The organism is Rhodococcus sp. IEGM 1351 (assembly GCF_030056875.1).
Lineage (GTDB): Bacteria > Actinomycetota > Actinomycetes > Mycobacteriales > Mycobacteriaceae > Rhodococcus_F > Rhodococcus_F opacus.
The window spans coordinates 1-56,858 of sequence record NZ_JASHKU010000034.1 but is presented as its reverse complement, the minus strand read 5'-3'; the positions used below and the strand labels follow the sequence as shown (position 1 = coordinate 56,858).

Sequence of the window (56,858 nt, the reverse complement as noted above, 5' to 3'; positions counted from 1 at the left end):
CCCGCGATCTCGCTCAGCGGTTCAACACCCGGTTCGGGAAGGCGTTCGTGATTCCCGAGGCCCAGATCATCAAGGGCACCGCCAAGATCTACGACCTGCAGGATCCGACGTCGAAGATGAGCAAGTCCGGTCCGAGCCCCGCCGGCCTGATCAACCTCCTCGACGACCCCAAGGTGTCGGCGAAGAAGATCAAGTCCGCGGTCACCGACAACGAGCGGGAGATCCGCTACGACCCGCAGGCCAAACCCGGTGTGAGCAATCTGCTCACCATCCAGTCCGCGCTGTCCGGGACTCCGGTCGAGACGTTGGTGGCCGGGTACGAGGGCAAGGGGTACGGCGACCTGAAAACGGATACGGCAGATGTCCTCGCCGAGTTCGTGACACCGTTGAAAGCGAAGGTGGAAGGGTACCTCTCGGACGAGGCAGAACTCGATCGGATCATCGCCGCCGGTGCTCACCGCGCCCGTGAGGTGTCGTCGCAGACTCTGGCGGCCGTGTACGAGAAGGTTGGGTTTCTGACACCGAAGGGATGAGCACTGTGGCTGACGAACCGAGTTTTCTCGACAGGCAGCGGGCAGCGCGCCCCTGGTTCGACCATCTGATGCGGGCCGGACAGCGGTATCAGCAGCAGAAGGGTGACTATTACGCGGCGGGGATCACGTATTTCAGTGTGCTCGCACTGATTCCGATCCTGATGGTCGCGTTCGCCATCGCGGGTTTCGTCCTCGCCGGGCAGCCGGAGTTGCTGCAGGAACTGCAGGACAGCATCACCAAGAACGTTCCCGGAAGTCTGGGTGACACGCTCAACACGGTCATCGATTCGGCGATCGCGTCCCGTGCCAGCGTGGGTGTTCTCGGTCTGCTCGGTGCCGCGTACGCGGGACTCGGGTGGATGGCGAACCTGCGCGACGCGCTGACGGCGATGTGGGAGAGCCAGCGCGAGTCGAAGGGATTCGTCCGGACCAAGCTGGGCGACGCGGCCGCGCTGCTCGGGCTGGGTCTGGCGATGGTGGTCTCTCTCGGATCCTCCGCGCTGAGTAGCGGTCCCGTGGCGCGCACCGTCGTCGAGGTGCTCAACCTCGAAGACGTGACCGGGATCGACGCCGGGTTACGCGCACTGTCGACGGTGGTATCGCTGGTCGCGACGTGGGCGGTGTTCGCCTGGGTGATCGCCCGACTGCCGCGAGAGCCCGTCACGTTCCGCAGTGCGCTCAAGGCGGCCCTGCTCGCGGCCGTGGTGTTCGAGATCTTCAAGCAGGTCGGTGCCATCTACCTCTCGGCGGTGACCGCGGGTCCCGCCGGTGTGGCGTTCGGCCCGATCATCGGTCTGCTCGTATTCATCTACCTGACGTGCCGGATGCTGCTCTTCTCGACGGCGTGGGCCGCGACCACCCGCGCCAGCCTCGCGCTCGCCTATGTGCCGCCGCCGGATCCGGCCGTCATCAACCCCCGGATCGAGGTGCACGAGGGGCCGGGCGTGCGTGGGGGACTCGCCCTGGTCGGTGTGGGCGCCGTCGCGGCGCTCGGGTTGTCCGGACTGTTCACCCGCAACAAGCGCTGAGGCGGGTGCCGCTGCCCCTCAGCGTCTGCGGGACAGCCGGCGTGCGCAGAGCACCAGCACGAGGACGACGGCCGCCCCGACGATCCCCACACCCGCCCGCAGGGCCAGCGTGTTGTCGGGGTGGTCGGAACCCGACGCGACGACGGAACTCGTCGCGGCCGCCGAATCCTGTTGCGGCGGTGCGGCAAGCACCGCGGCAGACCCTTCGTCGGCCGGATGCAGGTCCTCGAGTGACCCCACCCGGGCGTCGCGGTCGAGGGCGAAACCGTAATCGAGCAGTCGTGCCGCCTGCTCCCACGGCCGGATCGGCTGGGCCTCGGCGCCCATCAACGTCACCATCAGGCGGCGACCGTCGTGATCGGCGCCGCCGACATAGGTGTGGCGGGCGTCGTCGGTGAATCCGGTCTTGCCGCCCAGTGCGCCGTCGTAGTTGTAGAGCAGCTGATTGTCGTTGGCCAGTGCGAACGGGGGCCGGTCCTGATCGTCCGGGATCGCCGGGTCCTTCGGGAAACCCGGGAACTGCACCGTCTCGGTGGAGATCAGCTCCGCGAACGTCGGGTTCTTCATCGCGGTGTGGAAGATGAGCGCGAGGTCGAACGGCGAGCTGCTCATGCCGGGGCCGTCGAGCCCCGACGGCGTCGCGGTCCGCGTGTCGTGCGCGCCGAGGGTGTCGGCGAGGTGGTTCATCTTGTCGACCGTGGCGGCGTCGCCGCCGAGTTGCCGGGCGAGGAGGTGGGCCGCGTCGTTCCCCGACGCCATCACCAGGCCCTGCATCAACTGCCGGTTCGTGTACTGACCGTTCTTACCGATCCCGACCGCGCTGCCCTCCACCGCGGCGTCCTCGGCGGTGGCCGTCACGGTCTTGTCGAGATCCAGTTCGTCGAGCGCCACGAGAGCCAGCAGCATCTTGATGGTGCTCGCCGGCCGGTAGCGGCCGTGCGGGTCCTTCGCCGCGAGCACGTCGCCGGTGTCGATGTCCGCGACCACCCAGCCGGACGCCGCGATGTCGGCGGGCAGCGCGGGCGCGTCGTCGGGAAGGATCACCCCGCATCCGGCCAGCTTCGGCCCGCCCACAGGCTCGTCGGGCACCGACACGGCGCTCGGTGTCGGATCACCCGGCTGGGGTACCTCGGACAGGTCGATCGCAGGCGCGGGGGCCGACCGGTTGGGGCAGTTGTCGGTGTTCGGGGTGGTGAACGGTGCGGAGGTGGGGGAGGAGGGCACTGCGGGCGGAATCGCCCCGGCAGCACTCACCGAGAGTCCGGCCAGCAGGGTTCCGGACACGACCGCGGTACACACTCGACGCCACATCATCGAAGAGGCAGCGTATGCGACGACAGGTCGACTTCCGAAAACGGACGCGTGTCGACACGATTTCGTGACGTCGGCGCGACCGTCCCGGAAGACGGACGCCGGATCAGATGAAACCCATGCCCCGGACGGCGTCGCGTTCGGATTCGAGTTCCGCGACAGACGCATCGATCCGCGTCCGCGAGAAGTCGTCGATCTCCAGCCCGTCCACGATCTGCCACGCCCCGCCGACCGAGCGAACCGGGAACGAGCTCACCAGACCCTCCGGCACGCCGTAGGCGCCGGGGGAGGGCAGCGCCACGGACGTCCAGTCGTCCTCGGGGGTGCCGAGCACCCAGTCGTGCACGTGGTCGATCGCGGCGTTGGCGGCGGAGGCCGCGGAGGATGCGCCGCGAGCCTCGATGATCGCGCTGCCACGGTTCGCGACCGTGGGAATGAAGTCGCCGGTGAGCCATTCGCGGTCGGCGGCGAACTCGGCACCGGACCGGTCACCGACCCTCGCATGGAAGATGTCGGGGTACTGGGTGCTCGAGTGGTTGCCCCAGATCGCGACGCGGCTGATGTCCTTCACCGCGGCGCCGGAGTGCCGTGCCAGCTGGGCGATCGCGCGGTTGTGGTCGAGCCGGGTCAGCGCCGTGAACCGGTCCGCAGGGACGTCGGGGGCGTTGTTCGCGGCGACAAGCGCGTTCGTGTTGGCGGGGTTGCCCACGACCAGCACCCGGACTCCGTCCGCGGCAACCTGGTTGATGGCCCGACCCTGCACGGTGAAGATCTGCCCGTTCGCGGCCAGGAGGTCGCCGCGCTCCATGCCCTTGGACCGGGGACGTGATCCGATGAGGAGGGCCACGTCGGTGCCGTCGAAGCCCCGCTTCGGGTCGTCGTGGACCTCGATGTCGCGGAGCAGGGGGAAGGCGCTGTCGTCGAGTTCCATCGCGGTACCTTCGGCAGCGGACACGGCGGACGGAATCTCCAAGAGCCGCAGCCGAATCGGGGTGTCGGCTCCGAGCATCTCGCCTGCGGCGATCCGGAACAGCGCCGCGTAGCCGATGCTGCCTGCCGCTCCGGTGACCGTGACCACTGCGGGACTGGGCGACTGCGCCATGGGTGAACCTCACTGTCCGTCGGGAGCATCTGCTTTCGACACTAGCGCGGAGATTTCACCGTGGGACCGCGCGGACAGTGAGGTTGGACACGACGCAGGGCGCCCCCGACCGGTGTGGTCGGGGGCGCCCGGGAACGTGCTCGGCAGACCTGGGGTCAGCGTGCGAAGAGCAGCGCGCGCTTGACTTCCTGGATCGCCTTCGTCACCTGGATGCCACGGGGGCACGCGTCGGTGCAGTTGAACGTGGTCCGGCAACGCCAGACACCGTCCTTGTCGTTGAGGATGTCGAGACGCTCCGATGCACCCTCGTCACGGCTGTCGAAGATGAAGCGGTGAGCGTTGACGATGGCGGCGGGACCGAAGTAGCTGCCGTCGCTCCAGTACACCGGGCACGATGTGGTGCAGCAGGCGCACAGGATGCACTTGGTGGTGTCGTCGAAGCGTGCCCGGTCGTGCTGCGACTGGATGCGCTCACGGGTGGGCTCGTTGCCGGTGGTGATGAGGAACGGCTTCACGGCGCGGAACGCGTCGAAGAAGGGCTCCATGTCGACCACGAGGTCCTTCTCCACCGGCAGGCCCTTGATGGGCTCGACGGTGATCGTGACCGGCTTGCCGTCCTTGGGCAGCATGTCCTTCATGAGGAGCTTGCAGGCCAGACGGTTGACGCCGTTGATCCGCATCGCGTCCGAACCGCACACGCCGTGGGCGCAGCTGCGGCGGAACGTCAGGGTGCCGTCGAGGTAGCCCTTCACGTACAGGAGCAGGTTCAGCATGCGGTCCGTCGGCAGAGCCGGAACCTGGAAGCTGTCCCAGTGCTGGCCCTCGCCGGACTCCGGGTTCATTCGCGCGATCTTGAGGGTGACCATGACGGCGCCCTCGGGCACGGGAGGGAGATCCGACTTGTTCTCGCTCTTGTCGACTGCAGGTGCGCTCATCAGTACTTCCGCTCCATCGGCTCGTAGCGGGTCTGGACTACCGGCTTGTAGTCGAGACGGATGTCGGAGAGCAGGCCGTCGCCCTCCTTGTATGCCATCGTGTGCTTCATGTACTCGGCGTCGTTGCGGTCCGGGTAGTCCTCGCGGGCGTGGCCGCCGCGCGATTCCTTGCGGTTCAGCGCGCCGACGACGGTGACCTCCGCCATTTCGAGGAGGAAACCGAGCTCGACGGCCTCGAGCAGGTCGCTGTTGTAGCGCTTGCCCTTGTCCTGCACCGTGATGTGGTTGTAGCGCTCCTTGAGTGCGCGCACGTCCTTGAGTGCCTGGGTGAGGCGCTCTTCGGTACGGAACACCGAGGCGTTGTTGTCCATGGACTGCTGCAGCTCGCTGCGGATGTCCGCGACACGCTCGTGACCGTGGTCCGACAGGATGGTGGCCATCCAGTCGTCGACCATCTTCTCGGGCGCCTCGGGCATGTCGACGAACTCGCTGTTGTTGGCGTGCTCGGCGGCGGCGATGCCGGCGCGGCGTCCGAAGACGTTGATGTCGAGCAGCGAGTTGGTGCCGAGACGGTTCGCGCCGTGGACGGAGACGCAGGCGCACTCGCCGGCGGCGTACAGGCCCTGGACGATCTCGTCGTTGTTGCGCAGGACCTCACCGTTGATCCGGGTGGGGATGCCGCCCATGACGTAGTGGCAGGTGGGGTACACCGGCACCGGTTCCTTGACCGGGTCCACGCCGAGGTAGGTGCGGGAGAACTCCATGATGTCGGGGAGCTTCTCGTCGAGAACTTCCTCGGGGATGTGGGTCACGTCGATGTAGACGTAATCCTTGTTCGGTCCCGCGCCGCGTCCCTCGAGGACCTCGAGAACCATCGACCGCGCGACGATGTCACGGGGGGCGAGGTCCTTGATGGTGGGGGCGTAGCGCTCCATGAACCGTTCGCCGTCGGCGTTGCGGAGGATGCCGCCCTCACCGCGCACGGCCTCGGAGATGAGGATGCCGAGCCCGGCCAGGCCTGTCGGATGGAACTGGTGGAATTCCATGTCCTCCAGCGGAAGGCCCTTGCGGAAGATGATGCCCATGCCGTCACCGGTGAGGGTGTGCGCGTTGGACGTCGTCTTGTACATGCGTCCCGAGCCGCCGGTGGCGAACACGATGGACTTCGCGTGGAAGACGTGGATCTCGCCGGTGGCCAGCTCGTAGGCGATGACGCCGGTGGCGACCGGGCCGTTCTCCGTCTCGGTGATCGCGATGTCGAGGGCGTAGAACTCGTTGAAGAACTCGACGTCGTGCTTGACGCAGTTCTGGTAGAGCGTCTGCAGGATCATGTGACCGGTGCGGTCCGCGGCATAACATGCGCGGCGCACGGGGGCCTTACCGTGATCGCGGGTGTGACCACCGAAACGACGCTGGTCGATCTTGCCCTCGGGCGTGCGGTTGAACGGCAGACCCATCTTCTCGAGGTCGAGCACCGCGTCGATGGCCTCCTTGGCCATGATCTCGACGGCGTCCTGGTCGGCGAGGTAGTCGCCGCCCTTGACCGTGTCGAAGGTGTGCCACTCCCAGTTGTCTTCCTCCACGTTCGCCAGCGCGGCGCACATGCCGCCCTGGGCCGCGCCGGTGTGGCTGCGGGTGGGGTAGAGCTTGGTCAGTACCGCGGTGCGGGCGCGGGGACCGGCCTCGATCGCTGCGCGCATGCCGGCGCCGCCGGCGCCGACGATGACCACGTCATAACGGTGTTCCTGCATGAAGTCTGTGCTCCCCTAGCTCGCCGAGATATTGGGGTCGAAGGTGAAGATGACGTACGTGCCGAGGCCCATGATCAGGATCATCGAGAGAACGAGGATCGTGGTCAGCCAGAAGCGCGTGGAGTCCTTGCGGGAGTAGTCCGCGATGACCGTGCGGAGTCCGTTTCCGCCGTGCAGCTGGGCAAGCCACAGCATGGTGAGGTCCCAGAACTGCCAGAACGGGCTGGACCAGCGGCCTGCGACGAACGCGAAGTTGATGCGGTGCACACCGTCGTCGAGCATCAGCATGATGAAGAGGTGGCCGAGCACGAGGAAGATCAGTGCGAGTCCGGAGAACCGCATGAACAGCCAGGCGTACAGCTCGAAGTTGTTCTTCGAGGTCCGGCGCGGAGAGCGCGGGTTGTCCAGGCTGGCGGGACGGTCGTAGGTCTTGCCGAGACTCTTGGCTTCTGTCGTCATGTCAGTGCCCCGCAAACATGTTGTAGAAGATGCGGCCGGCGCCCGGGATCATCACCAGGAACCAGATCGCGAGGATTACCCAGAGCATCAGGCGCTGGTACTGCGGTCCCTTGGACCAGAAGTCCACCAGCATCACCCGGACACCGTTCAGTGCGTGGTACAGCACCGCGGCGACGAGTGCGAGCTCCATGAGCCCGACGATCGGGTTCTTGTAGGTCTCGATGACACTGTCGTACGTGTCGGGATTCACGCGCACCAGCGCGGTATCCAGCACGTGCACGAATAGGAAGAAGAACGTCATTACGCCTGTGATCCGGTGCAAAACCCAGGACCACATTCCGGGGTCGCCCCGGTAAAGCGACCGTGTGCGCTCCTTGGCCGGAGCGGCTTCAGTCGTAGTACTCATCGAGTGCTGTGCCTCCAACGTCATTGGTGGACGTGTCGAGTCTGCGCAGCGTTGCGGACATACCACAACTGGGGACCCGACGTGATCCTGAACCGACTTCTCTGAACTCTAAACCCAACGGAAACGGGGGAACTAATTCGAGTCGGGGTTCGTACGCCCCCCGCAAATGAAGTTAGGTTTGCCTCTCCAATACGAATTGGGTCGTCCCGCGCGATTCTCTGCATCCATTCAGCCCACGTGATTGGATGGGAAACTATGGTCGAGATCGATTGGAAACTGTTGCGCGCCAACGCGCATGAGGTGATGGGCCGGGCCTACGCGCCCTACTCGGGCTTCGCGGTGGGGGCGGCGGCGCTGGTGGACGATGGACGAATCGTCGTCGGATGCAATGTGGAAAATGTCTCATACGGGTTGGGGCTCTGCGCCGAGTGTGTACTGGTCGGTAACTTATTTGCCGGAGGTGGCGGGCGATTAATTGCCTTCACCTGCTGTGACGCGAGTGGCGACATACTCATGCCGTGCGGACGCTGCCGGCAGATTCTCTTCGAGCACGGCGGCCCCGCACTGCTCGTCGACCACCGGGCCGGCGTGCGCCCATTGGAACAGCTGCTGCCGGACGCTTTCGGTCCGGAGGAGAAGGGGAGAATCAGCCATGCATGACGCCTCGTCGATCATCGCCGCCAAGCGCGACGGCAGGGAACTGTCCGGTGCAGAGATCGACTGGGTGGTCGAGGCATTCACCCGGGGGGTCGTGGCCGACGAGCAGATGTCGGCGCTGGCCATGGCGATCTACTTCCGCGGGATGACACGCGAAGAGGTGAGCCGCTGGACCACGGCGATGATCTCGTCCGGTCGCCGCCTCGACTTCACCCACCTCGGCCGCCCCACCGTGGACAAGCACTCGACGGGTGGTGTCGGCGACAAGATCACGCTTCCGCTCGCGCCGCTGGTCGCCGCGTGCGGCGCCGCGGTTCCGCAACTGTCGGGACGCGGGCTGGGTCACACCGGCGGAACCCTCGACAAGCTCGAGTCGATCCCCGGCTGGCGCGCCGACCTCGACACCTCCGAGATGGCCGAGATCCTGTCCGATCCCGCCGTCGGAGCCGTCGTGTGCGCCGCGGGCTCGGATCTGGCACCGGCGGACCGGCGGTTGTACGCGCTCCGCGACGTCACCGGGACGGTCGAGTCGATTCCCCTGATCGCCAGCTCGATCATGAGCAAGAAGATCGCCGAGGGCACCGGCGCGCTCGTGCTCGACGTCAAGGTCGGGTCGGGCGCGTTCATGAAGAAGCTCGACGACGCGCGCGAACTCGCCCAGACGATGGTCGACCTCGGGAACGACGCCGGAGTGCGGACGATGGCGTTGCTCACGGCGATGGACGCGCCACTCGGCCACACGGCGGGCAATGCGCTGGAGGTGCGGGAATCGCTGGAGGTGCTCGCCGGGGGCGGCCCGTCCGACGTCGTGGAACTCACTCTCGAGCTCGCGCGAGAAATGTTGAAGGCAGCCGGAATCGACGGTGTCGACCCGGCCGACAAACTGCGGGACGGGTCCGCCATGGACCGCTGGCGGAGGATGATCGCCGCCCAGGGCGGCGACCCCGACGCGCCGCTGCCGACGGCCCGGCACACCGAGGTGCTGCTGTCCGAGTCGGACGGGGTGGTGTGCGGTCTCGACGCCATGGCGGTCGGGCTCGCCGCATGGCGGCTCGGCGCGGGTCGGGCGCGACAGGGCGAGCCGGTGCAGGCTGGGGCGGGCATCGAGTTGCACACGAAGCCGGGGGAGACGGTGTCGGTGGGCACCCCGCTCGTCACGCTGCACACCGACACGCCCGAACGGTTCGCCGCGGCGAAAGCCGCACTTTCCGAAGCCTGGACCGTCGTGGCCGACGCGCCGTCGGTGGCCACGCCGCTCGTCATCGAGCGGATAGAGGATCCCTCACGCTAACGTCGACGCATGACCGCACTGGATCTGTCGGCCCTGCGCCGAGCGCCGAAGGTGTTGCTGCACGACCATCTCGACGGAGGTCTCCGGCCCGAGACGGTCCTCGAACTCGCCCGCGACTGCGGCTACGACGCGCTGCCCGCCGACACCGCGCCCGCGCTCGCCACGTGGTTCCGGGAGGCCGCCGACAGCGGTTCGCTCGAGAGATACCTCGAGACGTTCGCCCACACGGTCGCGGTCATGCAGACACCCGCCGGGCTCGAACGCGTCGCCCGCGAATGCGCCGAGGACCTCGCCGGCGACGGGGTGGTCTACGCCGAGGTCAGGTTCGCCCCGGAGCAGCACCTCGAGGACGGGTTGACCCTCGACGAGGTGGTGGAGCAGGTCCTGCTGGGATTCGAGGCCGGGGAGTCGGCGGCGGAGGTGCGCGGTCAGAACATCCGGATCGGCGTCCTGCTCACCGCGATGCGGCACGCGGCGCGGTCCCGGGAGATCGCGGAACTGGCGATCCGGTTCCGGGACCGCGGTGTCGTCGGTTTCGACATCGCCGGCGCCGAGGCCGGGAATCCGCCCAGCCGCCACCTCGACGCCTTCGAGTACATGCGGGGCAGCAATGCACACTTCACCATTCACGCGGGTGAGGCGTTCGGTCTGCCGTCCATTCACGAGGCCATCGCGTTCTGCGGGACGGACCGGCTCGGTCACGGGGTCCGGATCACCGACGACATCACGATCGGCGACGACGGCGTCCCGGTGCTGGGAAGGCTCGCGAACTATGTGCGGGACAAAAGGATTCCCTTGGAACTGTGTCCCAGTTCCAACGTCCAGACCGGGGCCGTGGACGCACTCGAGAATCATCCGTTCGACCTGCTCGCCCGGCTGCGGTTCCGGGTGACCGTCAACACCGACAACCGGCTGATGAGCGATACCAGCATGAGTCAGGAGATGCTCCGCCTCGTCGAGACGTTCGGTTACGGCTGGACAGATCTCGAGCGCTACACCATCAACGCCATGAAATCGGCCTTCATCCCGTTCGATCAGCGGCTGCAGTTGATCGACGAGGTGATCAAGCCGGGATTCGCCGTGCTGGTGGGCTGAGCGCCCCGAGGGCGGACGCTCACACCGTCCGCAAGCGGGCCTCGAACTCCCGCTCGAGCGTCCGCCACGCCTCGGCCTCCGCGTCGAACGGTGCACTGGGCGCCATCCGCGTCGGATCCGGGTTGAGGACGAACGAGACGTACCAGCCCAGCGGCTCGGACGTCGCGAGTGCGGTTTCCACCGAATCGTCGTCGGCGAAATCGGCTGCATCGGTGAACAATTCGACGGCGAGGTCGAGCTGATCGGCATCGACGGACTCCGGGCCCGCGGCCAGGTCGTCGGCGAGACCGGGCAGGACGTACACATTCTCGTCGGTGACCTCGACCTCGAGCGATCCGTCGACCGCCGCCACCTGGATCTCCTCGTACGTGCTCACCTGCGCGAGGGCGTGCTCGTGGTTGTCGGCGAGATACCGAGCCAGCGCGCGTTCGGACGTGAAGACGAAGATCGCGCCGTCACGCCCGAGGAAGATCGCGTCGTCGTCGAGGTAGCAGCGGAGCGTGAAGTAGGTCTCCCCGGACGTGATGATCTTGACGGGGTCGACACCCACCGCCCCCCAGAACGAGTCGTCCTCCTCCTCGTCCTCGGTATCGAGGTCGAGCGCGACGAACTCTTCGTCTTCCTCCGCCTCTTCGGCCACGTCGTCCACGTCGACGGTGTTCTCGTCGGCGGCCACCAGTTCGGCCTCGGCGACGGCTACCGCCTCGGCGTCCACCTCGGGGGTGGCGACGATGTTGTCGACGGCGTCGAGGACGTCATCCCAGCCCTTCGCGATGGCGGTGCCGATCTGGGCCCACAGCTCCTCGCCCTCACGGCCCTCGAATGCGCTGGCGCCTGCGGGCAGCGCGCCGAGAATGGGATTCGCATTGAAGAACTTGGTGACCGCGTCCAGCTCGCAGACCTCACCGATGTTGCGCACCATGTTGAGCGTGTCTTCGAGTTCGCTCACGACGAGGGCCTCGGGGTCGCTCGCCGCCAGCTCCGGAACACCGATCAGATCGAAGCAGAAGTTCTCATCGGGCTCGAGTTCGGCGGCGGACAGTCCGGACACCACACTCCAGGCAGGGTGCTCGACGAGATCGTTGTCCGTGTTCGTGCGGATGAAAGCAGCGAGTTCTGCCACTGATTCGAACCCATAGAGGTCTTCCTCGTGACCAAGGAATGCTTCCCACTCGTCGTCACCCTCACGCCACCGTGGTGCCCACAGTGTCACGAGGTCGCCGTCGGTGAGACCGAGTTCGATCGGGACGATGTCTCCAGCCATGGCGCGAAGCCTATCGACCCCGCGGCCAAAGTTATACCCGGGCTGTGTGCGGACCGTTTCCGACGCCCGCCGCCGCCGTGTCGCAGCAGCCGCGACCGAGTCGGCCCAACGGGGCGAACGGCGCGTATCGGAGCCCTACCATGACTTTCACAATGCGTCGAACCGTTCGAGGAGGGTGCGTGTTCCGGGCCGGCGAGGTAACTCGACGACCCCGCCGGCGACGGTCGTCCGTCTCCTCGATCGCAGTGCCGGGGATGTGCGCGGCGACCACCGCGTGCGGCGGTCAGACGCCTCCGGTTCGGATTCGCCGGAGTGGGGGACTGAATGGTCCAGCGCCGAACGGCTGTCGTCGACCGCTCGGCTCGACGGTCCCTCACCCGTCGCGCTGTCCATGCCGTTCGCCCCGTCCCCCGTCGCCGCGACGGACGGTCGGAACGATCTGACGTTCGAGGTCCACGTGACGAACACCGCGGCCGTTCCACTGGTCGTGCAGCGCGTGCAGATCGGCTCGGCCGACGGAGCGGACAGCGACCTCGCGAACTACGAGGGCGGGTCGGTCGCGGCGAACATGAACCTCGTGGGTGACAACGCGACCCCGACCGATCGCCTGCAGCCGGCCCAGCTCGGTTTCTTCTTCGTCGACGTCGCCATGGACGAGGCGACCCCGGTGCCGGCAGGGATGAAGGCGACGGTTTCGGTCCGTGCGCTGGAGACGCCGCCGCCGGATCAGCCGATTCCCGGCCTCGCGGGCATGGTCGACGAATCCGGCGGTCCCGTGCCTGCCACCCTCGACACCTCGGTGACCGTCCAGGTCTTCGACGGGACGGTCCCGGTGATCGGCCCGCCCCTCCGCGGGGACGGGTGCGCGGCGATGGAAGGCTGCTGCGCCGACAACACCCATCATCGCCGCGGCGTCTGGTCGGTCGACGGACGGCTGCTGAACTTCGAGCGATACGCGATCGACTTCCTGGGGGTGGACCGCGAGGGCTTCGCGTACCGGGGCGACAACACCAAGGAGAACTACGTCGGGTGCCGGGCCGACGTGATCGCGGTGGCCGACGCGGAGGTCGTCTCGGTTCTCGACGGCCAGGAGGAGAACGTGATCGGGGAACCGCAGCCCGAGCGCAACCTCACCGAGGCGACTGGCAACCACATAGTCCTGGACCTCGGGAACGGCGTGTACGCGTTCTACGGCCACTTCGTGCCGGGCAGTATCTCGGTGAAGGAGGGCGATCACGTCGAGAAAGGGGCGGTGGTGGGTCAACTCGGCAACAGCGGACAGTCGACGGCGCCGCACCTGCACTTCCATCTGATGGACAACACGAATCCGGCGTTGGCCGAGAGCGTGCCGTTCGAGTTCGACGCGTTCGACCTGGCAGGGCACGCGACGCTCGAGGACGTCACGTATCTGCCCACTCCGGAACCCCGTACCGACGAAATGCCGCTCAGTCAGACGGTCGTCGACTTCGCTGGGGAGTGACCGTCACACCTTCCCGAACCCGTCCTGCAGCGTCGTCATGCCCCGGGTGCGCTGTCCGGTGGCGAGCCGGGCGGCCTCCTGGGTGGTGCTCGTGATCATCGTCGCGAGTGTGCGGGCCTCGAGCGTCGAGATGGAGTGGTCCATCCAGAGATCGGTCAGCGTGCCTTTCCCGTCATACTGCGGCTGTGACCTGATCGGACTCGCTCGACTCGGCGATACTCGCGGTAGCCGCCCTCAAGTCGTTCATCGTCATCCCCAGTCGGATTTGATCCGTGAATCTTTCGGGGCAAACCAGGTCCTTCAGGTCCGGGTAGCCGATCCCCTGCCTCTGGAATTTTAGGATGTTAGTCTCTCAGTCATGGCGGGGAGGGTGGTGAAGCGGGCGTTCAAGTACCGCTTCTATCCGACCGCGGTGCAGGCGGAACAGCTTGCTCGGACGTTCGGATGCACCCGGTATGTCTACAACCGGGCGTTGGCCGAGCGCTCGCGTGCCTGGTCGCAGGAACGGCGGCGGGTCACCTACGCGGACACCTCGAAGATGCTCACCGGATGGAAACGGGACACCGAGACCGAGTGGTTGTCGGAGCCGTCGAAGGGGCCGTTGCAGGAGTCGCTGCGGCAGTTGCAGGGCGCGTTCGACAAGTTCTGGCGCAAACAGACCCGCTACCCGCAATTCAAGAAGAAGGGCCAGTCGAAGGATTCGGCGACCTACTACTCGAACTGCTTCACCTACCGCGGCGGGCAGATCCGGTTGGCCAAGCAGTCCGAACCCCTGGACATTCGATGGTCGAGGCCGCTACCGGAGGGGGCCGCGCCGTCGCAGGTGACGGTGTCGCGCAATGCTCGCGGTCAGTACCACATCTCGATCCTCGTCGAGGACATGATCACCGAGTTCGGGCCGACCGATCAGGTGGTCGGGCTCGACGCCGGGATCACCAGCCTCTACACGCTCTCGACGGGAGAGAAGATCACCAACCCGCGCCACGAACGCAGGGACCGCAAGCGGCTGGCGAAGGCGCAGCGGGTGCTTGCCAAGAAGAAGAAAGGATCCTGTAACCGGGCCAAGGCCCGACAAAAAGTCGCGAAGATACATGGCCGGATCACCGATCGGCGTCACGATTATCTGCACAAACTCTCCACTCGACTGGTGCGCGAAAATCAAGTGATCGCCATCGAGGATCTGAGTGTGCGGAACATGGTCAAGAATCGGTCGTTGTCTCTGGCGATCTCGGATGCGAGTTGGTCCGAGTTTCGGTCCATGGTCGAGTACAAGGCCGATTGGTATGGGCGGCGGGTGGTGGCGATCGACCGGTTCTTTCCGTCGTCGAAGACCTGCTCGGTGTGTGGGGGAATCGCCTCGGAGATGCCGCTGACCGTGCGGGAGTGGACGTGCCGATGTGGCGTCGTCCACGACAGGGATGTGAACGCGGCGAAGAACATTTTGGCCGTCGGACTGACGGTGGCAGCCTGCGGAGATGGTGTGAGACCGCCCCGCACGTAAGTGCGGGGAGGCAACTATCTGTGAAACAGGAACCTCGGGACGCGAGTCCCGAGGGGAATCTCGGTCGTTCACGGCCGAGAGGACGTCAAACCGGTCACCATATTGGACGGCGCCCGCCGCCGGTGAGACCCGATTCGGTTCCGCCCCCGATTCGCCGAGAATTGCTCTCCTGCGAAATCTCGCCCCGCGCCCCCTTATTCTTCGAGAATGAACACGCACGTCGTCGACCACCCGCTCGCAGCGGTCCTCCTGACAACGATGCGCGATGCGCGCAGCGACAATGCCACATTTCGCGCCGCCTTGCGAAGGCTGACACACATGTTGGTGTACGAGGCGATGCGCGAGGCTCCGGTCGAGACATTCGACGTGGTCACGCCCATCGCCACGACCGACGGGGTGCGGCTCACCCATCCGCCGTTACTCGTTCCCGTCCTGCGCGCCGGACTGGGCATGGTCGAGCAGGCCAGCAGCCTGATCCCGCAGGCGCGAGTCGGTTTCGTCGGCATGGCCCGGGACGAGGAGACGCATCTGCCGGTGCCGTACCTCGAGTCGCTCCCCGCGGACCTGTCCGGCATCCCGGTGTACGTCCTCGACCCGATGCTCGCGACCGGCGGTTCGATGGTGCACACGATCGAGTTGCTCGTCGCCCGCGGCGCCACGGACGTCACCGCCGTGTGCGTCGTGGCGGCGCCCGAAGGTGTTGCCGCCCTCTCGGCGTCGGGTCATCCCGTGCGACTCGTCACCGCTGCGGTTGACGAGGGGCTCAACGAGGACGCGTTCATCGTGCCCGGCCTCGGCGACGCCGGGGACCGTCAGTTCGGGCCGCGCTGACTCCTCGGCTACAGGGCTTCGGCGAACTCGCGCAACAGGTTCAACCGGGTCGCGGCCCTCTCGCGGGCTGTGGGTAGCGCCGATCGATCGGGCACCGGGACGACCGCCTCCAGGTAGCACTTGAGCTTGGGTTCGGTTCCCGAGGGACGCACGACCATCCGGACGGTGGACCCCGCGAGAACGACCGCGTCGGTGCGGGACTGCCCCCGCAGTTCCGCCAGATCCGTGGCCTCGACGGGTTCGCCGGCCAGTTCGGCAGGCAGATCCGACCGCAGGCGTCGCATCATCGCGGTAATGTCCGCGAGGTCGGTGACACGTCGCGACACCTGGTCTCCGGCGTGCAACCCGAATTCGAGCGCGTAGTCGTCCAGCCTGTCGAGGAGTGTCGACCCCTCTGCCCGCAGCGTCGCGGCGAGGTCGGCGGCCACCACCGCGGCGGAGATGCCGTCCTTGTCGCGCACCGACTCCGGGTCGACGCAGTGACCGATCGCTTCCTCGTACGCGTACACGAGACCCTCGCCGGCCCGCACGAGCCACTTGAAACCGGTGAGGGTGCGGGCGAAGCGGGCGCCGCGGGCCTCGGCGAGCTTTCCGAGGAGGGCGGACGAGACGATCGTCGTCGCGACGAGCGAATCGGCCGGGGCGGACGCGAGGACGTGCTCGCCGAGCAGGATGCCCGTCTCGTCGCCGCGGAGCATCCGCCAGCCGTCCGGTCCGCGCACGCCGACCGCGCACCGGTCGGCGTCCGGGTCGAGGGCCAGCGCGATGTCGGCGCCGACCTCCGCGGCGAGAGCGAGGACGGCGTCCGAGGCCCCCGGCTCCTCGGGATTGGGGAACTCGACGGTCGGGAAGCCCGGGTCCGGGTGGAACTGCGCGGCGACGGTGTGGACGTCGGTGAATCCGGCGGATTTCAGTGCGGTGACCGCGGTCTCGCCGCCGACGCCGTGCATGGCGGTGAGCGCGATGCGCAGTGTCCGCGACCGTCCCGTCGGCAGGGACGCGACCCGGTCGACGTAGAGGTCGAGGAGTTCCTCGGACGCCGGTGTCACCGGGGTGCGCGGCACGAGGTTCGCCGGCCCGACCCGGGTGATCGATGCTTCGATCTCCCGGTCGGACGGCGAGATCAACTGGGCGCCGCGGTCGAGGTAGACCTTGTATCCGTTGTCGGCGGCGGGGTTGTGGGAGGCGGTGATCTGCACGCCGGCCGCGGCGCGGAGGCGGCGGACCGCGAACGCGACGATCGGCGTGGGGAGCGGGCGGGGGAGGAGGACGACCGAGAATCCCGCGGCCGCCAGTACTTCCGCCGCGGCGACCGCGAACTTCTCGGATCCGTGCCGCGCGTCGCGCCCGACGACGACGGTGGAGCCGCCCAGGCACCGGTCTTTCAGCCACGCGCTCAGCCCGGCCGTCGTGCGGATCACGACGGCGAGGTTCATGCCGTTCGGGCCTGCCCGCACCGGCCCGCGCAGACCCGCGGTCCCGAAACTCAGCGGAGCGGCGAATCGGTCGGCGAGCTCGTCTGCGGAGAGATTCGCGAGTTCCGCCCGGGTTTCGGGGTCGGGATCGGCGTCGATCCAGTCCGCGATCGCATCGTTCATAAGCGTTCCACCAATTCTCGCAGGAGACCGCCCATGCGGTCGGCGGACGCCCGGCCCGCGGCGAGGACCTCCTCGTGGTTCAGGTGCTCGCCGGTGATGCCGGCCGCGAGATTCGTCACCATCGAGATCCCGAGGACACGGGCGCCGAGCGCCCGCGCCGCGATCGTCTCGTGGACGGTGGACATGCCGACGAGGTCCGCACCGATCGTCCGCAGCATGCGGATCTCGGCGGGGGTCTCGTAGTGCGGGCCCGGCAGCCCGGCGTAGACGCCTTCGGTCAGCGACCCGTCGATGTCGCGGGCGAGGGTCCGCAGTTCGGGGTCGTACGCGTCGACGAGGTCCACGAACTCCGCGCCCACGAGAGGTGATCGGGCCGTGAGGTTGAGGTGATCGCTGATCAGCACGGGTTGTCCGACGGTGAAGTCCTCGCGGATTCCGCCGGCCGCGTTCGTCAGGATGACGGTCGTCGCTCCGGCGGCAATGGCCGTCCGCACCGGGTGGACGACGGACGACAGGGGATGGCCCTCGTAGGCGTGGGTGCGGCCGAGCAGAACGAGGATCCGCTTGCCGCCCACCTCGACGGAGCGGATCGTTCCGGCGTGACCCGCGGCGGACGGCGGTGTGAACCCCGGTAGATCGGCCATCGGGACGGTGCAGAGTGATTCGCCGAACCGGTCGGCGGCGGCATTCCACCCCGATCCGAGGACGACGGCGATCGAGTGTTCGGCGCAGTTCGTGTGCGCGGCGAGCGCGGCGGCCGCGGCGTCTGGCGTTCCCATGAGGCGATAGTCTTCCACTCATGCCCTATCTCGATCGCGACGGCGACGTATTCATCCTGAACCTCGGCAACGAGGGCGAGACGGACAACGAGAACCGCTTCCATCCGGACTGGATCGACGCCACCCACGCCGCGCTGGACGAGGTGGAAGCCCATGAGGGTCCCGCCGCGCTGGTCACGACCGCGACGGGCAAGTTCTTCACGAACGGTCTGGACACCACGTGGATCTTCGCCAACACGGACAAGCTCCCGGAATACCTCGACCGGGTGCACACGATCTACAGCCGCCTCCTCGCGTTCCCGATGGCCACCGTCGCCGCCGTGCAGGGGCACAGTTTCGGTGCCGGCGCGATGCTCGCCACGTCGCACGACTTCCGGGTCATGCGCGCCGACCGCGGGTTCTACTGCCTCCCCGAGGTGTCGCTGAACATGCCCTTCACCGTGGGGATGTCGGCGCTCCTGAACACCCGTCTGCCCAAGCAGACTGCGGTGGAGGCGATGACGACGGGCCGCCGCTACGGCGGTTCGGACGCGCTCGGCGCGGGCATCGTCGACGAGATCGCGGACGGGGACGGCGTCCTCGCGGCCGCGGTGACACGGGCCGCCGCACTGACCGCCACCCGCGGCGCCAACCTCGCCGGGATCAAGCGCGGAATCCATCACGACGCCCTCGCCGCGCTCGCCACGGTGACGGACAAGAGCAACTTCAGCTTCGGGTGAGAGAATGAGCACGTGAATGCGGATGTCGAGGCGGCGGTCAGGTCAATCGAGACCGATCTGATCGCGCTGTCCCATTCGATCCACAGCGAACCGGAACTGGCGTTCGAGGAGTTCCGGAGCGTCGCGAAGATCACCGAACTGCTCACACGCAGCGGGTTCGACGTGCAGTCGGGCATCGCGGACCTGCCCACGGCGTTCGACGCCACGTTCGGCAGCGGCGACCTCGTCATCGGAATCTGTGCCGAGTACGATGCGCTCCCGGAGATCGGTCACGCGTGCGGGCACAACATCATCGCGGCGTCCGCGGTCGGTGCCGGCGTCGCGCTCGCCACGGTCGCCGGCCGGCTCGGGATCACGGTGCGGGTCATCGGGACGCCCGCCGAGGAGAGCGGCGGCGGAAAGATCGCCATGCTCGAGAAAGGCGTCTTCGACGATGTCGCGGCCGCGCTGATGGTGCATCCGGGTCCGATCGACATCACGGGAGCGACGTCCCTCGCGCTGGCCGACATCGCGGTCACGTTCACCGGCCGCGAAGCGCACGCGTCGGCCGCACCGGAGTTTGGGCGCAACGCCGCCGACGCCGCGACCGTCGCCCAGGTCGGGATCGGCCTGCTGCGCCAACACCTCTCGCCGGGGCAGCAGATCCATGGGATCGTCTCCGACGGCGGCACCGCGCCCAACATCGTTCCCGCACGCTCCGAAATGCTCTACTACCTGCGCGCCGAGACGGCGTGGGCGCTGTCCGAGCTGACGACACGCGCGGAGGCGTGTTTCGCGGCCGGCGCACTCGCCACCGGGTGCACGCACGAGATCCGGACGGTGTCGCCCACGTACACGGAACTGACGCCGGACCCGTGGCTGGTCGCGACGTACCGGGAGCAGATCATCGACATGGGACGGACACCGTTGCCGCTCGAGTGGGAGGGCGTCCGTCCGCTGGGCAGCACCGACATGGGCAACGTCACCAACGTCCTGCCCGGAATTCATCCCGTCATCGGCCTCGATTCGGGCGGCGCGGTGACGCATCAGCCTCGGTTCGCGGCGGCGTGCATCACCGAGTCCGCCGACCGCGCTGTGATCGACGGAGCGATTGCGCTGGCTCGCACGGCAGTTCGCGCGGCGACGGACGACACACAGCGGGTGCGGTTGTTGGAAGGAGTTGATCGCCGGTGAACGCGGCAGTCGACAAATGGATTCTCGCTCACACCGACGAACTCTCCCAGTGGCGTCGACACATCCACGCCAATCCCGAACTCGCGCGACACGAGTACGCGACGACGGAATTCGTGGCGACCCGGCTGGCTGCGGCCGGTCTGTCGCCCGAACTGCTGCCCGGCGGGACGGGCCTCACGTGTGATCTCGGACCGTCGGACGGTCCCCGCATCGCGTTGCGCGCCGACATCGACGCGCTTCCGCTCCAGGAACTCACCGGCGCCACGTACTCGTCGACGGTGCCGGGCGTGTCGCACGCGTGCGGACACGACGCCCACACCACGATCCTGCTGGGAACCGGTCTGGCGCTCAGCGAGATCCCCGACCTCCCGGTGGGTGTCCGGCTGATCTTCCAGCCCGCCGAGGAGGTCATGCCCGGCGGTGCGCTCGACGTCGTCGCTGCCGGACGGCTCGAAGGGGTGTCGCGAATCTTCGCCCTCCATTGCGATCCGCGGCTCGCGGCCGGGCGGGTCGGGGTGCGGCTCGGCGCGATCACGTCCGCGGCCGACACCATCGAGGTCGTGCTCGACTCACCGGGCGGCCACACGTCGCGTCCGCACCTGACCACCGACCTCGTGTTCGCGCTGGGCACCGTCGTGACCGGGTTGCCGGGCATGCTCAGCAGGCGGATCGACCCCCGCACCGGCACCGTGATGGTGTGGGGTGCCGTGAGCGCCGGCCGGGCGCCCAACGCTATTCCGCAGACCGGCATGATGACCGGCACCGTGCGGACCGGCGATCACGAGACGTGGGAGATGCTCGAGCCGCTGGTCCGGGAGATCGTCCACGGTCTGCTCGCGCCCACCGGGGTGCGGTACCAGCTCAACTACCGCCGCGGCGTCCCGCCCGTCGTTAACGACGAGGTGTCGACGCGCATGTTCGAGGACGCCATCCGCACGGTCGGCCCGGACGCCCTCGCCGACACGCCGCAGTCCGGCGGCGGCGAGGACTTCTCCTGGTATCTCGAAGAGGTTCCCGGCGCGATGGCCCGGCTCGGCGTCTGGTCGGGTGTCGGCGAGCAACTCGACATCCACCAGCCCACGTTCGATCTGGACGAGCGGGCGCTGGGCGTGGGGGTCCGGGTGCTGTCGAGCCTCGTGCTGGGCTGAGGCGCGGCGTCAGGCGGTTCTATTCGGTGCCCGGTCCGACGTTGCGGCTGTTGCGGGTGCGCAGGTCGCGCACATAGTCGGAGGGGGCCCCGGCGATCTCTGCGGCGTCGGCCATCACCCCGAGGTAGCGAGCGGACGGCAGGCCGCCCTCGTACGCGTCGAGCACGTACAACCAGGCGAGAACGGGTTCGCCATCGGTGTCCACGCGGACGCGGATCTTGCGGTGGATGCCGAGTTCGGAGCCCTCCCATCGGTCGAGGCTGACCTCGTCCTCCTCGGGGACGTCGTAGAGCACGACGAACACCTTGGAATCGGGGTCTTCGACCACGGTGGCGAGTGCGCCCTCCCAGCCGATGTCCCCGCCACTGAACGTCAGTCGCCAGCCGTGCAGCCAGCCCGTCCCCGCCATCGGCGAGTGTGGGCAGCGCTGCAACATCTGCTCGGGATGCATGTTGGACCCGTAGGCGGCATAGATCGACACGGCGGCAAGCCTAAACGGTGGCTAGTAATCTGTTGCATGCAGTGCACGACACGACGCGCTGCGATCGCAGGAAGAGCCGGCCGGAGACCCCGGTCGACAGTTGAATTGGAGGACAGATGACCCGAATCGTGATCATTGGTGGCGGGCCTGCCGGATACGAGGCAGCGCTGGTGGCCGCACAGCACGGCGCCTCCGTCTCCTTGATCGATTCGGACGGGGTGGGCGGCGCCTGCGTTCTGTTCGACTGTGTGCCGTCCAAGACGTTCATTGCCTCCACCGGCGTGCGCACCGACATGCGGCGCGCCACCGACCTGGGCATTGCGCTCGATCCCGAGCAGGCCACGGTCGCGCTGCCGCAGATCCACGCCCGCGTGAAGAGCCTCGCGCAGGCGCAGTCTTCCGACATCCGCACCCGCCTGCAGACGGTGGGTGTCGAACTGCTGTCGGGCACCGCCGAGATCGCCGACCCGCGACTGGGCATGGCGTCCCACCAGGTGTGTGCCACCCTCGGGAACGGCGAGAAGAAGACACTCGATGCGGACGTCGTCCTGATCGCCACGGGCGCGAGCCCCCGGGTGATCCCCGGGGCGGAGCCGGACGGCGAGCGCATCCTGACGTGGCGCGACCTCTACGACCTCGAGGAGCTGCCCACGCACCTCGTCGTCGTCGGTTCCGGTGTGACCGGTGCCGAGTTCGTGTCCGCCTACACCGAGATGGGCGTCAAGGTCACGCTGGTGTCCAGTCGCGACCGCGTCCTGCCCGGTGAGGACGCCGACGCCGCCCTCGTGCTCGAGGACGTCCTCGCCGAGCGTGGCGTCACCCTGGTCAAGCACGCCAGGGCCGATGCCGTGAAGCGCACCGAGGACGGCATCGTCGTCGTGCTCGCCGACGGCCGGACGGTCGAGGGCAGCCACGCCCTGATGACCGTCGGTTCGGTTCCCAACACCCAGGGTCTCGGACTGGAGAAGGTCGGCATCGAGCTCGACAAGGGCGGATACCTGCGCGTGGACCGTGTGTCGCGGACGCCGGTGTCCGGGATCTACGCGGCGGGCGACTGCACCGGTCTGCTGCCGCTCGCGTCCGTCGCCGCCATGCAGGGCCGCATCGCGATGTACCACGCGCTCGGTGAGGGCGTCAGCCCCATCAAGCTGAAGACCGTGGCCTCGGCCGTGTTCACCCGCCCCGAGATCGCCACCGTGGGCGTCAGCCAGGCCGCGATCGATGACGGCGAGGTGCCGGCCCGCACCGTCATGCTCCCGCTCAACACCAACCCGCGCGCCAAGATGTCCGGACTGCGCCGGGGCTTCGTGAAAATTTTCTGCCGTCCGGCCACCGGTGTGGTCATCGGCGGCGTCGTGGTGGCCCCCAACGGCTCGGAACTGATCCTGCCGATCGCGATCGCCGTGCAGAACAACCTCACCGTCAACGATCTTGCCGCGACGTTCTCGGTGTACCCGTCGCTGACGGGTTCGATCACCGAGGCGGCACGCCAGCTGATGCGGCACGACGACCTGGACTGATCCCGAAGTGTGGGATATGCATTTCACATAGTGGCTCCTCCGGTGAGATAGTCGGGGCACGGTTCGAAATCACCGACCCGTGCCTCGGCGCTCTCCCGCCCCGCAGACCCAGGACGGACAGGGTGTTCCTCACCTGATCCCTGCTTTGACGTGCCTCCTGGGAGTCGACATGCCGCAATCACTTGCCCGCCGCATGGATGGTCTGCACAGCTCCGCCATCCGTGACCTTCTCACCCTCACCGCCCGGCCCGACGTGGTCAGCCTCGCAGGCGGGCTGCCCGACCCCGAATTCATTCCGCGCGAACGGATCCGGAAGGAAGCCGAACTCGCGCTCGCGGACCCGGCCTCCGTCCAGTACGGCGAGACCACCGGGCTGCGCCGGCTCCGCGACGTGCTCGCCGCCCGGGAGGGCGCGAAGATCGGCCGGCCGCTCGGCGCCGCCGACGTCGTCGTCACCCACGGCTCGCAGCAGGCGCTGAGCCTTCTCGCCCAGGTGCTGCTCGATCCCGGCGACGTCGTGATCGTCGAGGAACCCGCCTACACCGGAGCGCTACAGGTGTTCCGGGCCGCGGAGGCCGACGTCCGGTCCGTCGCACTCGACGCCGACGGGATGGACACCGCCGCCCTGCAGGGCATGCTCGAGGACGGACTGCGGCCGACCGTGGTCCACACGGTGAGCAACTTCCACAACCCTCGCGGCGTCGTCCTGGCGCCCGGCCGCCGGGAACACCTGGCCTCACTGGCGGACCGTTACGGCTTCTGGGTGATCGAGGACGACCCGTACGGTGAACTCTTCTTCGACGGGCCACCGCCCGCACCCGTCGCCGCGTTGTCGGACCGGGTGATCCGGCTGTCCAGTGCGTCGAAGATCCTGGCGCCTGCGCTGCGGGTCGGGTGGCTGCACGGCGACCGGCGGGTGTGTGAGGCCGTCGAGCTGCTCAAGCAGGGCGCGGACCTCTGCGGTTCGTCGCTGACGCACCAGATCGCCGCCGGACTGCTGTCGGATGAGCCGTGGCTGGGCCTGCATCTGGAGATGCTGCGCGCCCGCTACGGGTCCCGGGCCCGGGCGCTCGCGGACGGCGTCACCTCGACGTTCGGCGACCGCGCCCGCGTGTCGTCGACGGCGGGCGGGATGTTCTGCTGGACCGAGCTCACGGACGCGGACATCGACACGGCGGCACTGCTGCAGACCGCCGTGGACCACGGTGTCGCTTTCGTCCCCGGATCGGCTTTCTGCGTCGCCTCGGAGCACCGGAGCGCTCTGCGGCTGTGCTTCGCGACCTGTTCGGAGGACGTGCTGACGGGTGCTGCGGCGAGACTCGGCGACGCGTACGCCGATCACGCCCAGTCGTAGGTCCGTTCGACCGCCTTGTTCCACTCGGCGTAGAGCCGGGTGGACTCGGCCTCGTCCATCGCGGGTTCCCACGTCTTGTCGACGGCCCAGTTCGCGCGGATGTCGTCCTCACTCTCCCAGAAGCCGACGGCCAGCCCGGCGGCGTACGCGGCGCCCAGAGCCGTCGTCTCGTTGACGACGGGACGGATGACGGGCACGGCGAGAATGTCCGACTGGAACTGCATGAGGGTCTCGTTGACGACCATGCCGCCGTCCACCTTGAGGGAGGCGAGTTCGACGCCCGAATCGGCGCGCATCGCCTCGATCACCTCGCGGGTCTGATATGCGGTGGCCTCCAGGGCGGCCCTGGCGAGATGGCCCTTGTTCACGAACCGGGTGAGGCCGACGATGGCCCCGCGGGCGTCGGGCCGCCAGCGCGGTGCGAACAGTCCGGAGAACGCGGGCACGAAGTAGGCGCCGCCGTTGTCGTCGACCGACTTGGCCAGATCCTCGATGTCCTTGGCGGACTCGATGATTCCCAGATTGTCGCGCAGCCACTGCACCAGTGAGCCGGTGACGGCCACCGACCCCTCGAGGGCGTAGACGGCCGGCGCGTCACCGATCTTGTAGCAGACAGTGGTGAGGAGTCCGTGCTTGCTGTGCACGGGTGTGGTCCCCGTGTTGAGCAGCAGGAAGTTCCCCGTTCCGTACGTGTTCTTCGCTTCGCCCTCCGACAGGCAGGCCTGCCCGAACGTGGCGGCCTGCTGGTCGCCGAGGATTCCGGCCACCGGCACGCCGGGCAGCGTCCCGTGCGGGCGTCCGACGCCGTAGACCTCCGACGAACTGCGGATCTCGGGCAGCATCGACATCGGGATGCCGAAATCGGCACAGATCTCCGGATCCCAGTCGAGGGTCTCGAGATTCATCAACAAGGTGCGGGAGGCGTTGGTGACATCCGTCACGTGCGTGCCCTCGGTGATGTGCCACAGAATCCAGCTGTCGATGGTGCCGAAGCAGAGCTCGCCCGCGTCCGCCTTCTCCCGTGCGCCGTCGACGTTGTCGAGAATCCACCGGACCTTCGGCCCCGAGAAATACGTGGACAGCGGCAGGCCGGTGCACTTCCGGTACCGGCCCGGGCCCTCGTCGCCGCCGAGTTGCGTGCACAGTTCGTCGGTGCGCGTGTCCTGCCAGACGATGGCGTTGTACACGGGTTCTCCGGTGTCCCGGTCCCACACGACCGTCGTCTCCCGCTGATTGGTGATGCCGATCGCGGCGATGTCGCGTTTGGTGAGATCGGCCTTCGCGAGCGCGGACGCCACCACTTCACGGGTGTTGATCCACAGCTGGGTCGGATCGTGCTCCACCCAGCCTGCGCGCGGAAAGAACTGCTCGTGTTCCTTCTGGGCGACGCTGACCACGGCGCCGTCGTGATCGAAGATCATGCAGCGGCTGGAGGTGGTGCCCTGGTCTATCGCGGCGATGTACTGAATCACACGCATGAAGCTACTAGCCTGGCAGAGAATCCGTCGTCATCTCACAGGAGCCCGAGTTGAGTAGTCAGCCAGGTGTGCAGTTCCTCGGTCCCCGGCAGCGTGATGCCGCATGGGACAAGCTGCAGACCGAACAGTTCGACGTCGTCGTGATCGGCGGTGGTGTGGTGGGAGCCGGTGCGGCCCTCGATGCGGCCACCCGCGGGCTGAAGGTGGCGCTGGTCGAGGCACGCGATTACGCGTCCGGGACGTCGAGTCGCTCGTCGAAGATGTTCCACGGCGGTCTGCGCTATCTCGAGCAACTCGAGTTCGGACTGGTCCGGGAGGCACTCCGGGAGCGTGAGCTGTCGCTGACCACCCTCGCGCCGCACCTGGTGAAGCCGCTCAAGTTCCTGTTCCCGATCACCCACCGCGTGTGGGAGCGCCCCTACATGGCGGCGGGCATCTTCCTCTACGACCGGATGGGCGGCGCCAAATCGGTTCCGGCGCAGAAACATCTGACGCGCGCGGGTGCGCTGCGGATGGCGCCGGGGCTCAAGCGCAACTCGCTGACCGGCGGCATCCAGTACTACGACACCGTCGTCGACGACGCCCGTCACACCATGACCGTCGCCCGCACCGCCGCTCACTACGGGGCGGTCGTGCGCACGTCCACGCAGGTGGTCGGATTCCTCCGGGAGGCGGACCGGGTCTCCGGAGTGCGCGTCCGGGACTGCGAGGACGGCCGCACCGCGGACGTGAAGGCGCACGTCGTCATCAACGCCACGGGGGTGTGGACCGACGAGATCCAGGCGCTGTCGCGGCAACGCGGCCGGTTCCGCGTCCGCGCGTCCAAGGGCGTCCACATCGTGGTGCCGCGCGATCGGATCGTCAGCGACGCCGCGATCATCCTCCGCACCGAGAAGTCGGTGCTGTTCGTGATCCCGTGGGGCAGCCACTGGATCATCGGCACCACCGACACGGACTGGAATCTCGATCTGGCGCACCCGGCGGCCACGAAGGCCGACATCGACTATATCCTCGGTCACGTCAACAAGGTGCTGGTGACGTCGCTGACCCCCGACGACATCGACGGCGTCTACGCGGGCCTGCGTCCGCTGCTCGCGGGGGAGAGCGACGAGACGTCGAAACTCTCGCGGGAACACGCCGTCGCGCGGGTGGCGCCGGGCCTGGTCGCCATCGCGGGCGGCAAGTACACCACCTACCGGGTGATGGCAGAGGACGCCGTGGATCTCGCCGCCGACGACATTCCCGCGCGGATGGCGCCGTCCATCACGGAGAAGGTGCCGCTCGTCGGCGCGGACGGTTATTTCGCGCTGGTCAATCAGACCGTTCACCTCGGCCAGATGTACGGCCTTCACCCGTACCGCGTGAAGCATCTGCTGGACCGGTACGGTTCGCTGATCGACGAGGTGCTCGATCAGGCGAGCGGGAAACCGGAACTACTCCAGCCCATCACGGACGCACCGGCCTACCTGCAGGTCGAGGTCGTGTATGCGGCGGCGGCCGAGGGCGCCCTCCATCTCGACGACATCCTCGCCCGGCGCACGCGCATCGCCATCGAGTACTCGCATCGGGGTGTGAACTGCGCCGAGCAGGTGGCGCAACTGGTGGCCCCCGTCCTCGGCTGGGACGCCGACGCCGTCGACCGTGAGGTGAAGACGTATCAGGCGCGGGTGGAGGCGGAGGTGCAGTCGCAGGCCCAGCCGGACGACCTGTCGGCCGACGCGTTGCGGGCGGCGGCGCCCGAGTCGCGGGTGGAACTGCTCGAACCACCGGTCAGTGTGTCAGAAATACCTTGATGACCACGATGATCGTCGCGATCACGGCGAGGCCGAACGCGGCGAGGTGCGTGCCGTTCGTGACCCTTTCGCGGCGGAGACGGCTGATCACGTAACTGATCGACCCGATACGGGCGATCATCACGATCTCGGCGGTCAATTGCGCGGTTCTCGGTTCCAGCCAGCCCAGCAGGGCCGTGCCGAGGATCACGGCAGGCACCACCGCGGACGTCAGGACGGGGACACTGTCCCGTAGTTCCCGTAGGCGTTCGGTGCTGGACAGTGATCTGCCCAGCCGGAGCGTCTGGCCTACCGACTCGGCGAACACGTGGGCGAGAAACGTGGACAGCGCGGCACCGACGACGATGGCGATGCCCAGGGTCTCCTGGGATTTGGTGACCGGGATGAGCGCGGCGAGCACCAGGATGTTGCCGTAGATGTAGGCGCTGATGCGGCTCGCCGCATGGTCGGGCGACAGCGGCTCGTCGCTGATCAGCGGCGGGCGGTTCAAGAGCCTCGGAAGGTCCCAGTCCATCCTTCGAGCATTCCACGATCTCGTCGGTCAGCGGGTGTGGACGAGCGATTTCGGGGCGTGGGCGGTGACGACTCCCGACAGAGCCATGACGACGAGGGCTGCGACAGCGATGTATTCCATGTGACCGAGCATCGTCCCGGAACCCGTGAGCGGTGTGGGCGTTGTCTGTGAGCTCCCTGGGAACTCAGACCTTCGGGCTGTAGTGCTGGGGGTCGTCGCGCCGGCCGAGCGGTGGAAGATTGCGTCGGGGTGTGTGGACGAGCGGAGCGTGCGCGGGGGCGCGTCCGGTCTCGCGGTCCCAGCCTGCGCGGGCGCGCGGGTGGTAGCGGTAGCGCCAGGGCACGAGCCGGAAGACGGCGCCCACGGCGCGGCCGGCGAGGGTGTGCAGGCGCTCGTCGCGTGTGGTCCAGCGGTAGCCGAGGAGGTCGCGGACCGGTTGGTCGTACATGCCGACCGTCAGCCACACGAAGCCCTTCGCCACCGGGATACGGAGGATCGCCCAGATCGGGTCGGGTAGCCACGACAGGAACGGGGGAACGCCGAGACCGGACAGGTCGAGGACGTCGCGGGTGGCCTTGTTGTCCTCGAGGACGTTGCGGCACATGTGATCCCAGTACTCCTGGAACGCCTCCCAGGTTTCCGGGACGGGGCGCATGCTCATTCCGTACAGGCGGTACCACTGGATGTGCTCGGTGAACAGCCGGCTCTTCTGGTCTTCGGTGAGGCCACCCATGAAGTGGTCGCCCGTGAGGATGGTGCCCATGAAGAACGTGGCGTGCGCCCAGTAGAACGTGTCGGGGTCGAGGGCGTGGTACCTGCGGCCGTGTTTGTCGATTCCCTTGATGTTGTCGTGATACCCCCGCACCTGCTCGGCGGTCTGCTGAGCACGGTCGCCGTCGAAGACGACGCCGCCGATCGGGTACAGCGACCGGTAGAGCCGCTCCCATCGCTCGTCGAAGAAGCGGGAATGTTCCTCGACGCCCGCGCCGAGTCCGGGATGCATGTTCTGCATCGACCCGGCCCAGACGCCCTGCAGCATTCCGCGCCAGTCGCCGAAATACTTCCAGGTCAACGAGTCGGGGCCGAGGGGGACTGGGGCGGAGGCCGGGACGGGCGTACCGTCCGGGTTCAAGTGACTACGCACGTTGTCAGACTAGGATCTGACAACACACGTAGTCAAGGATCGGAGCGAGAAAAGTGACGCTGGAGGACCGGCGGGAAGCACGGCGGAATTCGCTACTCCGCGCGGGCGTCGCGCTGCTCGGAGCCCCGGACGGGCCCGCGGTGAGCGTGCGCGCGGTCTGCCGCGCCGCGTCGCTGACCGAACGGTACTTCTACGAGTCGTTCCAGGACCGGGACGAATTCGTGCGCTCGGTCTACACCGCAGTGGGTGACGAGGCGCAGGCCGCTCTCGTGGAGGCGGTCGCGTCCACCGAGACCGCGCGGGAGCGCGCCGAGGCCGCCGTGGACGCGTTCGTGAAACTCATGGTCGACGATCCCGCCATGGGCCGCGTGCTGCTGCTCGCACCGCTGTCGGAACCCGCGCTGAGCAGGCGGGGCATCGACCTGATGCCCGGCTTCGTCGCACTCGTGCACGACCAGCTGTCCGCCGTCGACGACGAGGTGGAGAAACAGCTCGTCGCGGTCGGTGTGGTGGGCGCGCTCACGACGCTGTTCATCGGATATCTCGACGGAACTGTTGCCGCGTCGCGCGAGCAATTCGTCGCTCATTGCGTCACTCTGGTGGTGGAGGCAAACAAGGCCGGCCACGAGTGAGGTGCGCATGCCGTTCCAGGTATCCGTGGACGATCCGACTCGCCCGCAACCCGAGCTTCGGGTACTCGACCGCAAGTTCTTCCAACTCGTCGGCGAGTTCGTCTACGTCCACGGCGACACGGTGGTGACGGTTCCCGGTTGCGCCCCGATGCCGTGCCTTCTCCGCACGGATCTGGCATCGATCCCCGCGCCGCTGCAAGGCCTGCTCACCCCGTACGGCCGGCAGCTGCTTCCGGCGATCATGCACGACGACCTCTGCAAACGTGCGAGCGCGCAGGGACCGGCGGGAAACACGCTGCGACGGCACGCGGACGAACTGTTCCGGCTCGCCCTGCTCGACGAGGGCGTCGGACCGTTCCGCAGCCGCATCTTCTGGGTCGGCGTCGAGGTCGGCCGGTTCTGGACGTTCACCGACGTCGCCCGGTTCCTGCTCATCGCGCACCAGGTGCTCGGGATGCTGTGCTGGGTAGTGGGCGTGCCGTGGGCGTTGGCGACCGCGCACTTCGGCCTGGCCGCGCTCTTTCTTGTGCTTCCGGTCGTGCTGTCGCTGTTGTGGCGCAGAGACTTTCCCGTCGCCCTGCTCGGGTGCCTTCTCCTGCCCGTAATCGCGCCGACGTATCTGCTGACGATCGCCACGGCCGCGGTGCTGTGGGTGCCGGACGGTGCCGCGTGGTTGTTCGGCCGCAGACGGACTCGCAGACCGCCGCCGCTCGGGCCGCCGACCACCGTCCTTCGCTAATCCACCATCGGCGGCTGGCAGTACGTGCAGAAGAAGATCTGCTGCTGACCGAGGTCGTGGCCTTCGATCACCGTCCCGCAACGGCGGCAACGCTTTCCGGCACGCCCGTACACCCACGGCCGATGTCGGACGGAGTTGTTCTTGTCGATGTGAATCATGCGATGCGCGAGCGTGACCAGCGCGGGCAGGTCGGCCACGCCGCTGGACGGAGTGTAGGGATGGACGCCGCGGAGGAAGCAGACCTCGTTGCGGTACACGTTGCCGAGACCGGCCAGGTTGCGCTGGTCGACCAGGGCGAGACCGATGGGCTGGTCACCGGCCGCCCGCAGGTTGCGGATCGCCGTGTCGGCGTCCCAGTCCGGTCCCAGCAGATCCGGGCCGAGGTGGCCGACCGCGGAATCCTCGTCGTCACGCCCCAGGATCTCGGTGATGCCGAGCGAGAATCCGACCGCCACCCTGTCATCGGTGGCGAGCACGATCCGGGCCTGGTGCGTGGGACGGCGCCACTTCGTGTCGTGCGCGTAGACGTGCCACGCGCCTTCCATCTTCAGATGCGTGTGGATCGAGTAGTCGCCGACCCGGATGAGAAGGTGCTTCCCGCGGCTGACCACCTCGTCGACGAGTTGGCCGGACAGGTCGACGGTGGCGTACCGGGGGACCCGCACGTCGCAGCGGGTCAGCACCTTGCCCGCGAGGGCGTCGCGAAGCGAGTTGGCGGTGCGCCAGACGGTGTCGCCTTCGGGCATCTCAGGCTCGCAACCGGAATCCGCGAGGGGTGGGCGAGAAACCGGCCTCGGTCAGGATCGGCGCGAAGTCGCTGCCGTGGATGGTGTCGCCGTCGACCTTCTCGACGACGATCTTGTCGATCCCGCCGCGCTTGACCACACCGGCGAGCGTGACCGCCGCGGTGCGGAGAACGCCGGGGTCGTCGGTGAAGGTGAGGATGGTGCGCCCGCCGCGTTCGACGAACAGGATCAGTTCACCCTCCACGAGCACCACCAGACCGCCGGCCTTGCGTCCCGGCCGGTGCGCGGGCGCGTCGTCGCCGCGCTTCGGCCAGGGGAGAGCCGCACCGTATGGGTTGGCGGGATCGCTGGCGGCGAGAGTCACAGCGGGCAGGGTGGTGTGCCTGCCCTCGAGCGAGTCGCCGTAGCTCCGGAGTCGGTCCACCACGGGCGGGGTGGAGAACTGTGCACCGCCGAGCGACTCGACGAAATGTCCTCGCCGGCAGCGGCCGTTGTCCTCGAACGTGCCCAGCACCTTGTACATCAGCGCGAATCCGCCGGGAACGTTCTCGGTCATCACGGACCCGCGCGTCACCACCCCGTACCGCTCCAGGAGCAGTTCGGCCGTGGCGCTGGCACGCAGCGTGGCATCGGATTCGGCGGCGGGGAGGATCGACCACCTTCCCCCGACCGTGGGCGGTGCGGTGCGCACCGGGACCGTCAGGCTGCGGTACGCGCGGGCGCGTGGGGGTCGTCGCGGCGACCGGTGGCTCGTGGTGGTCCTGGACGTGTCCGACAGCAGGGCACGCACCGGGGCGAGCGTGTCGTTGCCGATGTGGCCCAGCCACACCAGATCCCACAATGCGGTGGCCAGCGCGGTGTCGTCGGACATCTCGAGGGTGTCCGCGAGTTGCCGGAAGAAGTACGCGCCGCCGCCGGACAGCGTGTCGAGCACCCGGCGCTGGACATCGGACAGATCCGATTCCGCGGGCGTGGTCAGCGTGAGCGGTGCGGTGTCGGCGGGGTGGAGGCACACCCACCCGTCCTTGCCGGAGATGCTGCCCGCGCCCGACCACAGGACCTCGCCGGTGGAGGTGAGTTCGTCGAGCATGGCGGGGGAGTAGTCGGCCACCCGGGACGGCAGGATCAGTGACTCGAGTGCCGAGGCGGGCACCGGGACGCCGGCAAGCTGTTCCACCACGGTCGCGACGCCGTCGATGCCGCGCAGCGTGCCCCCCACGTGCTGCCAGCCCGGGAGGAAGCGGCCGAGCGTCGCGGTGCTGACCGGTTCTACCTCCTGCCGCGCCGCGGCCAGCGAGCGCCTGCGGAGTCGGCGGAGAACCTCGGCGTCGCACCATTCGCTTCCCGTCGCGCCGGGGCGGAACTCGCCCTCGACCACCCGCTTGCCCTGCGCGAGTCGCTGCAGCACGTCACGGGCCACCGCGGAACCGAGCCCGAAACGGGCGGCGGCGTCGGTGATCGTGAACGGACCGTGGGTGCGGGCGTACCGGCTGATCAGGTCGGCCAGCGGATCGTCGACGGGTTCGATGAACGCGGCGGGAACACCGATGGGTAGCGGCACCCCGAGCCCGTCGCGCAGGCGGGCAGCGTCCTCGATGGCCGTCCACCATTCGTGACCGGCGAAGGAGACGGCGAGCGCCCGCTTCGCGCGGACGAGTTCGTCGAGCCAGGGGGTGGGATCGCTGGTCGACCGTGCGGCGACCTCGTCGGAGGTGAGCGGACCCAGGAGGCGCAGCAGGTCGGCGACGCCTTCGAGATCTTTCGCCTTGCGGTCGGGAAGCAGGCGCTGGAGTTCGAGTTCGGCGTGGGCGATGACGTCGGCGTCGAGCAGTTCGCGCAGTTCCACCCTGCCGAGCAGTTCCGCGAGCAGCGTCGAGTCCAGGGACAGCGCCGCCGCCCGGCGTTCGGCGAGCGGGCTGTCGCCCTCGTACATGAACTCGCCGACGTAGTTGAACAGCAGGGCGCCGGCGAACGGCGACGGCGACTGCGTCTCCACCTCGACGATGCGGATCTGGCGACGCGCGAGCCTGCGGAGCAGGTCCTTCAGCGCCGGTAGGTCGTACACGTCCTGCAGGCACTCGCGGACGGTCTCGAGCAGGATCGGGAACGTCGGATACCGGCGGGCCACGTCGAGCAGCTGGGCGGACCGCTGCCGCTGCTGCCAGAGCGGTGCGCGCTTTCCGGGGTTGCGGCGCGGCAGCAGCAGCGCCCGGGCCGCGCACTCACGGAACCGGGACGCGAACAGTGCCGAACCGCCGACCTGTTCGGTGACGATGTCCTCGATCTCGTCGGTGTCGAAGACGAACAGGTCGGCGCCGGGCGGGGTGTCCTCGGTGTCGGGAAGACGCACGATGATGCCGTCGTCGGAGGCCGTCGCGTTCGAGTCGAGGCCGTACCGCTCGCTCAGCCGCGCACTCACGGCCAGCGCCCACGGAGCGTGAACACGCTGGCCGTACGGCGAATGCAGGATCAGTCGCCAGTCGCCGAGCTCGTCACGGAATCGTTCGACCACCAGGGTGCGGTCGGTGGGGACCTGCCCGGTGGCGGTCTTCTGCTCGGCGACGAGCTGAACGAGATTGTTCGTGGCGTTCTCGTCGAGCCCGCCGGTGCGGCAGCGTTCCTGCACCTCGATCTCGTGCCCGAGAGAGATCTCCCGAAGGAACTGCCCCAGCGCCTCGCCCAGTTCCGCCGGCCGGCCCAGGCCGTCACCGTGCCAGAACGGCAGCCTCCCCGGCTGCCCGTAGGCGGGGCTGACCAGCACCCGGTCGAACGTGATCTCCTCGATCCGCCAGCTGGTGGCCCCGAGCGCGAAGACGTCGCCGACCCGCGATTCGTACACCATCTCCTCGTCGAGTTCGCCGACGCGGGACGCCTTCTCACCGACCATGTAGACCGTGAACAGACCGCGGTCGGGGATGGCGCCACCCGAGGTGACCGCCAGCCGCTGCGCGCCGGGGCGTCCGGTGAGCGTATTGGCCTCGCGGTCCCAGACGAGGCGGGGCCTGAGCTCGGCGAACTCGTCGGACGGGTAGAGGCCGGCGAGAAGGTCGAGGGTGGACTCGTACGCCGAGCGGGGCAGCGTTGCGAAGGAACCGCTACGCCGGACCGTCTCGAACCAGTCGTCCACGTCGAGCGGCTCGAGCGCGGTGGCCGCCACCGTGTGCTGGGCGAGGATGTCGAGCGGGTTGGCGGGGACGGCGAGCGCCTCGATCTTCCCGGTGACCATGCGCTCGACGGTGACCGCGCAGTGCACGAGATCGGTGCGGTGCTTCGGGAACACGACACCCCGCGAGATCTCCCCGACCTGGTGTCCGGCGCGGCCGACTCGCTGCAGACCGTTCGCCACCGACGGTGGTGCCTCGACCTGGATCACCAGATCGACCGCGCCCATGTCGATTCCGAGTTCGAGGCTGCTCGTCGCGACCACGCACCGCAGTCGCCCCGACTTCAGGTCGTCCTCGATCAGGGCCCGCTGGTCCTTGCTGACCGACCCGTGGTGGGCGCGGGCGAGGAGGGGGTCCGCGCCGAAATTGACCTCGGATGGCGTGCCGATCTGCGAGGCCGGTTTCGGGTTCTTGTCGACGGCGGTCCCGGCGCGTTCGGCGTAGATCTCGTTGAGCCGAGCCGTCAGGCGCTCGGCGAGGCGCCGCGAGTTGGCGAACACGATGGACGACCGGTGCGCCAGGACGAGGTCGACGATCTGTTCCTCGACGTGCGGCCAGATCGACCCCGCCTGCGGGGTCGCCGACGCCGAACCCTCGGCGGGTTCGGCGAGGCCGAGTTCGGTCATGTCCTCGACCGGCACCTGCACGGTGAGGTCGAACGTCTTCGGCGACGGCGGCGCGACGATCCGGATGGGGGCCGAACCGGACAGGAACCGGCCCACTTCCTCGTGCGGGCGCACCGTCGCCGACAGCCCGATGCGCTGCGCCGGGGTGGCGAGAAGCTGGTCGAGACGTTCGAGCGACAGGGCCAGGTGGGCGCCGCGCTTGGTGCCTGCCACCGCGTGCACCTCGTCGACGATGACGGTGTCGACCTGGGTCAGCGTCTCACGCGCGGCGGACGTGAGCATGAGGAACAGCGACTCGGGGGTGGTGATGAGGATGTCGGGCGGATTCTTGATCAGGGCGCGCCGGTCACCTGCCGGTGTGTCGCCGGAGCGGACGCCCACCGAGATCTCCGGCGGGGAGAGCCCGAGCCGCTTGGCTGTCTGCGTGATCCCGACGAGCGGGGCGCGCAGGTTGCGTTCGACGTCGACACCCAGGGCCTTGAGCGGGGAGATGTAGAGGACCCTGGTCTTGCGGTCCGTTCCGTCGGTGGCGGCGAGTTGGTCGAGGGACCACAGGAACGCGGACAGCGTCTTGCCCGAACCGGTCGGGGCCACGACGAGCGTGTGCGCGCGGCTGGCGATCGACTCCCACGCACCGAGCTGCGCGGCCGTCGGCGCCGGGAAGGCGCCGTCGAACCACTCGCGGGTGGCAGCGGAAAACCTGCCCAGGACGTCGCTCACCGTTCCATAGTGCACCGGGGGTGTGACAGGCAGCGGGAACATACCGTGCGGTCTCTGGAATCCAGTTCGGTCTGGGATGTTCATCCCCGAGGTGGCACGGGCGATTGCGTCGGGACTCGCGTCGTTTCTGCTGTCGGTCGGCGCTGGAATGCCGACGACGGTCACCTCGATGCTCAGTGGTGAGATTCCGCGGAGGCACTGTCCGGCGCGCGGCGCGCGGCCGTACTCGCCGACAAGGCCAGCTCGAGAAGTCCCTCCGCCGCGCCGGTGCAGTCTCGCTGCGGCTGATCGTCGAGAGTGTCGAACGCTCGTTACCCGCGGCGCTCGGTTGCAACTCACCGAACAAGCTCCTGGTCGAGGTGCTGCGCGTGTCGGCAGCAGACGCGTCGGCACGGGTGGCGGCCGCCCGCGACCTCGGTCTGTTTCATACAGCTTCGGGCGAGCAGATGGAGGCAGCGCTGCCGGAAACCGCCTCCGCGCAACGGGATGGCGACATCGGTGCCGACCATGCACGCGTAATCCGGAAGATCATGCGAAAGATCCCGCATGCGGTCACCAACGCCGACGTCGCATTGGCGGAGTCGATCCTGGCGCAGTGTGCGAGAGAAGGTACACCCGAAGATGTCGAGAGTGCCGGCCACCGCCTCCTCGCTCATCTCGATCCCGACGGAAACCTGGGTGACGATCGTGATCGCTCCCGGCGGCGTGGTGTTTCGCTGGGCCGTCAGGATTCCGAACTGATGTCGAAGATCTGCGGTGAACTCGACCCCACAGCGCGCGCTCTGCTCGACCCGATCCTCGCGAAATGGGCTCGCCCCGGCATGAACAACCCGGACGAGCCGGAGTCACCGTCTGGCGACGCCGACAATCCGTCGATCGACCGTGAAGCACTGGTGGCGGCGGCAGCGCGTGACACTCGCACTGCTGCGCAGAGAAACCACGACGCCCTCAGCGCGATATTCCGGGTCATGCTGGAATCCGAGATCCTTGGCCGGCATCGGGGTCTGCCCGTCACGGTGATCATCACCATGACTCTCGACCAACTCGAGAATGCGGCAGGCGGCGTGACCACCACGGCCACCGGCGGACTCCTTCCCCTCGGTGACGCGATGAAGCTCGCCGAACGCGCCCACCCGGTGCTCGTCGTGTTCGACCACGACGGCCGGCCCCTGCATCTGGGACGGCGCCGACGAGTGGCGAGCGCGGACCAACGCCTCGCTCTCATCGCCGCCGAAGGCGGATGCACACGACCTGGTTGCGCGGCCCCGGCCAGCATGTGCGCGGTGCACCCCCTGCAGGAGTGGCGCAACGGCGGATACACCGACAGCGCACCGAATGGATTCCACCACCGGACATCGACCCGGACAGAAACCCGCGAATCAATCACCGACATCACGCCGGTGAGCTGATCGCCCGCGCTCGCCGGAAAGCCCGCGACCGGGCATGTGCCGAGGACGGTGTGCCCTAGCTGTGCGCCGCCCCTCACACTGTCGTGAGTTTCGCCGTCGCCGGAGCGAACGACGGCGACGGCAACTCGACGGTGGCGGGCTCGTGCTCGGAGACCACCACGTAGGCGCCCACAGCGAGTAGCGCCAGAGCAACTGCGCGGATCAACTTGAACACGTTGTCTCGCTTCGGTCGAAGGGGCGGTGTGTCACGGGTGTAGCCGTCAGACAGTAGACGAGGGCACCGACAGCTACGGTGGAGTAATGACTGCTGCAGGGGACAGCCGCGAACTCGACCGACTCCGGGAGGCCGCACAAGCCCGCCTCGAGAAGGGGGTGGGGGACGGAAAGCTGACATTGGAGGAGTATTCGGAGCAAGCCGCGATCGTCTGGTCCCGCGACGTCGACGTCGAAGGTCTTCGGCGGCTGGTCCCCGTCGAAGCTCCAGCGGCGCCGGTGTCGCGACCTCAGTCCACCATCGTCGGAATCTTCGGCGACACCAAGCGTTCCGGCCGCTGGTCGCTCGCCGTCAAGACACTGGCCCTGCTCGTGTTCGGGGACGTGAAGCTCGACCTCCGGTCGGCCGTGATCGGCGCCCGCACGTCGACGATCACGCTCGTCACACTGTTCGGCGACAGCACGATCACCGTTCCGGAGGGCGTGCACGTCGAGGTGGGTGGTTTCGACCTCTTCGGCGACCGCGAACTCGACGCCGGTGCACAGGATCCCGGGCCCGCAGCCCCGACGATCCGCATCGTGTCGTACTCGCTGTTCGGTGACCTGAGGGTCCGCACCCGCTAGTCGCGGCCGAGGCGCTCCAGCAACGCCGACTTGATCGCCGGACGTCCCGCTGCGACGAGCGTGAAGGTGGCTTCACGCATGAGGCGTTCGGCGGTGTTCCCGGCGAGCAGTGACGAGCTGCCCTTCGCCGTGACGAGGGCGGTGGCGGTGCGGATGGCGAGTTCCGAAGCGCGGGCCCGTGCTTCGGCGATCTCGGCGCGGCCTTCGAGTGCCGCGTTCAGGTCGAGTCGTGCGCGTGCGGCCTGCTCTTCGAACGGGTCCGCGTCGACGCCGAGAGCCTCCAGTTCGCTGATCGCCCGGCGGGTGATCCCCATCGCCATGCACCCGTTGATCCACGACCCGAACAGCTGGCTCTTCGCGAAGTCGTCGGGGGAGACGACGGCACTCACCAGATCGCGTGGCACGGCGAGCCCGTCGAATGTCAACCGGACCGTGTTGGACCCGCGGGCCGCGATCAGCGGGAGTTCCTCGGCGGTGAGTCCCCGAAGCGGTTGCGCGGGAATGATGACGTGCACGATGGAGTCGTCGAATTCGTCGCGCGCCGACACCTGGAGCAGATCGACGATGCCCCAGCCGGTGACGAACGGCGACACCCCGTCGAGCACGTAGCCGTCGTCGACGCTGCGTGCCCACAGAGTGGGCGGGACGGGAATCGCTCCGGCCAGGGCGACACCGGCCCGGACGGTGCCGTCGATGAGCCCGTCGAGGTAGCGACCCTGCAGAGACGTGTTCGGCGAATCGGCGAGACCGGCGACGACGCCGTGATGCTGCATCCACGTGAACGCCGTCGTGAGGCAGCCGCCGCACAACGTCTCGATCACGTCGACCAGCACCGACGGCGTCACACCTTCTTCGCCCGGTGCCGCGAGTCCGTAGAAGCCGTCGGCGGCGAGAGTCTCGAAGTGACTGTCGGGAATCTCGCCGTCGGCATCGACGCTGTCGGCCACCGGGAACAACACGTTCTCGGCAATCTCACGCGCCATCTCGGTCCAGTTGCTCACGCCCCGAGAGTAGCCGGTCGACGCCGCCGATCAGGTGAACTCCACCCCTTGCGCGAGCGGGAGTCGATCGGAGTAGTTGACGGTGTTCGTCGCGCGGCGCATGTAGGCCTTCCATGCGTCGGATCCGGACTCGCGTCCGCCGCCCGTCTCCTTCTCGCCGCCGAACGCCCCGCCGATCTCCGCACCCGACGTGCCGATGTTGACGTTCGCGATGCCGCAGTCGGAACCGTCTGGCGCGAGGAACCTCTCGGCCTCACGCTGATCGGTGGTGAAGATCGACGACGAAAGCCCTTGGGGCACTTCGTTGTGCAATGCGATCGCCTGGTCGAAGTCGTCGTAGGTGAGGACGTAGAGGATCGGTGCGAACGTCTCCTCCTGCACCACCGACGTCTGCGCGGGCATCCGGACGAGGGCGGGCGAGACGTAGTAGGCGGAGTCGCTGCCACCGCTGCGTTCGCCGCCGCAGACAACGGTCCCGCCGTCGGCGCGGGCCTTGTCCAACGCGGTCTGCATGGCCTCGAACGCGGAGCGGTTCACCAACGGACCGACGAGGACACCGTCGTCGAACGGGTTCCCGACCTTCAACTGGCCGTACGCCGAAGAAATGCGCTGCACCAGCTCGTCGGCGACGGAGGAGTGCACGATCAGCCGCCGCAGGGACGTGCAGCGCTGGCCCGCGGTGCCCGCGGCGGAGAAGACGATTCCCCGCACGGCCAGATCGAGATCGGCGGACGGGGCCACCACCGCTGCGTTGTTGCCGCCCAGCTCGAGTAGACATTTGCCGAAACGCGCGGCGACGCGCGGACCCACGGCGCGACCCATCCGCACCGACCCGGTGGCGCTGACCAGCGCCACGCGTGCGTCGTCGACGAGACGCTCGCCGACGTCCCCCGCGCCCTGGACCAGGGCGTGGATCCCGGCGGGTGCACCGACGTCGCGGGCAGCGCGCGCCAGCAGCGCATCACAGGCGATCGCGGTGAGCGGAGTCCGATCCGACGGCTTCCACACCACCGTGTCGCCGCAGACCAGCGCGACGGCGGTATTCCACGACCACACCGCGACGGGGAAATTGAACGCCGAGATCACCCCGACGACTCCCAGTGGGTGCCACGTCTCCATCAGCCGGTGTCCCGGACGTTCCGAGGCCATCGTCCTGCCGTACAACTGGCGTGACAGACCGACCGCGAATTCGCAGATGTCGATCATCTCCTGCACTTCGCCCTGCGCCTCGGACGGAATCTTGCCCGCCTCGAGGGTGACCAGTTCCGCCAGGTCCGTCTTGTGTTCCGTCAGAAGCTGACCCAGGCGGCGCACCACCGCGCCGCGTTGGGGGGCGGGAACGGTACGCCACTCGAGGAAGGCGTCGTGCGCTGCGGTGATCGCCCGGTCCACGTCGTCCGTGCTGCTCGCGGTCACCGTGCGCAGTTCGGTCCCGGTGATCGGGGTTCGCGCGACGAGCGGTCCACCGGCGTCGGTGATCTCGGCGCCGCACCGGATCAGTGCTTCCTCGGCGCGTCGGCACAACTCCTCGGGGGCGGGAAGGTTCACGATGCTGTCCTCTCTCGGGTTCGATCCTGCTGCTGTCGGTAGAGCGTGAACGGGTCGTGCACAGGCCGGCCGAGGGTCTCGGCGAGCCATGGTGGGTGGTCGGGGCCGGAGTCCACCGCCACCGGGAGGTAGTCCTCGTAGAGAATGGGCTCCGCGACGTCTTCCTCGCCGGAGAGTCGGTGGCTGAAGTACGCCAGCCCGCTCGCCTCGAGTTCGGCTTCAGTCCGCGGAAACTCGCGTTCCCAGCGGGCGGAGTCGGCGTCCGCCAGACGGTCGCACAGTTCCCGTCCCTCGGGTGTCAGTGCGATGCCGCGCGACTCCGCAACGACGACTCCGCGTGGTTCGCCGGCGGCGCGGAACGACGCCTGCCGCTGAAGTACGTCCGGGCCGCCCCATGCGGGCGGTCCCTGGATGCGTCCGATCATCGTGAGGCCGCGGCGCGCCGCACGCAGGCACAGGTCGTCGAGGTCGAAGACCCGTGGCGCCAGATGGACGACGCGGACGCTCGTGCGCCCACCGATGTCGGCGGCGACGGGGGAGATACGTTCGAACTCGGCGTGCCAGGACCGGTCGGCCGCGGTGTCCGGCGATGCGAAGGCCGTGGCCGCCAGTGCGACGAACCGCTCCGCCGTCGGCGCCGTCAGCCCGCCTTCCTCGGTCGCGAGCGCGGCCAGGTGCAGCACCTCCGTGGGAAACACCGTGCGCGCGGCGAGAACGTTCTCGAGGCGGCGCTGCCGGTCGCAGTCGAAGAACCGGCGATCGGCGGTGGTGAGCATCGACGTGAACATCCCGAACGGGTTGCGGGCCAGTTCGATCGGATCGACGGGACGAAACGCCGTCGAGACGACGGGCGCGGGTGCGGGCGCGTCGCGCAGGTCGTAGCAGCCGACGGGGTGCATTCCGAAGCCCGCGAACAGGATGGCCGCCTGGCGCAGCTCCGTGGGTCCACCGAGCCTGATCGCGCCGCGGCGTTCGGATGTGATCCGGGCCAGGCCGCCACGGCGTTCGGCGTCGGCAGGGTGTCGCGCCGCGAAGTCCGCGTTGACCGCACCGGCCACCTCGGCCAGTGTGTCGTATGCGGGCACCTCCCGGCCGTACGTCGCGGCCAGTGCCCGGGCAAAGCGGGCGCGGAGCTCCCACGTTTCAACCATGATGCACCTCCGCTGGGCTAGCCTGCGCTGGTGGTGGAATCTTTTCGTAGCGACGCACCCCATACTCCTCTCGACGACATCGATCGGGTACTGATGCAGGAGTTGGTGGCCGACGGCCGGGCGACTCTGGCGACACTCGCCGAGAAGGCGGGGCTGTCGATCTCTGCCGTGCAGTCCAGGGTGCGCAGGCTCGAGGCCCGCAAAGTGATCCGCGGGTACACCGCGAAGATCGATCCGGATGCGCTCGGGCACGGTCTGTCCGCATTCGTCGCGATCACTCCTCTCGATCCGTCGCAGCCCGACGATGCACCCGCCCGGTTGCGGAACCTCCCCGCAATCGAAGCGTGCCACTCGGTCGCGGGGGAGGAGAGCTACGTGCTGCTGGTGCGCGTCGCTTCCCCGCGGGAGCTGGAACACCTGCTGCAGGAGATCCGTGCCACCGCCAACGTACACACGCGCAGCACCATCATCTTGCAAACATTTTACGACAGATGAGCCCTGTTCCGGATATGTTGCCGAATCGTCGCCGGTTCACAGGAATTTTGACGTAATCTCGTCGGTATGAGCACAGCGATTCGATTTACCGGAGATGGGGGCGAGCTGCCGGCGAGCCAGGTGCACGACGTGCTGCGCGAGCGCATTCTGGTCGACGGTTTCGACCTGGTGCTCGACCTGGAACACTCACGCGGTACGCATCTCGTCGACCAGCGCGATGGCACCAGCTACCTGGACATGTTCGGATTCTTCGCCTCGTCCGCGCTGGGGATGAACCACCCGGAACTGGCGGACGACGACGCCTTTCGCCGGGAACTGGCGGCGGCGGCGATCAACAAGCCGAGCAATTCCGACATCTACACCGTCCCGATGGCACGGTTCGTCGAGACGTTCGCCCGGGTGCTGGGCGATCCCGCACTGCCGCATCTCTTCTTCATCGACGGGGGCGCACTCGCCGTCGAGAACGCTCTGAAGGTGGCGTTCGACTGGAAGAGCAGGCTCAACGAGAGCCGCGGCCTCGACCCGGCGCTCGGCACGAAGGTGCTCCATCTGACCGAGGCGTTCCACGGGCGCAGTGGATACACGATGTCGCTCACCAATACCGAGCCCGGCAAGGTGGCGAGGTACCCCAAGTTCGACTGGCCGCGCATCGACTCCCCGTACCTCGCGGACGGGCGGGACGTCGTCGAGGCCGAGCGTCACGCACTGGACCAGGCGCGGCGCGCGTTCGCCGAGAACCCCTCGGATGTGGCGTGTTTCATCGCCGAGCCGATCCAGGGAGAGGGGGGAGACCACCACTTCCGCCCGGAATTCTTCCGGGCGATGGAGGCGCTCTGCCGTGAGAACGACGCGCTCTTCATTCTCGACGAGGTGCAGACCGGGTGCGGTCTCACCGGCACTGCCTGGGCGTACCAGCAATTGGGAGTGCATCCGGACGTCGTCGCGTTCGGCAAGAAGACTCAAGTCTGCGGCATCATGGCCGGCGGCCGGGTGGACGACATCCCCGACAACGTGTTCGCCGTCAGCTCGCGGATCAACTCCACCTGGGGTGGCAACCTCACCGACATGGTGCGGTCCCGCCGGATCCTCGAGATCATCGAGGAGGACCGGCTCGTCGACCGGGCCCGGATGACCGGGGCGCATCTCCTCGAACGACTGCGGGAACTCGCACGCGCGAATCCCGACGTGACCGAGCCGCGGGGACGCGGCCTCATGTGCGCGATCACCCTCCCCACTCCGCAGCGGCGGGACCGCGTCGTCGCCGACCTCAGGGACCGGGAGCGGGTGCTGATCCTGCCGACCGGCAAGCGCGGGATCAGGTTCCGCCCACCCCTGACGGTGACGACCGCGGAACTCGACGCCGCCGTGGATGCACTGGCCCGAGTGCTGGGCGGTACCGTCGACGCATGACGCCGATACCGCTCACGTCCGTGCCCAATCTGCGAGACGTCGGTGGCTACCGAACCCGGGACGGCGCGAAAGTGCGCACCGGCGTGTACTTCCGTTCGACCGATCTCAGCCGTATCGCGGACACGGACATGCCGCTGCTCGACGGCCTCGGGATCCGGACGGTGTACGACCTGCGCACCGCGGACGAGCGCGACGCGGCGCCCGACAAACTCCCGGACGGCGCTCGCGCGGTGGTGTTGGACGTGCTCGCCGACAAGGGGATCCGGTCTATCCCCGCGCAGATGCTCCAGGTGATCGCCGATCCGATGATCGCCGAACGGGAACTCGGCGGCGGACGCGCGATCGAGTACTTCGAGGGCAGCTACCGCGACTTCGTCGTGATGCCGAGCGCGGTGTCGTCGTACCGGGAGTTGTTCGGCGACCTGGCCTCGAACGGCAACACGCCTGCCCTCGTGCACTGCACCACCGGCAAGGACCGGACGGGATGGGCCACGGCCGCGCTACTGCTTCTCCTCGGAGTCGGTGAGGACGACGTGTTCCACGACTACCTGCTGACCAACGAACTCCTGCTTCCGTCGTTCGCGGGCGTGTTCGAGAAATTCGTCGACGCGGGTGGAGATCCGGCGCTGCTCGAGCCCGTGCTCGGAGTCCGTCAGCAGTACCTGGAGGTGTCCCTGGCCACCATGCGCGAGCAGTACGGGACCGTCGAACGGTACTTCTCCGACGGACTCGGCCTCGACGCCGGCGTTCAGACTCTGCTGCGGGAGCGCATGATCGCGGACTGAGCGGCCAACCCGATCGCCACACCCACCATGTCGGCGCAGAGATCCCAGACCGATCCGTGCCGGCCGATCGGCAGCACGCCCTGCAGTATCTCGGTGATCACCGCGAACGCCGCGAGCCACACCACGGTGATCCGTGGTGTCAGGAGCGCGTACCGGGAGGCGGCGGCCAGCGCCGCGAACAGCAGGGCGTGCACCACCTTGTCGGCATGTTCGGGACCCGACGGCGTCGCGGACGCAGGGGACAGGAGCATGACCAGTGCCAGCACGGTGAGGGCCGCCACCGGAACGGATCGCATAGTCACCGCCGGACCGTGAACCCCAGTGCGCCCTCGGCAAACCGTTGCACCGCATCCGATCCGCTCGCCAGCGCGTCCTCGTGGCCGGTCCGCGCCCAGCCGGTGAGGGTCGCGGACTCCCCGGACGGGGTGAGGCCCACCTCGGCGAGCAGTTCGCCGGTGTTGGGCTGGCAAATCGCCCACGAATAGTGCTCGTCGCTCAGCCACTGCGCCGTACGGCGGGCGACGTACTCGGGTTCGGCGATTCCACCGTCCGCGAGCGCCGGGCGATCGTCGACCCGTTCGTCGGCGCGCAGCGCGCGCAGGTACCAGCCACCCGCATTGACCTCGACAGGTTCCATGTCAGCGGTCCCGGTCGCGGCGGCGATCGCGACCGTGGCGGTCGTCGCGGGTGCCGAACAGGATGGCGCCGGCGGCAGGGATCATCAGGAAGAACAACCAGCTGTTGTCGACCGGGACGACGAAGAACAGCACGAGGGCGACGAGCGGGATCACCGACATCACGATGCGACGCCAGTTCTGGTCGTTGTCGGTGCCGGCCGATTCGGCCTTGGCGGGCGCGCCGACCGTGGTCGCGGGGAGGTCGGTGAACACTCGGTCGAGCTCGCCGCGAGTGGTGGCATTCGTGACCGCGAGACTGCGCTCGTCGAACTCGGGGACCGTCAAACGGCCCGCCGCGAAATGTTCGCTCAGCAAGTTCAGGGCCTGCTCACGTTCGGCAGTGCCGATACGGATCTCGGGAACGTCAGACATGCGTACAGACTACTGTGAGTCCTTCTCGACCCCGGGGGCCGAGAAGGACTCACGAGTGGGTGCAGGTGCCTATTTCAGTTCTGCGAGGACGGTGCCCTGGGTGATGGCGGCGCCGGGTTCGACGGCGAGGCCGGTGACGGTGCCGGCCTTGTGGGCGTTGACGGGGTTTTCCATTTTCATGGCCTCGAGGACGGCGATGAGGTCGCCCTCGGCGACTTGTTGTCCTTCTTCGACGGCGACCTTGACGACGGTGCCCTGCATGGGGGCGGTGACGGCGTCACCGGAGGCGGCGCCGCCGTGGGCGCCGCCGCGGGTGCGGGCCTTGGGCTTCTTGCGGACCGCCCCGGGGGCGATTCCGGCGCCGGTGCCGAGGGTGAACTGTCCGGGCAGGGACACCTCGACGCGGCGGCCGCCGACCTCGACGACGACGTTCTGCCGGGGCCCGGACTCGTCCTCGTCGATCGGCTGGTTACCGGTGAACGGTTCGATCTGGTTGTCCCATTCGGTTTCGATCCACTTGGTGTAGACGTCGAAGGTGGTGCCGTCGCCGATGAAGGCGGGGTCGGAGACGATGGCCCGGTGGAACGGGATGACCGTGGCCAGTCCTTCGACCTGGAATTCGGCGAGGGCGCGGCGGGCGCGGGCCAGGGCCTCGTCGCGGGTGGCGCCGGTGACGATGAGCTTGGCGAGCATGGAGTCGAACTGGCCGCCGATCACGCTGCCGGTTTCGACGCCGGAGTCCATCCGCACGCCGGGGCCGGTGGGCGGGACGAACTTGGTGACCGGGCCGGGGGCGGGCAGGAAGCCGCGGCCGGCGTCCTCGCCGTTGATCCGGAATTCGAAGGAGTGCCCGCGGGGGGTGGGGTCCTCGGTGAGGTCGAGGTGTTCGCCGTTGGCGATCTTGAACTGCTGCAGGACCAGGTCGAGGCCGGCGGTTTCCTCGGTGACGGGGTGTTCGACCTGCAGGCGGGTGTTGACCTCGAGGAAGGAGACGGTGTCGCCCTGGACGAGGTATTCGACGGTGCCGGCGCCGTAGTAGCCGGCCTCCTTGCAGATGGCCTTGGCGGAGGTGTGGATGCGGTTGCGTTGGTCGTCGGTGAGGAACGGGGCGGGGGCCTCCTCGACGAGTTTCTGGAAGCGGCGTTGCAGGGAGCAGTCGCGGGTGCCGGCGACGATGACGTTGCCGTGCTGGTCGGCGATGACCTGGGCTTCGACGTGGCGGGCCTTGTCCAGATACTGTTCGACGAAGCATTCGCCGCGGCCGAACGCGGCGACGGCCTCGCGGGTGGCGGAGTCGAACAGCTCGGGGATTTCCTCGATGGTGTGGGCGACCTTCATGCCGCGCCCGCCCCCGCCGAACGCGGCCTTGATGGCGACGGGGACACCGTATTCCTTGGCGAAGGCGACGACCTCGTCGGCGTTGCGGACCGGGTCCTTGGTGCCGGCGGCCATCGGGGCCTTGGCCTTTTCGGCGATGTGCCGGGCGGTGACCTTGTCGCCGAGGTCGCGGATCGATTGCGGGGAGGGGCCGATCCAGATCAGGCCGGCGTCGATCACGGCCTGGGCGAAGTCGGCGTTTTCGGAGAGGAAGCCGTAGCCGGGGTGGATGGCGTCGGCGCCGGACTTTTTGGCGGCGTCGAGGATTTTGTCGAACACCAGGTAGGACTCGGCGGAGGTCTGCCCGCCGAGGGCGAACGCTTCGTCGGCCAGGCGCACGAACGGGGCGTCGGCGTCGGGTTCGGCGTAGACGGCGACGCTGGCCAGGCCGGCATCGGCTGCGGCCCGGATCACCCGCACTGCAATCTCACCGCGGTTCGCGACGAGCACCTTCGTGATGTGCGCGCTGGCATGACTGGGCACTGAGCCTCCTGTGGTTCGCATGGTCTGTCTCCGCGGTGGCTCCCGTGGGTGTCACCAGCGGTCGTTTACGGCATCACTTCGGAGTCTAAGCACCGAACCGATCCGTGTTGTCACCGGACCGAAATTTCCCGTCAGGGCTGTCCGACGCTCCGCAACCCTACCGAGAGGTAGCTGGTTGACACCTGTTCCAGTTGCCGGCGGAGGCTCCCGACCCACGTGTGGACGCTCGCGGCAGCGATGTCGTTGCCCGGATAGCGGACCGCCAGATTGACACCTCGGGGGGTGCGATTGATCCAGGCGTACACGTCGTGGGTGTACTGCCGGCTCCTCAGCGCCCGGGCGTTGCGCTCGTGCCAGCGGCCCGCATCGGGCACGAACCGGACGTCCATGTAGGAGACGACGAAGCGAGGCCGGATGGGGATGTCGAGTTCCTTCTCGATGCGGTCGAACGGGACCACCGAGATCGGTTTCGTCCGGGCCACGCTCTCGGCGGCGTCGCGGGCGACGGCGGCGAACTCGTCCGACGTCACCTCGAAGTCGATCGGGCTGAGACCCACGAACCATCCGAGCGCGGACGCCCACTGCGGGGAGTGCCGGGTATGGACCGGAGTGACCGTCCGAAAGCGTTGATGCCCGGCCACTTCCGCCCCGGCCATACCCAGGCACGCGAGCAGGCCGGGGAAGAACCCCACATCCGCCTCGCGGCACACCGAGTTGAACGCCGCAGCCTGGTCGGCATCGAGAATCCAGGCAGACAGGTTCTGCTGGGCGTACGACGTGCGCGGACCGACCTCGAGCGGGAACTCGGGGAGTCCCGGTCCCTCGAGCGCCGAGCGCCACACGTCGAGCGCCTCACGTTTCACCTCGGCGTCGGTGGAGGTCTCACGCTCCTCACGGCCGAAGTCGATGTAGCTGCCGACGGGAAACAGGTTGGCCGTGCGTCCGGACAGTGCTTCCTCGTACAGGGCGGTCAACTCGTGGGCGACGAGCACGATGGAGAACCCGTCGATGATCGAGTGATCGGCCGCGAAGAACACCGTGAATCGGTCGCGTTGGACTGTTTCGAGCGTCGCGAAGACGTACGACGGCCAACTGTGCGGCGACGCGTACTCGTCGAACAGTTGCTGCAGGTGCGCGAAGTTGTCGCCGCCGGCGGCGTCGTACCCGTGGCTGACGACCCCCACGTGCAGCCCGCCCTGCGGCACGGTGCGCCGGTGCACGCGCTCGGTCTCCGCGTCGAACGTCGTGTGCGAGCGCAGCACCTCGTGACGATCGGTCCACTTCTCCAGTGCCGACCGGAAAGCGGTGACGTTCAGCGTGCCGTGGATCTCGAACGCGGTGCCCAGCCAGGATTCGCGACCACCGGAGTCGGAGCACCGGCGCAGGTGCGCCTCGTGGATGTACGAGGCGGGGCGGGGATCGTCCACCCATTCCGAGCGGGCGCACGGTAACCATTCGGTGAGCGCGCCCACCGGAACGGGATAGTCGGCAAGTTCGGTGAATTCCATCAGTAAGTGTTCAGACCCTGCCTAGCCGCGAAGATGCCGCTTGATTCGCGCGAGCATCGCGGACATGCCGCGCAGCCGCAGGGGACTGACGGCGTCGGCGAGCCCGAGCGCGGAATAGAAATCGTCCGGAATGCCGAGGATGGTGGCAGCACTGTGCCCGTCCAGGCCCTGGTGCAGGATCGACGCGAAACCCCGCGTCGTCGGCGCTTCCGCGGGCGCGCTGAAATGCAGCCGCACGTGGTCGGGATCGGAGTCGTCGACCGACAGGAACAACGGAGACTGGCACTCGGGCACCGGTTCCATGGCGTCCTGCTCGAGTTCGGCAGGCAGAGGCGCCAGTTCGCGGCTGAACTCCAGCAGCAACTGCAGCTTGTCCGAGCCGTCGACGGCAGCGAAGTCGTCGACGATCTCGGCAAGCGAATCGGGTAGTTCGGTCATGACGATGCGCCGGGAACGTCTCCCGGCTCTTCACCCCTGACGATCGGAACGCGAACCATGTTGCCCCACTCCGTCCACGAACCGTCGTAGTTGCGGACGGTGGGGTAACCGAGCAGGTGGGTGAGGACGAACCAGGTGTGGCTGGAACGCTCCCCGATGCGGCAGTACGCCACGATGTCGTCGTCGGCGGACACACCGCCGTAGATCTCGTTCAGTTCACCGCGTGAGCGGAACCGGCTGTCGGGGGCTGCGGCCTTGGCCCACGGAATGCTCAGCGCGGTCGGGATGTGGCCGCCGCGCAGCGCCCCCTCTTCGGGGTAGTCGGGCATGTGGGTGCGTTCGCCGGTGTACTCCTGGGGCGAACGCACGTCGATCAGCGGCCCCTTGCCGAGGTGATCGAGCACGTCGTCCTTGAACGCGCGGATCGGGGCGTCGTTGCGCTCGACCACCGGGTAGTCGGTGGGGGAGGTCTCGGGGACGTCGAACGCGGTGTCCCGGTTCTCGGCGATCCACGCGTCGCGGCCGCCGTCGAGGAGACGGACGTCCTCGTGTCCGAACAGCGTGAACACCCAGAGGGCGTACGCCGCCCACCAGTTGCTCTTGTCGCCGTAGATCACGACGGTGTCGTCGCGGCTGATGCCCTTGCGGCTCATCAGGTCGGCGAACTGCTCGCCGTTGATGTAGTCACGGGTCACCGGATCGTTGAGATCGAGGTGCCAGTCGACCTTGACGGCTCCGGGGATGTGGCCGACGTCGTAGAGGAGCACGTCCTCGTCCGACTCCACCACCTTGAGGCCGGGTGTGCCCAGATTCGCGGACAGCCACTCCGTCGACACGAGCCGACCGGGGTTGGCGTACTCGGCGAAGGACTGGGTGGGATCTGGCGCTACGGGCACGGGTGGGCTCCTGGGGCAGATGCGACGGGGACGGCGTCAATTCTAGGCGGACGCCGGAAGTTCTTCCGACCGGCGTTCACACTTACCGGCCGTGGATGGTGAGGGAGCCCGCCCAGGCGCGTAGATTCGCACCCGAACGGAGGCCTCATGCCCGACATCTCGACGCGCGCCGACCTGGAACTGCTGCTCCGGCACTTCTACGGCCGGGCATTCGCCGATCCGGTCCTCGAACCGGCCTTCGAGACGCTCGCGGTGATCGGCCTGGACGACCACCTGCCCGTCATGTGCGACTTCTGGGAGACGGTCCTGCTGCGCACAGGCGTCTACCGAGGCAGCGCGTTCGCCGTGCACCGGGCGCTGCACGGCCGGCACGGATTCACCGACCGGCACTTCGACCGCTGGGTCGAACTGTGGACGTCCAGCGTCGACGAGTTGTTCGCCGGCGACGTCGCGGGGCGGGCCAAGGTCGAGGCAGTCAAGTTCGCCGACGCTATACGGCGACGACTGTTCGAGCCCTCCGGCGGTCAGACGACCGGAGTGCCTTCCAGGTTCAGCTGACTGGTCAGCTCCGCGATGGGAGTGACGCCGTTCTCGCAGATGTCGTGCATGATTTCGCGCAGCCGCACCAGGAACTCGGTGACCGCGCGGCGTGCCGTCGGCGTCTCGGGGAACCGCGACCGCAGCGCGAGACCGCGCTGGGTGCGGGAGATCCAGAATTGCGCGTCGTCCGCGACCGTCACGTTGCTGATGTGGTGGGCGTTCAGCTCGTCGTGATCGTCGGTGCCGGGCAGTTTGCGGTAGTCGATGTACGAGACCATGAACACATCCGTGCGGGTGCGGCGGTATCCGTCACCGAGCGCCTCCCGCACCTGGGCCATCGTCACGCCCTTGAGCGTGAGAGCCGTGCGGAACGAGGCGTGGGTGTGCGCCAGGGAGGACTGGAAGTCGCAGTCGGGTGTCAGTTCGACCGTCAGCGGCGCACTCGTCGTGAGCCACCCGATCGCATTGGCCCACTGCGGGTCCTGGCGAATGTGCAGCGGAAACTGCAACGGCATCCGGGAAATGCCGTTGATCGAGTGCACTGCCATGCCCATCGCGGTGAGCGCCCCGGAGAACAGGCTTCCCCCCGAGTCCAGGCAGATTTCCTCGAACCGCTCGGTGTCGGCGGCGCCGAGAAGGGGGCGGACATCCGCTCCCTGTGGTGCGGGCCTGCCCGCCTCGACACCCAGATCGAGCGGGAAACTGGGCGCGGTGCCGCCGCAGCGTTCGTAGAAGCGTGCCCATTCGCGCACCCGGGGGTCGCCGATCTCGGTGACGGGCGTCTCGGCCTCGAGTTCGCAGTACCGCAGGAAGCTCCCGGGATCGCCGAGTTCTTTCGTCAGGTCCGCTTCGGTGAGCGCGGCCGAGCCGCCGAGTCCGATGAGTCGCTGATAGATCTGCCGGAGTTCGCCCAACGCGATGACGAGCGAGTATCCGTCGACGAGAGTGTGATCGAATGCACTGACCACGGTGTAGTGCGAGTCGCGCTCGATGGTGGCGAACAGGTACGCGGGGAACGTCAGCGGGTCGCACGCCTCGGTGAACCGGTACCGCAGGTGGTCGCGGAGTTCGTGCGGTGACGTCGTCGCCGAGGACTCGGACGCGACGACGGTGATGTCTTCGGGGTCGAGATCCACGCGCGCCATCGCATCCGGGCTCACGTCGAAGCCGGTTTGCAGCGTGTCGTGACGCCGGATGAAGTGCACCAGCGCCTGCGTGAGAGCATCCCGGTCGAGTCGCCCGGGAAGGTCGAAAGCTGCTGCCATCCAGACGCTTCGGCCGACGCCGTGGGTGCGGGCGGTGTCGAGATGGAATTGCTGGTTGTACGAAGGCGGCACCGCGGACGGGGAGACCTTGCCCGGCGCGACGGACCATTCCGTCACCAGGCCGGGTTCGAGCATGTACCGGTCGATCGACGTGACGTGCACTACTCCACCCCTGCGGCAGTCGCGGAGTCCGCTGTCGGCGCGAACGATGTCACCGTGTAATCGCCTTCGCGGGCAACGGTTTTCATGATGTTCGACAACCGTTCCGCATATGCGGTCACAGACTGGTGGGCCTCGTCGGTGTCGGGGTGCGAGACGGCCATCCACGTGCCCTCGAGCATGCGGTTGACCCAGATCGACGCGATCTGAGTGGCCTTGCCACCCACGATGCCGGTCGCCCGGGTCGACACGAAGCTCTCGGTCTGCGGCAACCGCCGGCCGTCGATGTACGACACGATCGGAGGCGGTGCGAGCGTGGTGGCGTGTTGCGACATCGCCTCGGGGCCGGCCTGAGCGAGCACGGTGTCGATCACTTGCTGCACGGACACCTCGCCGAGCGCCTTGCCGGACCGGTAGGCGTCCTGCGCGCGCTGGGCCAGTCCCGTGAACGTCGTGGCGTCCTCGAGGGCGAACCCGACCGGAATGAGATTGATGAACCACCCCTGGGACCAGTAGAACTGCGGGTCGTTGCGGGTGGTGAGGGGGGACAGCGCCATGTAGCGGTCGCGCCCGACCAGTTCGTGTTCGGTGATCGCGAGAGCCGCGAACACGCCGCCGATGAAGTTGGAACCGTGGGCCTTGCACACGGCGCCGAACTGCTCGCACTCGTCGGCGTCGGCGAGGTCGAATCGGCTGCCGATGGCCGGCTTCGGTTCGTCGGACGCCCCGAGGTCGAGGGGGAAGCTCGGGAAGGTACCGCCGTTGCGGGTGAGGTGACCGATCCAGCCGTGCACCTCGGGGGAGGCGAGGGTCAGTGTCGCCGCTTTCTCCCGCTCCCGGCGGCTGTACTCCACGTAGCTTCCCGGATCGGGTAGTTCGGGCTCTACGCCGTCGAGTTCGGCCTGATAGATGATCCGCGTCTCGGCGAACGTGAGAATCATCGACTGCATGTCGGTGTGCGCGTGATCGACGGCGTGGAACAGGGTGAAGCTGTCCTCGGGCCCGGGAGCGCCGGCGTCGTGATGTTCCACCACGCCGAACACGAAAGCAGGCCAGGCCAGCGCGCTCGTCTCGTTCGCGAAGCGCGCGGCGACGTGGTCGCGGACCTGTTCAGGGGTGGTGAGGGTCTCGCCCTCGTGTGCGATCAGGGCGATGGAGTCGGCGGGCACGACGTGCCGCTGTACCGCGTTCGCGGTGTCCGTGGGGTCGGCATCCGCGTTCTCGAACGAGAACCAGCTGTGCAGGGTGTCGTGCCGCAGGATGTAGTGCTCGAGAGTGCGGGTCATCGCGGCGCGGTCGAGCCTGCCCGGGAAGTCGAAGGCGATGCCGATCCAGGGGGACTGCGTCTCGCCGTTGTTCGCCGCCAGCCGGGCCCGCCGCAGGTGCCGCTCCTGCATGGTGGTCGGCAGTGCCGGATCCACCGGCGCTTCGACAGCCGCACGTGCACTCGCGTCCGTGACTTTCCACTCGACGACCCGCCCAGGCTCTGGCTTCCAGTGGGTGATCAAGTTCAAGTCCATCGAGCGGCTCCTGGTGTGTCGAATCGGTTGCGAGTTCGGTCGGGTGTGGCACGGACTTCTCGCAACAGGATGCGGCACCGAGTGCCTTACCGCGAGAGGTAAAGAAGTATGAGACTGATTACAGGTCGGTCCCGGTCTAGTCAAGTGTCGGGCAAAAGGGTTCTACGCTGCAAGTTCCTCGAGTAGCATGCAGCAACCTCTGAACGACCTCACAGCGTTCTGTGAGCTTCGAGCCGCTAGCCTGTCCGGATGCCTGTGACGCAGCGTGACGCACTCTATCGAGGCGAACTCGGTCGGTGGGTCCCGTGGCTGGGACTGGCCACCAGCCTCGCCGCCGTGTTCATGCAACTCCTGGACGCGACCATCGTCAACGTCGCGCTCCCGAGCATCGCGGTCGATCTGGGTGCTTCGGTGTCGGCGCAGCTGCTGATGGTGAGCGTCTACACGCTGTCCTTCGCATGTTCGCTGATCACAGCGGCACGACTGGGGGATCTCCTCGGCCGACGACGGGTCTTCCTCACCGCGTTGGCCGTCTTCATCGTTGCCTCACTGCTCTGCGGACTGGCCCAGTCGCCGACCGCTCTCGTGGTGTCGCGGGCGTTGCAGGGTCTCGCGGCGGGGTCGATGTCGGCTCAGACGTTCGCCATCATCTCGGGACTCTTTCCGAAACGCTCGCACCCGCGGGTGTTCGGCATCTACGGCGCGACCATCGGGCTCGCCACCATCTGCGGTCCGCTCGTCGGCGGACTTCTCATCCAGTGGGATCTCTTCGACTGGGGTTGGCGGCTGATCTTCTTCGTCAACCTCCCGATCGGGCTCGCGGCCCTGGTCCTCGGCTACTTCTATCTCGTCGACGCGAAGCCCGACGGCGTCCGCCGTCTCGACGTGGGCGGCGCCGTGCTGTCGGCGGCCGGGCTGTTCCTCCTGATCTTTCCGCTCGCGGAGGGCCGGGAACGCGGCTGGCCGACCTCGATCGTGGTGATGCTGCTGTGTTCGGTGCCGGTCCTGATCGCGTTCGTCGTCTACGAGTGGCGGCTGGGGCGCCGCGGCGGCGACCCGGTGCTGCGCCTCGAGTTGTTCACCGACCGCGCGTTCTCGCTCGGCGCGGCCATCGCGTTCGTGTTCTTCGGGACGCTCACGTCGCTGATCTTCACCATCTCCCTCACCCTGCAGTTCGGGTTCGGGTTCTCCCCGCTCAGGGCCGGGGTGATGACGCTGCCGTGGGCATTGGGGACCGGTCTCGCCGCGCTGGCCTCCGCTGCCGTGTACCGGCGCATCGGCAACCTCGTCCTGCCTCTCGGGATGCTGCTCTTCGCCGGCTCCCTCGTCGTGCTGGCGGCGCAACTGCAGCACGAGGGCACCGATCCGCGGTGGTCGGCGCTGGCCGGGCCGCTGTTTATCGGGGGAGCCGGACTCGGACTGTTCGTGGCGCCGCTCCAGACGGCGATCCTCGCGACCGTGCAACCGCAGAACGCGGGGTCGGTGTCGGGGCTGCTCCCGACCGTGCAGCAGGTGGGTAGTTCGATCGGGCTCGCGGTGATCGGTGTCGTGTTCTTCAACCTCGTCGCGACGCAATCGGCGGACGCGGTTCAGGCCGAGCGGCCTGCGCTGACCGCGCAGCTCGCCGAGGCCGGGGTGCCGTCGGCGCTGATCCCGCGTGCCGAGGAGACGTTCGTACGGTGCGCGACGGAGCAACTCGGGTCCACGTCCCCGATGAAGGTGCCCGACGAATGCCGTTCGCCGGCATCCGGCGGTGCGGCGCTCGGCGCCGCTCAGCAGCAGATCGCCGACTCCGCGGTGGTGGCCGCACGGGAATCGACCCGTAATGCAGCGGGCGAGGCGTTTCTCCAGGCAGAACGCCGCATCCTCTGGATCATTGCGGCGGTGGCGGCGGCTATCGGTGTGGCGTCGCTGACGCTCCCGCGCCGGAACCAGCAGGTCGACGAACGGTCAGCCGACGCGGCCTGACGACGCCCACAACTCGGCGACGCCGACCCCGACCTCCGCGAGCAACCTCCGGACGAGCGGCAGGCCGATCCCGATCACGCTGGACGGATCGCCCTCGATGCGGTCCACGAACCAACCCCCGAGGCTGTCGAGGGTGAACGCGCCCGCGACCTGCAGTGGCTCCCCGGTCGCGAGGTAGGCCTCCAGATCGGCGTCCGGCGGGCTCCCGAAATGGACGACGGTGGCGCTGTGATCGTGTGCGTCACTCACCACCGCACCCTCCGCGATCCGCAGGACGCTGTGCCCGGTGAGCAGGGTCGCGCTACGGCCGGCCATCGCCGACCACCGCGCGCGGGCGACGTCGACGGTTCCGGGTTTGCCCTGCAGGGACCCGTCGATCAGCAGCATGGAGTCGCATCCGACGACGACGGCGTCCGAGATCCCGTCCCGTGCGAGAACGGGGAGGACGTCGTTGGCCTTGGCTCGGGCCAGTTCGGTGACGACGTGCTCGGGGGCGGCGTCGGCACCGAGTGCCGCGATGACGGCGTCCTCGTCGACTCCGGAGACTCGCACGACCGGCTCCACCCCGGCGCTGCGCAGGACAGCCAGCCGCGCCGGGGAAGCCGAGGCGAGAACGAAGGACGTCACCGGATCCTGATCAACGCCGGTACTCCGACACGTTCGGGAACGCGTACGGCGAGAACGGGGCGACGCTCCGGTGCATCCGCGTGGGAGCACCCCAGGACTCGGGTGGGAGGTGCGCATCCGGATCACCGCTGCCTGCGGCGGCGACCGCGGACAGCACCGCGACGAGCGCCGCGATCTCCTCGTCGGACGGTGAGCCCTTGACCACCTTCAGGAAAGGCTCACGGGCCGCATCGGCGGCTGCGCCGTCCGTGTCACCCGGCAGGTCGGTGGCCGCACCCTCGGCGAGCGTGGTGTCCGCTGCGGAACCGTTGACTGACGACGTCGCGTCGGAACCGGTCTCGGTGCGCACGTCGTCCTCGGTGATAGCGGTCATAGGGGGATGTTCCCATGCTTCTTGGGCGGGAGGGTGACCATTTTGCG

General features: G+C 68.0%; 54 protein-coding genes (1 of these 54 running past the window's edge). 23 read left to right on the top strand and 31 right to left on the bottom strand.

The features are described from left to right. Together trpS and yhjD are read left to right on the top strand one after the other, a co-directional pair. On the top strand, positions 1-533 hold the 3' portion of the coding sequence (gene trpS / locus QM806_RS36380) for a tryptophan--tRNA ligase (RefSeq protein WP_005256998.1). Its footprint begins 502 nt before the window's first position; only the last 533 of its 1,035 coding nucleotides appear in the window; its start codon lies off the left edge, out of view; it ends in the stop codon at positions 531-533. After that, complete coding sequence (gene yhjD / locus QM806_RS36375) at positions 530-1,561, top strand: inner membrane protein YhjD (RefSeq protein WP_005564170.1); 1,032 nt, start codon at positions 530-532, stop codon at positions 1,559-1,561. The genes trpS and yhjD overlap by 4 nt, the downstream gene beginning before the upstream one ends. An 18-nt stretch (positions 1,562-1,579) precedes the next feature. Here yhjD and QM806_RS36370 read toward each other — a convergent pair whose 3' ends face one another. From QM806_RS36370 to sdhC, 6 genes are all read right to left on the bottom strand, one after another. Further along, positions 1,580-2,860 carry a D-alanyl-D-alanine carboxypeptidase family protein gene (locus tag QM806_RS36370; RefSeq protein WP_120659313.1) on the bottom strand — a complete coding sequence of 427 codons (1,281 nt, stop codon included), beginning with the start codon at positions 2,858-2,860 and terminating at the stop codon, positions 1,580-1,582. Positions 2,861-2,978: 118 nt separating this feature from the next. Beyond that, a complete protein-coding gene (locus tag QM806_RS36365; RefSeq protein WP_005564174.1) occupies positions 2,979-3,974 on the bottom strand; it encodes a malate dehydrogenase in 996 nt (331 codons plus the stop codon). Positions 3,975-4,129: 155 nt separating this feature from the next. Beyond that, positions 4,130-4,909, bottom strand: a complete 780-nt coding sequence (locus tag QM806_RS36360; protein ID WP_005256985.1) for a succinate dehydrogenase iron-sulfur subunit — start codon at positions 4,907-4,909, stop codon at positions 4,130-4,132. Continuing rightward, the gene (gene sdhA, locus QM806_RS36355; RefSeq protein ID WP_005256984.1) at positions 4,909-6,660 is read right to left on the bottom strand and encodes a succinate dehydrogenase flavoprotein subunit; all 1,752 of its coding nucleotides are present in this window, start codon (positions 6,658-6,660) and stop codon (positions 4,909-4,911) included. Before sdhA ends, QM806_RS36360 begins: the two co-directional genes overlap by 1 nt. A gap of 15 nt (positions 6,661-6,675) precedes the next feature. Next, a complete protein-coding gene (locus QM806_RS36350) occupies positions 6,676-7,119 on the bottom strand; it encodes a succinate dehydrogenase hydrophobic membrane anchor subunit (protein ID WP_005239887.1) in 444 nt (147 codons plus the stop codon). A gap of 1 nt (position 7,120) precedes the next feature. Beyond that, positions 7,121-7,525 (bottom strand): succinate dehydrogenase, cytochrome b556 subunit, encoded by a 405-nt coding sequence (gene sdhC, locus QM806_RS36345; RefSeq protein ID WP_005239889.1) that lies wholly within the window; start codon positions 7,523-7,525, stop codon positions 7,121-7,123. 255 nt (positions 7,526-7,780) lie between these two features. On the opposite strand from sdhC, the gene QM806_RS36340 reads away from it, so the two are divergent. Genes QM806_RS36340 through QM806_RS36330 form a run of 3 tightly spaced genes read left to right on the top strand, consistent with a single transcriptional unit; the run spans position 7,781 to position 10,568 of the window. Then, positions 7,781-8,185, top strand: coding sequence for a cytidine deaminase (locus QM806_RS36340; RefSeq protein WP_005239890.1), 405 nt, complete (start codon positions 7,781-7,783; stop codon positions 8,183-8,185). Continuing rightward, the gene (locus QM806_RS36335) at positions 8,178-9,473 is read left to right on the top strand and encodes a thymidine phosphorylase (protein WP_120659312.1); all 1,296 of its coding nucleotides are present in this window, start codon (positions 8,178-8,180) and stop codon (positions 9,471-9,473) included. Before QM806_RS36340 ends, QM806_RS36335 begins: the two co-directional genes overlap by 8 nt. A 9-nt stretch (positions 9,474-9,482) precedes the next feature. Further along, positions 9,483-10,568 carry an adenosine deaminase gene (locus tag QM806_RS36330; RefSeq protein WP_005256982.1) on the top strand — a complete coding sequence of 362 codons (1,086 nt, stop codon included), beginning with the start codon at positions 9,483-9,485 and terminating at the stop codon, positions 10,566-10,568. A 19-nt stretch (positions 10,569-10,587) separates the two neighbouring features. Here QM806_RS36330 and QM806_RS36325 read toward each other — a convergent pair whose 3' ends face one another. Next, the gene (locus QM806_RS36325; protein WP_007296661.1) at positions 10,588-11,832 is read right to left on the bottom strand and encodes a SatS C-terminal domain-containing protein; all 1,245 of its coding nucleotides are present in this window, start codon (positions 11,830-11,832) and stop codon (positions 10,588-10,590) included. A 274-nt stretch (positions 11,833-12,106) separates the two neighbouring features. On the opposite strand from QM806_RS36325, the gene QM806_RS36320 reads away from it, so the two are divergent. Next, a complete protein-coding gene (locus tag QM806_RS36320) occupies positions 12,107-13,312 on the top strand; it encodes a M23 family metallopeptidase (protein WP_283294601.1) in 1,206 nt (401 codons plus the stop codon). A 3-nt stretch (positions 13,313-13,315) separates the two neighbouring features. Here QM806_RS36320 and QM806_RS36315 read toward each other — a convergent pair whose 3' ends face one another. Then, on the bottom strand, positions 13,316-13,456 hold the full coding sequence (locus QM806_RS36315; RefSeq protein ID WP_249343735.1) for a hypothetical protein: 141 nt from the start codon (positions 13,454-13,456) through the stop codon (positions 13,316-13,318). A gap of 229 nt (positions 13,457-13,685) precedes the next feature. Here QM806_RS36315 and QM806_RS36310 point away from each other — a divergent pair, with 229 nt between their 5' ends. Together QM806_RS36310 and upp are read left to right on the top strand one after the other, a co-directional pair. Next, entirely contained in the window at positions 13,686-14,813 is a 1,128-nt protein-coding gene (locus QM806_RS36310; protein WP_502943951.1) for an RNA-guided endonuclease TnpB family protein, read from the top strand. 207 nt (positions 14,814-15,020) lie between these two features. Continuing rightward, a complete protein-coding gene (gene upp / locus QM806_RS36305; RefSeq protein ID WP_095867340.1) occupies positions 15,021-15,644 on the top strand; it encodes a uracil phosphoribosyltransferase in 624 nt (207 codons plus the stop codon). Between the two features lie 8 nt (positions 15,645-15,652). Here the strand turns inward: upp and QM806_RS36300 are convergent, their stop codons facing one another. Together QM806_RS36300 and QM806_RS36295 are read right to left on the bottom strand one after the other, a co-directional pair. Further along, positions 15,653-17,242, bottom strand: a complete 1,590-nt coding sequence (locus QM806_RS36300) for a phospho-sugar mutase (RefSeq protein WP_120659310.1) — start codon at positions 17,240-17,242, stop codon at positions 15,653-15,655. Further along, a complete protein-coding gene (locus tag QM806_RS36295) occupies positions 17,239-18,021 on the bottom strand; it encodes a purine-nucleoside phosphorylase (protein ID WP_095867455.1) in 783 nt (260 codons plus the stop codon). Before QM806_RS36295 ends, QM806_RS36300 begins: the two co-directional genes overlap by 4 nt. A gap of 20 nt (positions 18,022-18,041) precedes the next feature. Between QM806_RS36295 and QM806_RS36290 the strand changes: the two genes are divergently transcribed. From QM806_RS36290 to QM806_RS36280, 3 genes are read left to right on the top strand one after another with little or no spacing between them, the layout of a single operon-like run. After that, a complete protein-coding gene (locus tag QM806_RS36290; RefSeq protein ID WP_120659309.1) occupies positions 18,042-18,740 on the top strand; it encodes an enoyl-CoA hydratase-related protein in 699 nt (232 codons plus the stop codon). A 12-nt stretch (positions 18,741-18,752) separates the two neighbouring features. Beyond that, complete coding sequence (locus QM806_RS36285; RefSeq protein ID WP_120659308.1) at positions 18,753-19,913, top strand: M20 family metallopeptidase; 1,161 nt, start codon at positions 18,753-18,755, stop codon at positions 19,911-19,913. Then, positions 19,910-21,061 (top strand): M20 family metallopeptidase, encoded by a 1,152-nt coding sequence (locus QM806_RS36280; RefSeq protein ID WP_054247819.1) that lies wholly within the window; start codon positions 19,910-19,912, stop codon positions 21,059-21,061. The genes QM806_RS36285 and QM806_RS36280 overlap by 4 nt, the downstream gene beginning before the upstream one ends. A 19-nt stretch (positions 21,062-21,080) precedes the next feature. Here the strand turns inward: QM806_RS36280 and QM806_RS36275 are convergent, their stop codons facing one another. Next, positions 21,081-21,542, bottom strand: a complete 462-nt coding sequence (locus QM806_RS36275; protein ID WP_005256966.1) for a gamma-glutamylcyclotransferase family protein — start codon at positions 21,540-21,542, stop codon at positions 21,081-21,083. A 116-nt stretch (positions 21,543-21,658) separates the two neighbouring features. On the opposite strand from QM806_RS36275, the gene QM806_RS36270 reads away from it, so the two are divergent. Beyond that, positions 21,659-23,062, top strand: coding sequence for an NAD(P)H-quinone dehydrogenase (locus QM806_RS36270; RefSeq protein ID WP_120659307.1), 1,404 nt, complete (start codon positions 21,659-21,661; stop codon positions 23,060-23,062). A gap of 169 nt (positions 23,063-23,231) precedes the next feature. Then, positions 23,232-24,416, top strand: a complete 1,185-nt coding sequence (locus QM806_RS36265) for an aminotransferase-like domain-containing protein (RefSeq protein WP_120659306.1) — start codon at positions 23,232-23,234, stop codon at positions 24,414-24,416. On the opposite strand, the gene glpK is transcribed toward QM806_RS36265, so the two are convergent. Beyond that, positions 24,401-25,894, bottom strand: coding sequence for a glycerol kinase GlpK (glpK, locus tag QM806_RS36260; RefSeq protein WP_120659305.1), 1,494 nt, complete (start codon positions 25,892-25,894; stop codon positions 24,401-24,403). The genes QM806_RS36265 and glpK overlap by 16 nt on opposite strands. Before the next feature lie 50 nt (positions 25,895-25,944). Here glpK and glpD point away from each other — a divergent pair, with 50 nt between their 5' ends. Continuing rightward, the gene (glpD, locus tag QM806_RS36255; RefSeq protein WP_120659304.1) at positions 25,945-27,687 is read left to right on the top strand and encodes a glycerol-3-phosphate dehydrogenase; all 1,743 of its coding nucleotides are present in this window, start codon (positions 25,945-25,947) and stop codon (positions 27,685-27,687) included. On the opposite strand, the gene QM806_RS36250 is transcribed toward glpD, so the two are convergent. Both QM806_RS36250 and QM806_RS36245 read right to left on the bottom strand, forming a co-directional pair. Beyond that, positions 27,665-28,201 (bottom strand): hypothetical protein, encoded by a 537-nt coding sequence (locus QM806_RS36250; protein WP_005256959.1) that lies wholly within the window; start codon positions 28,199-28,201, stop codon positions 27,665-27,667. The two genes, glpD and QM806_RS36250, sit on opposite strands and share 23 nt — an antisense overlap. A gap of 184 nt (positions 28,202-28,385) precedes the next feature. Further along, a complete protein-coding gene (locus QM806_RS36245) occupies positions 28,386-29,345 on the bottom strand; it encodes an oxygenase MpaB family protein (protein WP_051055275.1) in 960 nt (319 codons plus the stop codon). A 53-nt stretch (positions 29,346-29,398) separates the two neighbouring features. Between QM806_RS36245 and QM806_RS36240 the strand changes: the two genes are divergently transcribed. Further along, positions 29,399-29,977 carry a TetR/AcrR family transcriptional regulator gene (locus QM806_RS36240; RefSeq protein WP_005573314.1) on the top strand — a complete coding sequence of 193 codons (579 nt, stop codon included), beginning with the start codon at positions 29,399-29,401 and terminating at the stop codon, positions 29,975-29,977. Positions 29,978-29,984: 7 nt separating this feature from the next. Then, on the top strand, positions 29,985-30,716 hold the full coding sequence (locus tag QM806_RS36235; protein ID WP_037203752.1) for a DUF1353 domain-containing protein: 732 nt from the start codon (positions 29,985-29,987) through the stop codon (positions 30,714-30,716). Here QM806_RS36235 and QM806_RS36230 read toward each other — a convergent pair. Further along, positions 30,713-31,462 (bottom strand): DNA-formamidopyrimidine glycosylase family protein, encoded by a 750-nt coding sequence (locus QM806_RS36230; RefSeq protein WP_005573312.1) that lies wholly within the window; start codon positions 31,460-31,462, stop codon positions 30,713-30,715. The genes QM806_RS36235 and QM806_RS36230 overlap by 4 nt on opposite strands. A 1-nt stretch (position 31,463) precedes the next feature. After that, entirely contained in the window at positions 31,464-36,014 is a 4,551-nt protein-coding gene (locus QM806_RS36225; protein WP_065490406.1) for an ATP-dependent helicase, read from the bottom strand. Between the two features lie 137 nt (positions 36,015-36,151). On the opposite strand from QM806_RS36225, the gene QM806_RS36220 reads away from it, so the two are divergent. Next, on the top strand, positions 36,152-37,381 hold the full coding sequence (locus QM806_RS36220; RefSeq protein ID WP_248950095.1) for a DUF222 domain-containing protein: 1,230 nt from the start codon (positions 36,152-36,154) through the stop codon (positions 37,379-37,381). A gap of 73 nt (positions 37,382-37,454) precedes the next feature. On the opposite strand, the gene QM806_RS36215 is transcribed toward QM806_RS36220, so the two are convergent. Further along, complete coding sequence (locus QM806_RS36215; protein WP_155756156.1) at positions 37,455-37,595, bottom strand: hypothetical protein; 141 nt, start codon at positions 37,593-37,595, stop codon at positions 37,455-37,457. A gap of 86 nt (positions 37,596-37,681) precedes the next feature. Here QM806_RS36215 and QM806_RS36210 point away from each other — a divergent pair, with 86 nt between their 5' ends. Further along, entirely contained in the window at positions 37,682-38,218 is a 537-nt protein-coding gene (locus tag QM806_RS36210) for a LiaF domain-containing protein (RefSeq protein ID WP_005265533.1), read from the top strand. Here QM806_RS36210 and QM806_RS36205 read toward each other — a convergent pair. Genes QM806_RS36205 through QM806_RS36195 form a run of 3 tightly spaced genes read right to left on the bottom strand, consistent with a single transcriptional unit; the run spans position 38,215 to position 41,918 of the window. Beyond that, a complete protein-coding gene (locus QM806_RS36205; protein ID WP_120659303.1) occupies positions 38,215-39,219 on the bottom strand; it encodes an acyl-CoA dehydrogenase family protein in 1,005 nt (334 codons plus the stop codon). The genes QM806_RS36210 and QM806_RS36205 overlap by 4 nt on opposite strands. A gap of 30 nt (positions 39,220-39,249) precedes the next feature. Further along, positions 39,250-40,767, bottom strand: a complete 1,518-nt coding sequence (gene amaB, locus QM806_RS36200; RefSeq protein ID WP_065490409.1) for an L-piperidine-6-carboxylate dehydrogenase — start codon at positions 40,765-40,767, stop codon at positions 39,250-39,252. Continuing rightward, positions 40,764-41,918 (bottom strand): 2-oxoadipate dioxygenase/decarboxylase family protein, encoded by a 1,155-nt coding sequence (locus QM806_RS36195; protein WP_054248899.1) that lies wholly within the window; start codon positions 41,916-41,918, stop codon positions 40,764-40,766. The genes amaB and QM806_RS36195 overlap by 4 nt, the downstream gene beginning before the upstream one ends. 30 nt (positions 41,919-41,948) lie before the next feature. Between QM806_RS36195 and QM806_RS36190 the strand changes: the two genes are divergently transcribed. From QM806_RS36190 to QM806_RS36180, 3 genes are all read left to right on the top strand, one after another. Then, on the top strand, positions 41,949-42,413 hold the full coding sequence (locus QM806_RS36190) for an Lrp/AsnC family transcriptional regulator (protein WP_037208656.1): 465 nt from the start codon (positions 41,949-41,951) through the stop codon (positions 42,411-42,413). A 66-nt stretch (positions 42,414-42,479) separates the two neighbouring features. Continuing rightward, entirely contained in the window at positions 42,480-43,823 is a 1,344-nt protein-coding gene (gene lat, locus QM806_RS36185; protein WP_054248898.1) for an L-lysine 6-transaminase, read from the top strand. Beyond that, the gene (locus QM806_RS36180; RefSeq protein ID WP_005563265.1) at positions 43,820-44,608 is read left to right on the top strand and encodes a tyrosine-protein phosphatase; all 789 of its coding nucleotides are present in this window, start codon (positions 43,820-43,822) and stop codon (positions 44,606-44,608) included. Before lat ends, QM806_RS36180 begins: the two co-directional genes overlap by 4 nt. On the opposite strand, the gene QM806_RS36175 is transcribed toward QM806_RS36180, so the two are convergent. The 7 genes from QM806_RS36175 to QM806_RS36145 form a co-directional block, all read right to left on the bottom strand. After that, a complete protein-coding gene (locus QM806_RS36175; protein WP_120659302.1) occupies positions 44,572-44,904 on the bottom strand; it encodes a VanZ family protein in 333 nt (110 codons plus the stop codon). The genes QM806_RS36180 and QM806_RS36175 overlap by 37 nt on opposite strands. Before the next feature lie 2 nt (positions 44,905-44,906). After that, positions 44,907-45,245: a hypothetical protein gene (locus QM806_RS36170; RefSeq protein WP_005563268.1), complete on the bottom strand. Its 339-nt coding sequence runs from the start codon at positions 45,243-45,245 to the stop codon at positions 44,907-44,909. Between the two features lies 1 nt (position 45,246). Beyond that, complete coding sequence (locus tag QM806_RS36165; RefSeq protein ID WP_005563269.1) at positions 45,247-45,657, bottom strand: DUF1707 SHOCT-like domain-containing protein; 411 nt, start codon at positions 45,655-45,657, stop codon at positions 45,247-45,249. A 69-nt stretch (positions 45,658-45,726) separates the two neighbouring features. Continuing rightward, the gene (locus tag QM806_RS36160) at positions 45,727-47,517 is read right to left on the bottom strand and encodes an acetyl/propionyl/methylcrotonyl-CoA carboxylase subunit alpha (protein ID WP_283294586.1); all 1,791 of its coding nucleotides are present in this window, start codon (positions 47,515-47,517) and stop codon (positions 45,727-45,729) included. Positions 47,518-47,648: 131 nt separating this feature from the next. Further along, complete coding sequence (locus tag QM806_RS36155) at positions 47,649-49,025, bottom strand: condensation domain-containing protein (RefSeq protein ID WP_283294584.1); 1,377 nt, start codon at positions 49,023-49,025, stop codon at positions 47,649-47,651. Between the two features lie 21 nt (positions 49,026-49,046). Continuing rightward, positions 49,047-49,463 (bottom strand): SufE family protein, encoded by a 417-nt coding sequence (locus QM806_RS36150; protein WP_005239978.1) that lies wholly within the window; start codon positions 49,461-49,463, stop codon positions 49,047-49,049. Then, complete coding sequence (locus QM806_RS36145) at positions 49,460-50,359, bottom strand: sulfurtransferase (protein ID WP_283294582.1); 900 nt, start codon at positions 50,357-50,359, stop codon at positions 49,460-49,462. Before QM806_RS36145 ends, QM806_RS36150 begins: the two co-directional genes overlap by 4 nt. 147 nt (positions 50,360-50,506) lie before the next feature. Here QM806_RS36145 and QM806_RS36140 point away from each other — a divergent pair, with 147 nt between their 5' ends. Next, on the top strand, positions 50,507-50,917 hold the full coding sequence (locus tag QM806_RS36140; RefSeq protein ID WP_054248577.1) for a group III truncated hemoglobin: 411 nt from the start codon (positions 50,507-50,509) through the stop codon (positions 50,915-50,917). Here QM806_RS36140 and QM806_RS36135 read toward each other — a convergent pair. After that, on the bottom strand, positions 50,884-52,326 hold the full coding sequence (locus tag QM806_RS36135; RefSeq protein ID WP_054248578.1) for a condensation domain-containing protein: 1,443 nt from the start codon (positions 52,324-52,326) through the stop codon (positions 50,884-50,886). The two genes, QM806_RS36140 and QM806_RS36135, sit on opposite strands and share 34 nt — an antisense overlap. Further along, a complete protein-coding gene (locus tag QM806_RS36130; RefSeq protein ID WP_283294579.1) occupies positions 52,326-53,843 on the bottom strand; it encodes a condensation domain-containing protein in 1,518 nt (505 codons plus the stop codon). The genes QM806_RS36135 and QM806_RS36130 overlap by 1 nt, the downstream gene beginning before the upstream one ends. A gap of 249 nt (positions 53,844-54,092) precedes the next feature. Here QM806_RS36130 and QM806_RS36125 point away from each other — a divergent pair, with 249 nt between their 5' ends. Then, positions 54,093-55,811: an MFS transporter gene (locus QM806_RS36125; protein WP_054248580.1), complete on the top strand. Its 1,719-nt coding sequence runs from the start codon at positions 54,093-54,095 to the stop codon at positions 55,809-55,811. On the opposite strand, the gene QM806_RS36120 is transcribed toward QM806_RS36125, so the two are convergent. After that, positions 55,794-56,438, bottom strand: coding sequence for a Maf family protein (locus QM806_RS36120; RefSeq protein ID WP_005265287.1), 645 nt, complete (start codon positions 56,436-56,438; stop codon positions 55,794-55,796). The genes QM806_RS36125 and QM806_RS36120 overlap by 18 nt on opposite strands. Before the next feature lie 10 nt (positions 56,439-56,448). Beyond that, positions 56,449-56,811: an acyl-CoA carboxylase subunit epsilon gene (locus tag QM806_RS36115; RefSeq protein WP_054248581.1), complete on the bottom strand. Its 363-nt coding sequence runs from the start codon at positions 56,809-56,811 to the stop codon at positions 56,449-56,451. Positions 56,812-56,858: the final 47 nt, after the last annotated feature.

Excerpts from the sequence above, each read along its gene's own strand:
- yhjD (WP_005564170.1), top strand. The coding sequence starts at position 530 with ATGAGCACTGTGGCTGACGAACCGAGTTTTCTCGACAGGCAGCGGGCA.
- QM806_RS36365 (WP_005564174.1), bottom strand. The coding sequence starts at position 3,974 with ATGGCGCAGTCGCCCAGTCCCGCAGTGGTCACGGTCACCGGAGCGGCA.
- QM806_RS36360 (WP_005256985.1), bottom strand. The coding sequence starts at position 4,909 with ATGAGCGCACCTGCAGTCGACAAGAGCGAGAACAAGTCGGATCTCCCT.
- sdhA (WP_005256984.1), bottom strand. The coding sequence starts at position 6,660 with ATGCAGGAACACCGTTATGACGTGGTCATCGTCGGCGCCGGCGGCGCC.
- QM806_RS36350 (WP_005239887.1), bottom strand. The coding sequence starts at position 7,119 with ATGACGACAGAAGCCAAGAGTCTCGGCAAGACCTACGACCGTCCCGCC.
- sdhC (WP_005239889.1), bottom strand. The coding sequence starts at position 7,525 with ATGAGTACTACGACTGAAGCCGCTCCGGCCAAGGAGCGCACACGGTCG.
- QM806_RS36340 (WP_005239890.1), top strand. The coding sequence starts at position 7,781 with ATGGTCGAGATCGATTGGAAACTGTTGCGCGCCAACGCGCATGAGGTG.
- QM806_RS36335 (WP_120659312.1), top strand. The coding sequence starts at position 8,178 with ATGCATGACGCCTCGTCGATCATCGCCGCCAAGCGCGACGGCAGGGAA.
- QM806_RS36330 (WP_005256982.1), top strand. The coding sequence starts at position 9,483 with ATGACCGCACTGGATCTGTCGGCCCTGCGCCGAGCGCCGAAGGTGTTG.
- QM806_RS36325 (WP_007296661.1), bottom strand. The coding sequence starts at position 11,832 with ATGGCTGGAGACATCGTCCCGATCGAACTCGGTCTCACCGACGGCGAC.
- QM806_RS36315 (WP_249343735.1), bottom strand. The coding sequence starts at position 13,456 with ATGGACCACTCCATCTCGACGCTCGAGGCCCGCACACTCGCGACGATG.
- upp (WP_095867340.1), top strand. The coding sequence starts at position 15,021 with ATGAACACGCACGTCGTCGACCACCCGCTCGCAGCGGTCCTCCTGACA.
- QM806_RS36300 (WP_120659310.1), bottom strand. The coding sequence starts at position 17,242 with ATGAACGATGCGATCGCGGACTGGATCGACGCCGATCCCGACCCCGAA.
- QM806_RS36295 (WP_095867455.1), bottom strand. The coding sequence starts at position 18,021 with ATGGGAACGCCAGACGCCGCGGCCGCCGCGCTCGCCGCGCACACGAAC.
- QM806_RS36290 (WP_120659309.1), top strand. The coding sequence starts at position 18,042 with ATGCCCTATCTCGATCGCGACGGCGACGTATTCATCCTGAACCTCGGC.
- QM806_RS36270 (WP_120659307.1), top strand. The coding sequence starts at position 21,659 with ATGACCCGAATCGTGATCATTGGTGGCGGGCCTGCCGGATACGAGGCA.
- QM806_RS36265 (WP_120659306.1), top strand. The coding sequence starts at position 23,232 with ATGCCGCAATCACTTGCCCGCCGCATGGATGGTCTGCACAGCTCCGCC.
- glpK (WP_120659305.1), bottom strand. The coding sequence starts at position 25,894 with ATGCGTGTGATTCAGTACATCGCCGCGATAGACCAGGGCACCACCTCC.
- QM806_RS36250 (WP_005256959.1), bottom strand. The coding sequence starts at position 28,201 with ATGGACTGGGACCTTCCGAGGCTCTTGAACCGCCCGCCGCTGATCAGC.
- QM806_RS36235 (WP_037203752.1), top strand. The coding sequence starts at position 29,985 with ATGCCGTTCCAGGTATCCGTGGACGATCCGACTCGCCCGCAACCCGAG.
- QM806_RS36230 (WP_005573312.1), bottom strand. The coding sequence starts at position 31,462 with ATGCCCGAAGGCGACACCGTCTGGCGCACCGCCAACTCGCTTCGCGAC.
- QM806_RS36225 (WP_065490406.1), bottom strand. The coding sequence starts at position 36,014 with ATGTTCCCGCTGCCTGTCACACCCCCGGTGCACTATGGAACGGTGAGC.
- QM806_RS36210 (WP_005265533.1), top strand. The coding sequence starts at position 37,682 with ATGACTGCTGCAGGGGACAGCCGCGAACTCGACCGACTCCGGGAGGCC.
- QM806_RS36195 (WP_054248899.1), bottom strand. The coding sequence starts at position 41,918 with ATGGTTGAAACGTGGGAGCTCCGCGCCCGCTTTGCCCGGGCACTGGCC.
- lat (WP_054248898.1), top strand. The coding sequence starts at position 42,480 with ATGAGCACAGCGATTCGATTTACCGGAGATGGGGGCGAGCTGCCGGCG.
- QM806_RS36180 (WP_005563265.1), top strand. The coding sequence starts at position 43,820 with ATGACGCCGATACCGCTCACGTCCGTGCCCAATCTGCGAGACGTCGGT.
- QM806_RS36175 (WP_120659302.1), bottom strand. The coding sequence starts at position 44,904 with ATGCGATCCGTTCCGGTGGCGGCCCTCACCGTGCTGGCACTGGTCATG.
- QM806_RS36170 (WP_005563268.1), bottom strand. The coding sequence starts at position 45,245 with ATGGAACCTGTCGAGGTCAATGCGGGTGGCTGGTACCTGCGCGCGCTG.
- QM806_RS36165 (WP_005563269.1), bottom strand. The coding sequence starts at position 45,657 with ATGTCTGACGTTCCCGAGATCCGTATCGGCACTGCCGAACGTGAGCAG.
- QM806_RS36155 (WP_283294584.1), bottom strand. The coding sequence starts at position 49,025 with ATGGAATTCACCGAACTTGCCGACTATCCCGTTCCGGTGGGCGCGCTC.
- QM806_RS36150 (WP_005239978.1), bottom strand. The coding sequence starts at position 49,463 with ATGACCGAACTACCCGATTCGCTTGCCGAGATCGTCGACGACTTCGCT.
- QM806_RS36140 (WP_054248577.1), top strand. The coding sequence starts at position 50,507 with ATGCCCGACATCTCGACGCGCGCCGACCTGGAACTGCTGCTCCGGCAC.
- QM806_RS36130 (WP_283294579.1), bottom strand. The coding sequence starts at position 53,843 with ATGGACTTGAACTTGATCACCCACTGGAAGCCAGAGCCTGGGCGGGTC.
- QM806_RS36125 (WP_054248580.1), top strand. The coding sequence starts at position 54,093 with ATGCCTGTGACGCAGCGTGACGCACTCTATCGAGGCGAACTCGGTCGG.
- QM806_RS36115 (WP_054248581.1), bottom strand. The coding sequence starts at position 56,811 with ATGACCGCTATCACCGAGGACGACGTGCGCACCGAGACCGGTTCCGAC.